Here is a 55,370-nt window from a genome sequence, read left to right on the forward strand (position 1 = left end):
CCCCGCTGTAAAGCGCGCCTTACCGAAACGGATACCCGTATGCCTATCAAGATTCGCAAACTCGATTCCACGGCTCCCGACTTCCAGAAGTCGCTGCACGCGGTGCTCGCGTTCGAGGCGAGCGAGGACGAAGCAATCGAGCGCTCGGTCGCGCAGATTCTGAATGACGTGAAGGTGCGCGGCGATGCCGCGGTGCTCGAGTACACGAACCGCTTCGACCGCGTCGATGCGACGAGCGTCGAGGCGCTCGAGTTGCCGATGTCGGAACTCGAAGCGGCGCTCGAAGGCCTCGAACCGAAGCGTCGCGCGGCGCTCGAAGCGGCGGCTGCGCGCGTGCGTGGTTATCATGAGAAGCAGAAGATCGAGTGCGGCAGCCATAGCTGGCAGTACACGGAAGCCGACGGCACCGTGCTCGGCCAGAAGGTCACGCCGCTGGATCGCGCCGGTATTTACGTGCCGGGCGGCAAGGCGGCGTACCCGTCGTCGGTGCTGATGAACGCGATTCCGGCGCGGGTGGCCGGCGTGCGCGAAATCATCATGGTCGTGCCGACGCCGGATGGGGTGAAGAATCCGCTGGTGCTGGCGGCTGCCTTGCTGGGCGGCGTGGACCGCGTGTTCACGATCGGCGGCGCGCAGGCAGTGGGCGCGTTGGCGTATGGCACGCAAACCGTGCCCCCCGTCGACAAGATCTGCGGCCCGGGCAACGCGTACGTCGCGTCGGCCAAGCGCCGCGTGTTCGGCACGGTCGGCATCGACATGATCGCCGGACCGTCGGAGATTCTCGTGCTGTGCGACGGCACCACCGATCCCCGCTGGGTCGCGATGGACCTGTTCTCGCAAGCCGAGCACGACGAACTCGCGCAATCCATTCTGCTGTGCCCGGACGACGCGTTCATCGGCCGTGTTCAAGACGCGATCGACGAACTGCTGCCGACCATGCCGCGTCGGGACGTGATCAGCGCATCGCTCGAAGGCCGCGGCGCGCTGATCAAGGTGCGCGACATGGCCGAAGCCTGCGCGATCGCCAACGACATCGCACCGGAGCACCTCGAAATCTCCGCGCTGGAGCCGCATCAATGGGGCAAGCTGATCCGCCACGCCGGGGCGATCTTCCTCGGCCGCTACACCAGCGAAAGCCTCGGAGACTACTGCGCGGGGCCGAATCACGTGCTGCCTACGTCTCGTACCGCACGGTTTTCATCACCGTTGGGTGTCTATGATTTCTTCAAGCGCTCGAGCGTGATCGAAGTCAGTGCGGAAGGCGCGCAGACGCTCGGCGAGATCGCCGCCGAACTCGCCTACGGCGAAGGCCTGCAGGCGCATGCCCGCAGCGCCGAATACCGGATGCGGCAGAACGGCTAAAAGAGCGGCTAAATGCGCAGCTGAACGAGGCCGAATGCGGAGAACCCGATGATGGCGCAGGCGGGCATCGAGCCGATGCCCGCGAACTCCACCGACGGATTTCGCGCGGTTTCCCGTTAAATAACGACAATACAGACCAACCTGGAGCGGCCGGCCTGCCGCCGATGCCAGGCCGGCTTCTCCCTTGCGGCCCGGTCCGCTGACTTATGACGACACCTCAAGACATCATCCGCCGCGACGTGCTCGCGATGACGAGCTATCCGGTTCCGGACGCGACGGGCTACATCAAGCTCGACGCGATGGAAAACCCCTTTCCGCTGCCGCCGGTGCTGGCCGCGCATCTGGGCGAGCATCTGGCCGGTGTCGCGCTGAACCGTTATCCGGCGCCGCGTCCGGAAGCGCTGATCGAGAAGATCAAGCGCGTAATGGGCGTGCCGGCCGGCTGCGACGTGCTGCTCGGCAACGGCTCGGATGAAATCATCAGCATGGTGTCGATCGCTTGCGCCAAGTCGGGCGCCAAGGTGCTCGCGCCGATGCCGGGTTTCGTGATGTACCAGATGTCGGCGAAGCTGGCGAATCTGGAGTTCATCGGCGTGCCGCTGAAGGCCGACTTCACACTCGACACCGAGGCCATGCTGGCCGCGATCGCCGAGCATGAGCCGGCCATCGTCTACCTGGCCTATCCGAACAATCCGACTGGCACGCTCTACGACGACGCCGACATGGAGCGCATCATCGCCGCGGCCAACAAAAGCCTCGTGGTGATCGACGAGGCTTATCAGCCGTTCGCGCAGCAAAGCTGGCTGCCGCGCGCCGACGCGTTCGACAACGTCGTCGTGATGCGCACGGTGTCCAAGCTCGGTCTGGCCGGGATCCGCCTCGGTTATCTGGTGGGCAAGCCCGCGTGGCTGACCGAATTCGACAAAGTGCGGCCGCCGTACAACACTAATGTGCTGACGCAAGCCGCCGCCGATTTCCTGCTCGACCACGTCGACGTGCTCGACAGCCAGGCCGCGCAACTGCGCGAAGAACGCACGAAACTGGCGCAAGCCGTGGCCCAGTTGCCGGGCGCCGAAGTGTTCCCGAGCGCCGGCAACTTCCTGCTGGTGCGGGTGCCCGATGCATCCGTTATGTTCGAAACGCTGCTGGCGGCACGGGTTCTGATCAAAAACGTGAGTAAAATGCATCCATTGCTGGCTAATTGTGTGCGTTTGACCGTCGGTTCCCCTGACGAAAACGCCCAACTGGTCGCCGCACTGAAACTCGTGCTGCATTGAATGGCGTTAAATAGCCGTGTCGGCGCTTCTGCATAGCGCGCGCGGCCAGCCGTTTTCCCCTCCCACACTACTATCGCTTTCTAGCTTGATTCGAGGAATTACCATGCGCCTTGCGGAAGTCGTTCGCAATACCAGCGAAACGCAGATCCGTGTGAAGATCAATCTGGACGGCACCGGTCAGCAGAAACTGGCCACCGGCGTGCCGTTCCTCGACCACATGCTCGACCAGATCGCGCGGCATGGGTTGTTCGATCTCGACATCGAAGCGCATGGCGACCTGCACATCGACGACCACCACACAGTCGAAGACACCGGCATCACGCTGGGTCAGGCGGTCGCGAAAGCCATTGGCGACCGCAAGGGCATCCGCCGCTACGGTCATTCTTACGTGCCGCTCGACGAAGCACTGTCGCGTGTCGTGATCGACTTTTCCGGTCGGCCCGGGCTCGAATTCCACGTGCCGTTCACCCGCGCGCGCATCGGTACGTTCGACGTCGATCTCTCCATCGAATTTTTCCGCGGTTTCGTGAATCACGCCGGCGTAACGCTGCATATCGACAACCTGCGCGGCCTGAACGCCCATCACCAGATGGAAACCGTGTTCAAGGCGTTCGGACGTGCGTTGCGCATGGCCGTCGAACTGGACGAACGCGCGGCGGGGCAGATTCCGTCGACCAAGGGCAGCCTTTAAACGACTCACTGACCAGGACCGGCTGCGCTCACGCGCGCCGGTATGCGATGGACATTCTGAAGTCGTTTATTTCGCTGCTGGCGCTGATCAACCCGGTCGGCGCCATCCCGTTCTTCATGAGCCTGACGGCCCATCAGGGCGATGTCGAGCGGCGCAGAACCATCCGTATCGCGGCGATTTCGGTGTTTTGCGTGATTGCGGTGACCACGCTGCTCGGGCAGCAGATCATCAGCTTCTTCGGCATTTCGGTCGGCTCGCTCGAAGTGGGCGGCGGGATCATCATGCTGCTGATGGCGATCAACATGCTGAACGCGCAGATCGGCAACAGCCGTTCGACGCCGGAAGAGCGCGACGAAGCCGAGCAGAAGGACAACATCGCGGTCGTGCCGCTGGCGATTCCGCTGTTGACCGGCCCGGGCGCGATGAGTACGACGATCATCTATGCGGCGGGCTCGGCGCACTGGTACGACCGGCTCAGCCTGATCGCAATCGGTGCGGCGCTGGCGGCGATCTGCTTTTTTCGCTGCGCCTTGCCGAACCGATTGCCCGCTGGGTGGGCCGCACGGGTATCAATATCGGCACGCGGCTCATGGGTTTGATGTTATCGGCGCTGGCGGTGGAATTCATCGTCGATGGATTGAAGGCATTGCTGCCTAATTTGAAATGAAAACTTCGATAGCGATTGTGGATTACGGAATGGGCAACCTGCGTTCGGTTGCTCAGGCGCTGCGCAAAGCCGCGCCCGAGGCGGACGTGGCGATCGTCGATCAGCCGGAGGCAATTCGCTCGGCCGACCGCGTGGTGTTGCCCGGCCAGGGCGCGATGCCGGACTGCATGCGCTGTCTCGGCGAGTCCGGCCTGCAGGAGGCGGTAATCGAGGCGTCGCGCACGAAGCCGCTGATGGGCGTGTGCGTCGGCGAGCAGATGCTGTTCGACTGGAGCGCCGAGGGCGATACGCCCGGCCTCGGTCTGCTGCCCGGCAAGGTGCTGCGTTTCGACCTCGAAGGCCAGCTGCAGGACGACGGCTCGCGCTTCAAGGTCCCGCAAATGGGCTGGAACCGCGTGCGTCAGGCGCAGCCGCATCCGCTGTGGGACGGCGTCGCGGATAACGCGTTCTTCTATTTCGTGCACAGCTATTACGTCGTGCCGGAGAATGCGGCCCACACCGCGGGCGAAACGGTGTACGGTGTGCCCTTTACCTCGGCGGTGGCGCGGGATAACATCTTCGCGACCCAATTTCACCCGGAAAAGAGCGCCGAAGCGGGCCTGCGCGTGTATCGCAACTTCGTGTACTGGAACCCGTGAGCGCCTTTCTTCTTCCTGTTGCCGTGCGCTGTTGCGCCACAAGCGTGGCGGCTGCCGCGTGCTACAACCGCAGCATGACGATTTCTCAGCTCCATCGCGCCCAGCAAGGATGCCGAAAGAGTTGTACTAAACTAGCGGAACGGCGTTGCGACGAGCTGGCTCACCAGCCGCTGCCGCCGACCTTCAACCACCTCCCAGACAACACCCGATTGCTATGCTGCTGATTCCCGCCATCGACCTGAAAGATGGTCAGTGTGTACGCCTCAAACAAGGCGATATGGACCAGGCGACGATATTTTCCGAGGAACCGGCGGCGATGGCCCGGCATTGGGTCGACCGCGGCGCCCGGCGTCTGCACCTCGTCGACCTGAATGGCGCATTCGCCGGCAAGCCGAAGAATGAAGACGCGATCCGCGCGATCATCGAGGAGGTGGGTGGCGAGATTCCCGTCCAGCTGGGCGGCGGCATCCGCGACCTGAACACGATCGAACGTTATCTGGACGACGGGTTGTCGTATGTGATCATCGGTACGGCCGCGGTGAAGAATCCGGGCTTTTTGCAGGATGCGTGCACGGCGTTCGGCGGCCATATCATCGTCGGGCTGGATGCGAAAGACGGTAAAGTCGCGACCGACGGCTGGAGCAAGCTGACCGGCCATGAAGTGGCGGATCTGGCGCGCAAATTCGAGGATTACGGCTGCGAATCGATCATCTACACCGACATCGGCCGCGATGGCATGCTGCAAGGCATCAACATCGAAGCGACGGTGCGCCTTGCACGCGCGGTGAAGATTCCGGTGATCGCGAGCGGCGGTCTGTCGAACCTCGCGGACATCGAATCGTTGTGCGAGGTCGAGGACGAAGGCATCGAAGGCGTGATCTGCGGCCGGGCAATTTACTCGGGCGATCTCGACTTCGCTGCTGCGCAGACCCTCGCGGACCGGCTGCGCGAATCGGACGACGCCTGAACGGCGCAATCCGCTCAAGCGGCCTTAAGCGGGCTTAAGCGGACGTAATGGCGCGTCCTGAAGGCGCCTCATGCCGTACGTGTTCGAGACACTTGCGACGTGACGCGGCTAGCCGCGCCGGCATTGTGCCGCTCCCGAATGAGCGGCCTCATCAGCGGTATTGGCAGAATTGCAAGATCATGGCACTAGCTAAACGCATCATCCCCTGTCTCGACGTCACGGCTGGTCGCGTGGTCAAGGGCGTCAACTTCGTCGAATTGCGCGATGCGGGCGACCCGGTCGAAATTGCTCGCCGCTACGACGATCAGGGCGCCGACGAACTCACCTTCCTCGACATCACCGCCACCTCTGACCAGCGCGATCTGATCCTGCCGATCATCGAAGCGGTCGCCTCGCAGGTGTTCATTCCGCTGACGGTCGGCGGCGGCGTGCGCGCCGTCGAAGACGTGCGGCGTCTGCTGAACGCGGGCGCGGACAAGATCAGCATGAACTCGTCGGCGGTCTCGAATCCGCAGCTGGTGCGCGACGCGACGGACAAATACGGCTCGCAATGCATCGTCGTCGCGATCGACGCGAAGCGCGTGTCCGCAGACGGCGAACCGCCGCGCTGGGAAGTTTTCACGCATGGCGGGCGCAAGGCGACCGGGCTGGACGCCGTCGAATGGGCGCGCAAGATGGCCGAACTCGGCGCCGGCGAAATCCTGCTGACCAGCATGGACCGCGACGGCACCAAAAGCGGCTTCGACCTCGCGCTCACGCGCGCGGTGTCGGACGCGGTGCCGATTCCGGTGATCGCTTCGGGCGGGGTCGGCTCGCTACAGCATCTGGCCGACGGCATCAAGAACGGTCACGCGGACGCGGTGCTGGCCGCCAGCATCTTCCACTACGGCGAACACACCGTGGGCGAGGCCAAGCGCTTCATGGCCGATCAAGGCATTTCGGTGAGGTTGTGACGTGGTGAATCCGTCGGACGTGGACTGGCTCGACAAGGTCAAGTGGGACGCGAACGGCCTTGTGCCGGTGATTGCGCAGGAAGCGTCGACGAACGACGTGCTGATGTTCGCGTGGATGAACCGCGAGGCATTGGCGAAAACCGTCGAAACCGGCCGCGCGGTGTATTTCTCGCGCTCGCGCCAGCGCCTGTGGTTCAAGGGCGAAGAGTCTGGCCACGTGCAGCATGTGCACGAAGTGCGGCTCGATTGCGACGAAGATGTCGTGCTGCTGAAGGTCGAGCAGGTGTCGGGCATCGCCTGCCACACCGGCCGCCACTCGTGCTTTTTCCAGAAATTCGAAGGCACGGCTGACGACGGCGACTGGGTCGCCGTCGAGCCCGTGCTGAAAGACCCCGAACACATCTACAAATGACGCAATCCACGCAATCTACTAACGACACGCTGCTGCGTCTCGCTGCCATCATCGACAGCCGCAAGGGTGGCGATCCGGACGTTTCGTACGTCTCGCGCCTGTTCCACAAGGGCGATGACGCGGTTCTGAAGAAGATCGGCGAGGAAGCCACCGAAGTCGTGCTGGCCGCCAAAGACGCGCGCCATGGCGGCGCGCCGAAAGCGCTGGTCGGCGAAGTGGCCGACCTGTGGTTTCATTGCCTCGTGATGCTGTCGCATTTCGATCTGAACCCGGCGGACGTGCTCGCCGAACTCGAGCGCCGCGAAGGCCTGTCGGGTATCGAGGAAAAGGCGCTGCGCAAGAGCCGCGAACGCGAGCAGAACGGCGACTGATTGCCACATAATGTCTTGAAGTAGCGAACGCCGGCGCCCACATTGCACTGAACACATCCGACCGCATCCTCAGGAGGACGCAAGCATGGAACAGTCGCACAACAGTTACCCGCCGCCGGCGTATCGCAACGCGATCGACTCCGACCGCGAGCGCAGTCTGCGCACGCTCACCCATGTTCTGTACGCGCTGTATGCGGTCCATTGGCTGACGGGCGGGATTTCGATTCTGATCGCGGTCATCGTCAACTATGTGAAGCGCCAGGATGTGGCCGGCACGCCGTACGAAGCACACTTCGAGTGGCAGATCCGCTCGTTCTGGATGGGCCTGGCCGGCTATCTGATCGGCGGCGCGCTGGTTTTTGTCCTGATCGGCTTTCCGGTTCTGTGGGCCGTCAGCATCTGGATGTTGTACCGTATTATCAAGGGCTGGCTGTATCTGTACGATAACAAGCCGCTCGCGGATCCGCGCGGCTGGTTCTGAGTTTCGTCTGCTGGCTACTGAGCTGGAAAAGAAAACCGCGGAACCGCGCCGAACGCTTCGCGCTTTAGCCATACCGCGGCCATACCGCGTCAGGAATACGATGAGTCACGACCCGAACTGCCTTTTCTGCAAGATCGCCGCCGGCGAGATTCCGTCGACCAAAGTCCATGAAGACGAAGAGTTTATTGCCTTCCGCGACATCCGTCCGGCGGCCGAAACTCACGTGCTGGTGATTCCGCGCAAGCACATCGCGACGCTGTCGAACTGCGCCGAAAGCGACGCATCGCTGCTTGGTAGAATGCTTGTTCTGGTTGCGCGTTTGGCCGACCAGCTGGGCGTCGCTTATACCGGTGGTGAAACCGGGTTTCGCACGGTGATCAATACCGGTCCCGGCGGCGGGCAAGAGGTGTATCACCTGCACGCGCATATTCTGGCGGGGCCGCGTCCGTGGCACCGAATGGGCTGACGAATGGACGATTGATTGGCCGTCGCTCGCATGACGAGTTTTGGCCACGGACAATAGCGCAGCGGTGTTTCTGCCGCGTTGTAATTACGCCGACGCGATCGTCTGGTCACAATCATATTCACTGTGCCGCCGGTTGAATCGGAAGAGCCTGCGGTAACGTATAGATGAAGCGTACGCGCTTCGATTCACGCCGCAAGGCATAAGAGTTTTGCCGCATCTGTAGGCGGCGTCGGGGTTAAGGAGAGTAGTCATGGGTTCGTTGAGTATTTGGCATTGGCTGATCGTGTTGTTGATCGTCGCTCTGGTGTTCGGCACGAAGAAGCTGCGCAATATCGGCACTGATCTGGGTGGCGCGGTGAAGGGCTTCAAGGAAGGCATGAAAGAAGCCGAAACGCCGGCTGACGCGCAACAGCAGCGCGAACTGCCGCGCAACGGCGCCGTGGATGTGGACGCGAAGGAAAAGACGCCGCGTTCCGGCGATTACCGCTAAGCCGCGGCCCAACCGCGTTACTGACGGACACTTCACTTCATGCTGGACCTCGGTCTAACCAAGATGGCGCTGATCGGCGTCGTCGCGCTGGTCGTACTCGGGCCTGAGCGCCTGCCACGCGTGGCCCGCACGGCCGGCGCGCTGTTCGGCCGCGCGCAGCGGTATATCAACGACGTCAAGGCCGAAGTCACGCGCGAAATCGAACTCGACGAGTTGCGTCGCATGAAAAGCGAGTTCGAAGCGGCGGCGAGCAACGTCGAAACCACTGTTCACGACAATCTGCGCAAGCACGAAACCGAGCTGAACGACGCCTGGAATTCGGGCACGTCGGTGTCGCCGAGCATTGCCGGCGGCGCGCTCGAAGGTGACGTGGGCACTTCGTCGTGGCAGACCAGCACGCCGCCCGCGGGACCCAGGCGCAAGAACTGGCGCGTCAAACAAACGGCCATGCCCACCTGGTACAAGCGCGCCACGACGCGCCGCACGCGCGTGCAATCGGGCGCCGCGCGCGTGGCCCGTCACACGCCGGCCACCATGCGTCGTCCGACGCGGTTCTTCTGATGATCAGAACGACAATCTCTAACCGAGGGCCGGTGTGAGCGACCCCCAGCAAACCCAAGACGAAGGCACTGAAGAGACCTTCATTTCCCACCTCGTTGAATTGCGCGACCGCATCATCCGCGCAGGCCTTGCCGTCATCGTGGTGTTTGTCGGACTCGTGTATTGGGCGCCGGACATCTTCCGGCTGTTGGCCCGGCCCTTGATGCAGAATCTGCCGAAGGACGGCAAAATGATCGTCACCGACGTCACCGGTTCGTTCTTCGTGCCGATGAAGGTCACCATGCTGGTCGCCTTCGTGATCGCGTTGCCGATCGTGCTGTACCAGATCTGGGCGTTCGTCGCGCCGGGTCTTTATCAGCATGAAAAGAAGCTGGTCGGGCCACTGGTGGGCAGCAGCTACACGCTGTTTCTGTGCGGCATGGCGTTCGCGTACTTCGTGGTGTTTCCGACCATCTTCCGCGTGATGGCGCACTACAACGCGCCGCTCGGCGCGGAGATGACCACCGATATCGACAATTACCTGAGTTTCGTGCTGACAATGTTTATTGCGTTCGGCGTGACCTTCGAGGTGCCGATCGTGGTCGTGCTGCTGGTTCGCATGAACGTGCTGACCATCAGGAAGCTCAAGGAAATTCGTCCGTATGTGATTGTCGGCGCGTTCGTGGTTTCGGCTGTGGTGACGCCGCCGGACGTGTTCTCGCAGCTGATTCTGGCGATTCCGCTGATCGTGCTGTACGAGGCCGGCATCATCGCTGCGCGGCTGATTGTAGGCAAGCAGCCGGCGGTGGTCGAAGACGCAAGTCCGCCGAATTGATCTGGCGCCTCGCGCGCTGACCAAGCTGGCAAAACAAAAAGGGCAGTCCATTCAGGACTGCCCTTTTTGTTTTGCAACCGCGTTGCTGTTTGGCTTGCCATGTCGCCTGCGGCCTGTGCCGCTGTGCATATCAACCGCCGTCGTCGTCCTGCTGATCGCCGCCGTTGCTGTCCACCGGTTGCTTCGGCGGCGGCGGGCGCTTGCCGATCGCCACGTCCAGATCCATTTCACGGCCCTTGCGCACCAGATGAACCTTGGCGGCCGTGCCCGGTTTGATCTGCGCGATCACGTTCAACAGACGCGTGGTATCGGTGATGTCCTGGCCGTTCACGCTCACCAGGATGTCGCCTGGTTTGATGCCGGCGCGGTCGGCCGGACCGTTCTTCAGCACGCCCGCGACGATCGCACCGGACTTCTGCTCCAGCCCGAACGACTCGGCGATCTCCGGGGTCACATCCTGCGGCTCGACGCCGATCCAGCCGCGCGTCACCGAGCCGGTCGTGATGATGCTCTCCAGCACGCTGCGCGCCGTCGACACGGGAATTGCGAAGCCGATGCCGAGCGAGCCGCCTGAGCGCGAATAGATCGCCGTATTGATGCCGAGCAGATTGCCGTTCACATCGACCAAAGCGCCGCCCGAGTTGCCCGGGTTGATCGCCGCATCGGTCTGAATGAAATTTTCGAAGGTGTTGATGCCGAGGTGATTGCGCCCGAGCGCGCTGACGATGCCCATCGTCACCGTCTGGCCGACGCCGAACGGATTGCCGATCGCGAGCACCACGTCGCCCACGCGCGTCTGGTCCATGCGGCCGAGCGTGATGGTGGGTAGATTGGTCATGTTGACCTTCAGCACAGCGAGGTCCGTTTCCGGATCGACGCCGATCACCTTCGCATTGGTGGTGCGACCATCGGCCAGCGCAATTTCAATCTGATCCGCGCCGTCCACGACGTGCTGGTTCGTTAGAATGTAACCTTCCGAACTCACTATCACACCCGAGCCAAGATTGGAGGCGGGTTGTTCCTGCTGCTTGCCTTTGTTCTTGTCGCCGAAGAAGTAGCGGAACAACGGATCTTTCGCCCGGGGATCGGGCGGCAGCGAGCCATCCTTGCTCGAGAACACATTGACGACCGCGGGCATGGCTTTCTGCGCGGCGTCCGCATACGACGCCTGTGCAGGGCCGCTGCCGATGCCTGGCGCCACTTCCCGAAGGGCGACGATCGGTTCGGCGAGTTGCTTGCCGAATTGCCCTTGACGCTGGAGCCACTGCGGTTTGAGGGTCGCAATGATGAACATCAGCGCCAACAGCACAGTCACCGCTTGGGCAAAGAACAGCCAAAAGCGTCTAAGCATCTGAAGACTAGAGGTTTATATGGATCGGATCGAACTTGAATTGTACTTGAACAATCTCCTTGAAACCGCGCGTTTCAAGGACTATTGCCCCAATGGATTACAGGTCGAAGGGCGCCGCCGGGTCAACAAGCTCGCGACCGGCGTGACCGCGTCAGCGGCCTTCCTGGAGGCCGCGCTCGACTGGGGCGCCGACGCCGTGCTGGTTCATCATGGCTACTTCTGGCGCAACGAGGCGCCGCAGATCACCGGGCGCAAATACGCGCGCCTGAAGCTGCTGCTCGCCAACGATCTGAACCTGTTCGCCTACCACCTGCCGCTCGACGACCATCCCGAGTTCGGCAACAACGCGCAGATCGGCGCAAAGATGGGCTGGATCAGCGACGCACGCTTCGGCGAGAACGACCTCGGCTGGCTCGCCACGTTTCCGATGCCGATCACGCTCGCGCACTTCACCGCGCAAGTCGAGCAGACACTTGGCCGTACACCGCTGGTATTCGGCGACTCGGACCGCGAACTGCGCCGCGTCGGCTGGTGCACGGGCGCCGCGCAAGGCATGTTCGACGCCGCGATCGACGCCGGCGCCGATGTCTACCTGACCGGCGAGGTGTCGGAGTCGGTGATGCACACGTCGGCGGAAAGCGGTGTCGCGTTCCTCGCGGCCGGCCATCACGCGACCGAGCGTTTCGGCGTGCAGGCGGTCGGCAAGCATCTATCCGAGTCGTTCGATATCGAACACCTGTTTATCGATATCCCTAATCCCGTTTGAATTGAAAATCTGCATTAGAGAAGAAAAAGGCATGAATAACGGAGGGGGCACTTAAAAGGAGGTATAAAAAAGTTTGCGATCCGTACGGAGAAACCCTGAGATATCAATGGCTTCGCACGGTTTTTGGCAATCGGGCCTTGTAAATGCCGACTCCATTCGCGCAAACTAGCGGCGGTAGAAGCGACGTGAAGGAAAAATCCAACTCAGAAGTGGGGCGTGTGATGCGAGACAAGGAAGATGAACGCGTCGACGGCAGCCGCCGTAGCTGGCTGATAGCGACGACCGTAGCAGGTGGCATAGGAGGCGTAGCCACTGTCGTACCCTTTGTTAGTTCGTTTGCACCATCTGAAAAGGCCAAGGCGGCAGGCGCGCCGGTCGAAGTCGATATCAGTAATCTCAAGCCTGGCGACATGATGACCGTTGCCTGGCGCGGTAAGCCGGTGTGGATCATCAACCGCACCGACAAGATGCTCGCCGATGTCCAGAAAGCCGATACCGAAGTAGCGGATCCCCACACCAAGAATGCTTTTTCGATGCCGTTGCCGGAGTACTGCAACAACGAGTTCCGTTCGCGGACCGATCACAAGAACCTTTTCGTCGCCGTCGCCGTGTGCACCCATCTGGGCTGTACGCCGACGCCGCGCTTCCAGGAGGGCGCGCAGCCCAATCTTCCCGACGACTGGCCAGGCGGCTTCCTGTGTCCTTGCCACGGCTCGACCTACGACATGGCCGGCCGCGTCTTCAAGAACAAACCTGCGCCGCAGAATCTGGACGTCCCGCCTTACATGTTCACGTCGGCGAATACCCTCGTGATCGGCAAGGACGAGAAAGGAGAAGCGTAAATGGCGATCGAACACGAAGTGGAGACGACCGGGCTTGCCGGCTGGATCGACCGGCGCTTTCCGATGACGTCGACGTGGAAGAAGCACGTCTCCGAGTACTACGCACCGAAGAATTTCAACTTCTGGTACTTCTTCGGCTCGCTGGCGCTGCTGGTGCTGGTGAACCAGATTGTCACCGGCATCTTCCTCACGATGAACTACAAGCCCGACGCGACGCTCGCGTTCTCGTCGGTCGAGTACATCATGCGCGACGTGCCGTGGGGCTGGCTGATCCGCTATATGCACTCCACAGGCGCGTCGATGTTTTTTGTCGTCGTGTATCTGCATATGTTCCGCGGGCTGATGTACGGCTCGTATCGCAAGCCACGCGAGCTGGTGTGGGTGTTCGGCTGCGCGATTTTCCTGAGCCTGATGGCAGAAGCGTTTTTCGGCTACCTGCTGCCGTGGGGCCAGATGTCGTTCTGGGGCGCGCAGGTGATCGTGAACCTGTTCTCGGCGATTCCGTTCATTGGGCCGGATCTGTCGTTGTGGATTCGCGGCGACTACGTCGTGTCCGACGTCACGCTGAACCGCTTTTTCGCGTTCCACGTGATCGCGATTCCGCTGGTTCTGATCTTGCTGGTCGTCGTGCATCTGGTGGCGCTGCATGAAGTCGGTTCGAACAATCCGGACGGCATCGAGATCAAGGGGAAGAAGGACACGAACGGCATTCCGCTCGACGGCATTCCGTTCCACCCGTACTACTCGGTGCACGATTTCATGGGCGTGTCGGTGTTCCTGATAGTCTTCGCGGCGATCATCTTTTTCGCGCCGGAGATGGGCGGGTACTTCCTTGAAGCGAACAACTTCATTCCCGCGAATCCGCTGCAAACGCCGCAGGAAATTGCGCCTGTGTGGTACTTCACGGCGTTCTATGCGATGCTGCGCGCCACCACCGATCCGTTCAAGATCGTGCTGATGATCATCATCGCGCTGCTCGGCCTGTTCGCGCTGGTCCGCGCGCGCGGCAAGTGGAAGCTTGGGCTTCCGGTGCTCGCCGTGCTGGTGATTCTGGCGATGGCGTTCACCGAATCGAAGTTCTGGGGCGTGGTGGTGATGGGCGGCGCGGTGATCTCGCTGTTCTTCCTGCCGTGGCTCGACCGCTCGCCGGTGAAGTCGATCCGCTACCGGCCGTTTTTTCACAAGGTGTTCTACGGGATCTTCGTGCTCGCCTTCCTGACGTTGGGCTTCCTCGGCACTAAACCGCCGTCGCCGGCTTCGACGTTGATTGCACAGGTGTGCGCGCTGATCTACTTCGCGTTTTTCCTCGGTATGCCGTTCTGGACGCGGCTTGGCACGTTCAAGCAGCCGCCCGAACGGGTGCGGTTCAAGCCTCACTAATCGCGAGCCAGGAGAACACGAAATGAAAAAGCTGCTTTCGACGTGCGCGCTAATTGGCGCGACACTGCTCGCGGTGCTGGCAGGCCCGGCGCACGCGGACGAGAATTTCCCTCTCGACCGCGTGCCCGATAACGCGGAGAATTTCGCTTCCTTGCAGCACGGCGCGCAATTGTTTGTAAACTATTGCCTGAATTGCCACAGCGCGAACCTGATGCGCTACAACCGGCTGACCGACCTCGGCATTACGCCGAGTGAAATCCAGTCGAACCTGCTGTTCACCACCGACAAGGTCGGCAACACGATGACCGTGGCGATGCGCCCGGACGACGCGAAAGCGTGGTTCGGCGCGAGTCCGCCGGATTTGTCTGTGGAAGCGCGAGCGCGCAGCAAGGATTGGCTGTACACGTATCTGCGCAGTTTTTATCGCGACGATACGCGGCCGACCGGCTGGAACAATCTGGTGTACGAAAACGTGAGCATGCCTCACGTGCTGTGGCAGCTTCAGGGGCAACGTACCGCGAAGTTCGGTGACGAAACCGACGAAAAAACAGGCGAAACAGTGCACAAATTTGTCGGCTTCCAACAGGTCACTCCGGGGACGATGTCGCCGGTAGATTATGATTCTGCTGTGGCCGACCTTGTGTCGTACCTGTCATGGATGTCCGAACCGACGCAGAAAACCCGCAAACAGCTTGGCGTGTGGGTACTGCTCTTCCTCGGCATCCTGAGCTTTTTCGCCTGGCGATTGAACGCCGCGTACTGGAAACATATCAAATAATCACGCCGTCACCGGCGTGGGGCCGGCGCCAGGAAAAACCTGCTGAACGGTTTTTCCGCGCGCTGGCCCTTCAGCTTTTTGAGGAAACGTAAACATGATGGTTCTGTATTCCGGCACAACTTGCCCGTTCTCCCAGCGTTGCCGGCTGGTGTTGTTCGAAAAGGGCATGGACTTCGAGATCCGCGACGTCGACCTGTTTAACAAGCCGGAAGACATCGCTGTGATGAATCCGTATGGTCAGGTGCCGATTCTCGTCGAACGGGACCTGATTCTGTACGAATCGAATATCATCAACGAGTACATCGACGAGCGCTTCCCGCACCCGCAACTGATGCCGGCCGATCCGGTTCAGCGCGCCCGTGCCCGCCTGTTCCTGCTCAACTTCGAAAAGGAGTTGTTCGTCCACGTCGGCACGCTCGAAAACGAAAAGGGCAAGGCCGCTGAGAAGAATCACGAAAAGGCGCGCCTCGCGATCCGCGATCGCCTGACGCAGCTCGCACCGATCTTCCTGAAGAACAAGTACATGCTCGGCGAAGAGTTCTCGATGCTCGACGTGGCGATCGCGCCGCTGCTGTGGCGTCTGGATCACTACGGCATCGAGCTGTCGAAGAACGCTGCACCGCTGATGAAGTACGCCGAGCGCATTTTCAGCCGCCCGGCTTATATCGAAGCGCTGACGCCTTCGGAAAAGGTGATGCGTCGTTGAGTTTGGCTTTGGGGTGAGGGCACCGCGCGCATGGTTTTGCGCGGGCCCGCACCCGGTAAGAGGACTGTTGATGCAAGAGATTTCCACCAAGCCTTATCTGTTGCGCGCGCTGTACGAGTGGTGCACTGATAATGGCTACACGCCGCACATCGCGGTGCGGGTCGACAATCAGACGCGGGTGCCGCGTCAGTTCGTGCGCGATAACGAGATCGTGTTGAACATCAGCTTCGAGGCGACCAGCCAGTTGCAGATGGGCAACGAATGGATCGAGTTCAGCGCGCGTTTCTCCGGCAAGTCGCACAAGATCGAAGTGCCGGTCGCCAATATTCTCGCGATTTACGCGCGCGAAAACGGGCAAGGCATGGCATTCCCGGTCGAATCGGCGGGCGGCGAGGCGCTGGATTCGGGCGCCGATGCAGAGCTGGCGGACGAAACCGAGTCGCCGGCCGCGCCGAGCGGAGGTGCACCGCGCGCGGTTGTTGCGTCGCCGGCTGCGGAAAGCGCGTCCACCAAAGCGGATAGCGCCGCCGAAGGACCGCAACCTGACGACGATGGTTCAAAAGGTGGCGGAAGGGCTCGCCTTAAGATCGTGAAATGAAGTAGAATCACGGCCTCAGCCGGCTTAGCTCATCAGGTAGAGCGCTTGACTTGTAATCATGAGGTGGCGGGTTCGAGTCCTGCAGCCGGCACCAGTAGTACGAAACGGGTTTCTGAGAATTTTCAGAAACCCGTTTTTTATTTTAGGCAACATTTAGACGCGTTCAGCACGCAAGCAATAACCCGGGGCAATGCATGGGAGTATTAGCTTCGATTGGGATGTGAATTCGGCTTTAGAGCGCAAGCCGGCTAATTAATAGCTGATTCGGAAGAATATTAGTTGCGGACGCAATATGCGTCCGCAACTAAGTGTTGGTTTTTTTTGAATCGACGCTGTAGAAGTTGTAATTGCGCCGGCACCACTCTCTCAGGTTCTATTGTGCAACGGTGTGTCCCCGTAGTTGATGCGACTATACCGAAGCTATACGGGTCTGTCTATTGTCTTGCCGGAAAGCGAATATGCATTTTGAATGAACGAATGTGCTTTTGTTCTGATGAGCGGTGTCGATTATCAATGCAGACAGGTATTCCTGTACTGCCTCGCGAATGCTTGGGCTGTACGAAATTCTCGGCCGTGACTCAATCGAGACACGCTCAAGTGAATAGGCATAGCGCGTTATTCGGCCATATGTGCAAGACGTTCGATGCGAGAAGACGAGCTTTTTCGCAGCCAGTGGCCCAGGGCCATGTTCACAGTCGACGCTGTGAGCCGGTTTCAGGCCACTGCGCCCCGTGGAGCACTCCGCCCGTACAACGATTACCACTGAAACCGCTTGTTGCAATTGGCGAATGGAGGCCCTTGTATAATCGTTTACCAGATATTTAACGCACAAGGCCGCCGTGTCCGACAAGCGTCAGCAGATTCTCGATACCGCAACGATCCTGTTCAGCAAGCATGGTTACCATGCCGTCGGCGTGGACTGGATCATTGCCGAATCGGGTGTCGCGAAAATGACCATGTACCGGCACTTCCCGTCCAAAACGGATCTGGTCATTGCGGTGTTGCGGCAACGTCAGGAGCAATGCGCGGTGTCGCTCAAGGCGTTTGTCGCCGAGGCGGAGTCGCCGCTCGCCCGTCTCGAACGTGTCTTCGACTGGCACCAGGACTGGTTCAGAAGCGCGATGTTCACCGGCTGCATGTTCGTGCACGCCGCTTCCGAATTCGCCGACAAAGGCAGCAGCATCCACGGCATTATCGTTGAGCAGAAGGCCGACTTGACGCAATTTATCGAGCAACTGGCCGCCGACATCGTGCCCGCCGAGCAGGCAAAAGTACTGGCGCCGGTGATCGTGATGCTGCTCGACGGCGCCACGCTCTCGGTGCAAATCTCAGGCCGTGAAACTGCCGCAACTGATGCCTGGAGCGCCGCGCGCGACTTGCTGGCCATGCATTCGACGTCCGCGGCGTAGTGCGGGGCAGGGCAGCCGGCCAGGCCTAGCTGAAGCAAAAACAGTCGTTTTTGCTCAGATCTCTTTCACCTTGTCGATATTGGACTTTTTAGTCTACGAAACGCGCTTTGAAGGCGGCAAAAGCCGTGGCATCGGTATCCTCAGCGGCGTTCGCTAACGAATACCGCAACGCGAACCGAGGCGACAGAGTTACTATTCGGGCGTCAGTCGGCATTGCAAGAAAATCACTCCGGCGGGCAAAGCCCCCGACGACGCGCCGTTTCACCGCGTCACTCCCGCAAAACGCATCCCACCTCATCATGACCAGCCCCGCAACCATCACCTGGCCCGAAGCCGACGGCCCCCGCACTGCGCGTTGGCGCTCCGAAGCAGCAGTGCCGCCGCCTAAGCGCGTCGTCGTCGCCGATGACCGCACTACCGCCGACTCTGCCTACCGCCTCGCGTGCGAAGGCACCGCGCTGCTCTGGAACGGCGACTTCCAGAACGCCCGCCAACTATTGCAAGCGGTCACGCGCCGTCTGGAGCGTAAGCCGCGCAAGCAGGGCGACACGCCGCTCGACGCGTTCAACCTGCATCGTCAGGCGCAGTCGCAACGCGCCCGCACGCTCGGCATGATCCTGATCCCGCTCGACGCCGCCTACGCGATACCGCTGCGCCGCGCGCCTGAAGTGCAGCAGGCCTGCCTCGAAACCTATGGACCGTCAGCCGATGAGCCGTCGGTCGTGTCGCTGCGCGAATTGCTCGGACTGATCGGTGCGCACGAGTGGCGCAAGAAGGGCGTCGACATTCCCGTGCTGGGCGAGCGCATTCATCCACACTACGGTGTGTTTTCACCGGTGCGCGGCGAATATGTGGACCTGGTCGCACGCACGCCGTTGCCGTCGCTGAACAAGGCGTTCGATATCGGCACCGGCACGGGCGTGCTGGCTGCGCTGCTCGCCAAGCGTGGCGTGAAGAAAATCATCGCGACAGATCGGGATCCGCGAGCCCTCGCCTGTGCACGCGAAAACCTCACGCGTCTTGGTTACGACCAGCAAGTCGATATCGTGGATGCGGATCTATTCCCCGAAGGCCGCGCGCCGCTCGTGATCTGCAATCCGCCGTGGGTGCCGGCGCGGCCCGCGTCGCCGATCGAATACGCGGTCTACGATCCGGAGAGCCGCATGTTGCTCGGCTTCCTCAACGGCCTGGCGGAGCATCTGTCGCCGGGCGGCGAAGGCTGGCTGATCATGTCGGATTTCGCCGAGCATCTCGGTCTGCGCACGCGCGAATGGTTGCTCGCTGCGATCGAAAAGGCCGGGCTGACGGTGGTCGGCCGCGAGGATATTCGTCCGCGTCATCTGAAGTCGACCGATGAGACCGATGCGCTGCACGCTGCGCGTGTGGCTGAGGTGACGTCGCTGTGGCGGCTGAAAGCGCGATAGGCCATGGACGATGAAGTGCGGCGCGCTGCTGAAAAGAAAGCGGCGTGCTAGACCGATACGTCGCGCGCCGCGAGATAGGCTAGCGCGCCGCGCCCCGCCACCAGGCCGCTAGCGAAGCAGGCCGTCAGCAGATAGCCGCCGGTCGGCGCTTCCCAGTCGAGCATCTCGCCCGCGCAGAACGCGCCGGGCAGACGCTCGATCATCAACTGCGGATCGAGCGCTTCGAAAGGTATCCCGCCGGCGGTGCTGATCGCTTCCTCGATTGGCCGCGCGCGCGTGAGCCGCACCGGTAGCGCTTTGATTGCCTGAGCCAGGTGGTTCGTGTCGGCGAAAGCTTCCTTCGACAGAATCTCGTGCAGCAACGCGAGTTTTACGCCTCCAATACCGATTCTGCCTTGCAGATGACTCGACATTGAACGCGAGCCGCGCGGCCGCGTGACTTCGGTGACGATGCGCTCCAGAGTCAAGCCTGGCGCCAGATCCAGCGTGATCGTGACGTCGCCGTCGGCCAGAATTCGCTCCCGGATTGCTGCCGACAATGCGTAAATCAGGCTCCCTTCGAGACCCGTTTCGGTCAGAAGTATTTCACCTTGTCGATTGTGGACGTTTTTGTCTATATCTGTGATCGCGATGGCCACCGGCTTGACCGGTTGGCCTGCGAAACGCTCGCGCAGATAGGGGCTCCAGTCGGCATCGAAGCCGCAGTTCGCGGGCCGCAAGGGCGTCACCGGCACCTCGCGCGCGCTCATCAGCGGCACCCACGCGGCGTCCGATCCGAGCCGTGGCCAGCTTGCGCCACCGAGCGCGAATACGACGGCATCGCAGGTCACGGTTCGCGCGCCGTCGGGTGTTGCGAAGCGCAGGGCGTGCGGGGCGGCGCTGTTGCCTTGTTCGTCCCAGCCGATCCACTTGTGGCGCATATGAAAGCGTACCCCCGCTTCCCGCAACCGATGCAGCCACGCGCGCAGCATCGGCGCGGCTTTCATATCGGTCGGAAAAACCCGGCCCGAACTGCCGACAAAGGTTTCGACGCCGAGCTCGTGCAACCAGGCACGCAACGCATCGGGCCCGAAGGCATCGAGTAGCGGCGTGATCTGCTGGCGGCGCGGACCGTAACGGCCGAGAAACGGTTCGAGCGGCTCAGAGTGCGTGATGTTCATGCCGCCTTTGCCCGCCATCAGAAATTTGCGACCAACCGACGGCATTGCGTCGTAGACGTCGACCTGCAAGCCATGCTGCTGGGCCAGCGCCTCGGCGGCCATCAGGCCGGCGGGGCCGCCGCCGATCACGGCGACACAGGCGGAATCAATGGAGGGTGACATGCGGTCCTGCAGATGAGCGGAGAGGCGGCGCGCTTGCGCGATGCAACGATCGAGCGGCGCGAAGGGCGCTATTTTCACACTGCCGGCACGCCAGGGCAAACGGGCGGCTCGGCGGGCTGGCCGAAAACGTCTGGGTTCGGGCGCTTTGGCATTCGTTGAGCCGGCGCGCGGTTCTTTGCAATTCAGGTGCGCGAACTATACTTTTTCCAAACACCTTCCACCGGACGCCGTTCGCGTCTTCCCCACGCCAAACATGCTCAACACCTCCATGCCGCTCGACGCTGCCGTTGCGCTGCGGCTCGACGAGATGGTTTGCGCGCGTGCTGTTGCTTAGATGACGGAGACTGTCATGACCCGCAAATATATCGACTGCCGTGAATTTCCGAGTGAAATGAATTGCACGGTTGCGTTGTCCGCCGATACCGAGAGCGAATTGCTCGACGCGGCTGTGCAGCACGCCGTCTCGGTTCACAAACATACGGACTCGCCGGAACTGCGCTCCCAGCTGAAGACGCTGTTTCATGAAGGCACGCCGCCGATGGAGGCGCCGCGCAAGTGATTTCACAGGCGATCTGTTTTTCTGCGAGAACGGATGCCGGCTGACGAAAACGGGCGGCGTGCGTCGCCCGCTTTCGTCGCGGCGTTGCTGGTTCAGCCGGGATAAGCTTCGTCCACTTTGAGGCCGGCGAGCTTGAAGATCACCCGCAGCGTTTGCGGTTTGATGTCGCGGCGCGAAGCGAGCGTGGTCATGACGAAGTCGAGCACCTTCGCGTATTTGAGCATTGTCAGGCATGTTTCCATGTCGACGCTGCCGTCGCGCATGACTTCGGCTAGACGCAGCATTTCAGTGGAGATATCGCGCGCCATCTCCAGTTCGAGCTGCTGTTTCTCCGACCACGCGGGCGCGGCGGTGAGCTTCGCCAGCATTTCCTGAAACTTCTGCTCGACGTTTCCGTTGGGTATCGTATCCATTGCCGCCTCTTCTATTATCCGAGCGCGCTTCCGTTTGCGATCGCGGCGCGCTGCTGGTTACGTAACGTTCGGCCCGTGTTCCGGGTCCGCCATCCCCACATGCATTCGGTTCGCGTGATCGACGCCACGGCCGGCAGCCTGTTGTTATGCGTATGCCGGCTTGGGCTGTCGGGCGAGCCGGCACGCATGGTGTGTTGCGCCGCTTTGGAAACGTTCCACGTACTGTCTGTTGAGCAGGAAGTGTTCCAGGATGCGGTGTTTTTCGTACGGCCTGCGCGGCTACTCAGGTGAGCGGGCCGCGCTTTGGGTAAACTGGCAGCAACTTTTCCTTTTTTCCGTCATCTGTCGCACGTTCGCGTTGCAATTGATGGCGGTTCCCACGATGTCCAGCAAAACCCACGAAATCCGTCCGAACCAGTCCGTCGAACTGCTGAAGGAGCTTCATATCCTGACGCGCGACGGCAAGATGAACCAGGACAGCCGCCGCAAGCTGAAGCAGGTCTACCATCTGTTCCAGTTCATCGAGCCGCTGCTCAAAGAGCTCAAAGACAAGCAGGGCGACGTGACGCTCGTCGACCACGGCGCGGGCAAGTCATATCTAGGTTTTATCCTGTATGACCTTTTCTTCAAGGAGTTTCAAGGTGCCGCTGGTGGTGCTTCGCACATTTACGGCATTGAGACGCGCGAGGATCTGGTGACGAGGTCCGAGGAGCTGGCTGTTCGGCTTGGCTTTACGGGGATGTCGTTTCTGAACCTGTCGGTGGCCGATTCGATCACTTCGGAGCGGTTGCCCGCTGAGATCGATATTGTGACGGCGCTGCATGCATGTAATACCGCTACTGACGACGCGATTCGGTTTGCTTTGGAAAAGCATGCCAAATTTATTGTTGTGGTGCCGTGTTGCCAGGCTGAAGTGGCTGGGGTTTTGCGACAGAATAAGGGTAAATCGCTTGGGAATGTTTTGACGGAGATCTGGCGGCATCCTTTGCATACGCGAGAGTTCGGGAGCCAGATTACTAATGTATTGCGGTGTTTGCAGCTGGAAGCTCATGGGTATCAGGTGAGTGTTACCGAGCTCGTCGGATGGGAGCACTCCATGAAGAATGAGCTCATTATTGCTCAGTATAAGGATTTGCCGAGGCGGCGGTCTGCTGAAAGGCTTAATGAAATTATGGGGACACTTGGGATTGAGGAGTTGAAAGAAAGGTTTTTTGTATAAAGGTGATTTTCCTTGCGGGGGCATTGGTTTTTTTGCCTGCTCGGCGCTTTGGGTGTTTGCCTGCGGCGTTGGCCTTTCCTTGATTTCTTAGTGGTCTATTAGCGTCGCCCCTGTGCGGGGCAGGCACTTACTTTCTTTGCCGCCGCAAAGAAAGTAAGCAAAGAAAGCGGCTCAAACCGCTAATTCTTAAGCGGGTCCCCTGGCTTGGAAGCGGTAGTGGAGCATCTGGAATCTGTGTCCTCGCGCATTCAGCCCTGGTGACAAGGCAGTCATACTTCCGGCGGCGCTGCGCGCGCCGTAGCGGTGCTTCTTAAAATCGCCTGGCGGTTTTTGCGCTTGCGGCTGGTTCGGCGCAGCGGCTCGCAATCGTGTCCAAAATGCATCACCCTCGTGTCCCCCATGCCTCACCGAAGCGCTAGCGTCTCGCTCGAAGTGGCGGGCACACACTCGCACACTTGGGCGCCTCGCCGAGGCGCAGCCGATGGCCCCCACTGAACCAAAGCGAATCCACTGGTTTCCCTTCCAGACCGTTCCGGTGAGCACGCAGTGCGAGGCGGGAAGAATGACTGCTTTGTCACCAGCGCGGAGTGTGCGAGAACACCGATTCCAGATGCTCCACTACCGCCTCCAAGCCAGGGGACCCGCTTAAGAATTAGCGGTGTGAAGCCGCTTTCTTTGCTTACTTTCTTTGCGGCGGCAAAGAAAGTAAGTGCCTGCCCCGCACAGGGGCGAAGCTAATAGACCATTAAGAAATCAAGGAAAGGCCAACGCCGCAGGCAAACAGACATAAATCGCCGAGCAGGCAAAAACAGAAAGAAAAAGCCAGCGCCGTAGGCAAACAACCAATCACTCGCCACTGCGTTCCATCAACTCATTCCAGCCTGCAAGGCCAATCCTCCTGAGGGTCTCCTGATTCCGCTCATAAATATCCTCCGCATCAGGAAAAGCCTGAACAGCTCGTTCAATACTATCCTCGCGGAGCAAATGAAGAATAGGATACGGTGCACGATTGGTATAATTCTCAATATCATCCGGCCCACTACCTTCAAACTGATAATGAGGATGAAAACTGGCAATCTGAATAACACCTTCAAGCCGAATCTGCTTGATCATCCGATCAGAAAAAAACAAACAATCGTTAAATTCGAGAAAATCCCCAAGCGCCTGCGGAAAAATTAACAGAGTGGTATCCACCGCATCAGGATCCGAGGCGACCAGCGCCTGAAGCTCGTTTTCGAGATCGATCAAAACCCCTTCCATATCGATCGCCTCGCTAACGGCATAGCGGATTTGCCCCTTCACATGCACGGCCTTGGCAAAGGGGCACAAATTGAGCCCGATCACCGCTTTCGTCAGCCAATGGCGGGTAGCAGCGACAACAGCATCACGAGACTCGGCAGACAGCGGCATAAGAAAGCGGCAACGAAAGAGAAAACGTCATCTTACCGGGCCAAAGCCACCCGACCATGGCCCAAAGTTCAAGCCGCAGGCGCCGAACCGCACGAAGCGGCAATCAACTGCGCCGCCACCTTGGGTGCGGCAAGAATCGGCCCGCAACCTGGCCCATAAGTCTGGCTGGCCGCATACACGCCCTCGATCATCAAACCCAGCGCATTGGCCAATGCCACCGGATCATCGGCCCCCGCAGCAGTCGTCAACTCCGTGATCCGCGCCATCAACCGTTCCTTGTTGCGAAACACGAACTGGCGGGCCGGATGCGACACGTCCGGAAATTCCACCGAGACATTGACGAACGGACAACCGCGGTAGTCGTCAATCGACGCGCGCACCGCCAGGTCGTCGAAATACTGCTGGAGTTGCTTCGCCGGTTCGCCCGGATGTTTTGCAAAACTCTTCTCGACGTAACCGAAAAACTGCTGATCCTTGCCCTCCAGGTACGCCATCACCAGTTCATCCTTCGACGAAAACTGGCGGTACAAACTCATCTTGTTCACACCGGCACGCTCAACCACCGCGTCGACTCCAACTGCTCGCACGCCCTCGTGATAGAACAGTTCATCCGCCGCGCGCAGCAAGTGCTGCTGCGCCTGCGGCCCGGCGGTTTGCGCGCCGCGCGCGCGCCGTACGCCGGCTGGCTTGGGAGTTTTGCTGTCGGACATGGCGTGTCACCTGAATTGAATTGACGCCTTGACATGTTACCGACCAGTAACTAATATCGCAACACCTATTGTGACTGATCTGTCACAAGTCCTTTACCGAAGTCGTAACAATGCGAAGCGGCGCACCCTGCGGGATACGCGTCGATTGGAGAACTGATGAACTGGGCAGCGAGACTGATTGGCGGGCGTTTCCACTACGGCTGGTTGACCGTGGCGGTGGTGTTTCTGGTGTTGTTGGCGGCGGCCGGCACGCGCGCGACGCCGAGCGTGATGATGGTGCCGCTCGAGCATCAATTTGGCTGGAGCCGCGCGACAATTTCACTCGCGATCTCCGTAAACATTGCTCTTTACGGCCTGATGGGGCCGTTCGCGGCCGCCGCGATGCAACGCTTCGGCGTGCGTCCGACACTGCTCGCCGCGCTCGGCACGATGGCGGCGGGCGTGGCGCTGTCGTCGCTGATGACGCATCCGTGGCAGATGGTCCTGATCTGGGGGGTGATGGTTGGCGGCTCGACGGGTGTGGCGGCGCTGTCGCTGTCGGCCACCGTCGTGACCCGCTGGTTCACCACGCATCGCGGGCTGGTGATGGGGATTCTCACCGCCAGTTCGGCCACCGGCCAACTGGTGTTCCTGCCGATGCTCGCGGCCATCGCCGAGCATTACGGCTGGCGCCAAGTTGTGTGGGTCGTCGCCGGCGCGGCGGCGATCGTGTTGCCACTGGTCGCATTCCTGCTGCCGGAGCGGCCGGCCGACATGAAACTGCGTCCGTTCGGCGAACCGGCGAATGCCCCGATCACTACGACCGTCACGAAGCAGAATCCGCTGGCGATCGCGTTCGGCACGCTCGCCATGGCCAGCAAGACGCGCGATTTCTGGCTGCTGTTCTTCAGCTTCTTCATTTGCGGCGCGAGCACCAACGGCTACGTCGGCACGCATCTGATCGCAATGTGCGGCGACTACGGGATGACCGAAGTGCAGGGTGCATCGTTGCTCGCCGCGATGGGCATTTTCGATCTGTTCGGCACGACGCTGTCGGGCTGGCTGTCGGACCGCTTCAATAGTCGCGTGCTGCTGTTCTGGTACTACGGTCTGCGTGGCTTGTCGCTGATGTATCTGCCGCACGCGTTCGGCATCGACTTTTTCGGCCTGCCGCTTTTCGCAGTGTTCTACGGCCTCGATTGGATCGCCACCGTACCGCCCACTGTGCGTCTCGCCACGGACGTCTACGGCAAGGAATCGGCCCCTGTCGTGTTCGGCTGGGTGGTCGCGGGTCACCAGTTGGGCGCGGCGTTCGCGGCGCTCGGCGCGGGGATGCTGCGTGCGAGCCTCGGCACCTACACGGTGGCGTCGATGATTTCGGGTGGCCTGTGTCTGGTCGCCGCCGTAATCGTGCTGCGCATCAACCGGCCGGCTCGGGTGCCGGAGGCGCAGGCGGTTTAAAGCCACGCGTCAAAGCCAAGTGCTTGAACGCCAACGGCCCGCACTGGGCCGTTTTCCATTGCACTCTACGTAAAAACTAACTGCACACTTGATGGAGCGTGTGCGGTGAAGCCCGGTTATGCTATGTGGCCCCGGGCAGCCGCCCGTCGATCATGAATTTCGACCGAGAGAAGCGTATGGCCAACAAACCCGCCCCTACAGAAGTTGCCATTCACGAACTGATTGCAGGCCGCTGGAGCCCGCGCGCGTATTCGAGCGAGCCGGTGAGCCGCGAGCATCTGCGTGCGGTTCTCGAAGCGGCACGCTGGGCGCCGTCTTCGTATAACGCACAACCGTGGCGTTTCCTCGTTTTTGACCGCAGTGTCGATGAAGTGGCCTTCAAGCAGGCTTTCGCCACGCTGGTGCCGTTCAACCAGGGCTGGAATGCGCCTGCGCCGGTGCTGATCGCCGTGACCACGCACACGCTTACCAACAAGGGCGACGTGAACCGTGCCGCGTCGTACGATGCGGGTGCGGCGGCGATGTCTCTGGTGTTGCAGGCGCACGCACTCGGTCTCGCCGCGCATCAGATGAGCGGCTTCGACCCGAACGCGTTCCGCACGGCATTCAAGCTGCCGAACGACGTCGACGTGATCGCGATCATTTCGCTTGGCCACTATGGCGACGTCGATAAACTCGATCCGGTGTTGCGCGAACGCGAGAAGTCGGTGCGTCAGCGCCTGCCGCTTGCCGATATCGCGTATGGCGGTGGCTGGAAGAAGGCGTTCTGAGCGCCGCGCAGTCATAGCAGGTCCGTAGTATCAGGAAACGCGCGGCGGCCGGCCGCGCGATTTTTATTCGGCGTCGTCCATGACGCTCGAAAGCGGCGCGGCGACATGCTCCAGCGATTTGCGCTCGGCATCCACGCCCCAGATTGCGGCGATCACCGCCGCCGCCAGCATCAGCCCCGAGCCGACCAGATAGCCCGAAAATACTTCGCTGCGTTGATGCGTGTCGATCAGCCGGCCGAAGAACGCCGGCCCGGCGATGCCGCCGAGCGCCGTGCCGAACGCGTAGAACACTGCGATCGCCAGGGCGCGGATTTCGAGCGGGAAGGATTCGCTGACTGTCAAATACGCCGAACTGGCGGCCGCCGACGCGAAAAAGAAGATCACCATCCAGGCGATCGTCTGCGTGACGACAGTCAGCAGCTGTTGCTCGAACAGGTAGCCGCTCAGTGTCAGCAGGATCGCGGAGAGTCCGTAGGTGGTCGCGATCATCTTGCGTCGGCCGATCACGTCGAAGAGCCGGCCCAGCACCAGCGGCCCGAGGAAGTTGCCGAGCGCGAACGGCAACAGATACCAGCCGATGCGCTCGCCCGGCACCTGATAGAAATCGGTGAGCACGAGCGCGTAGGTGAAAAAGATCGCGTTGTAAAAGAACGCCTGCGCGGTCATCAGCGACAGCCCGACCAGCGCCCGGCGCCGATGCACGTTGAACAGCGTGTGGAACACCTCGCGCAGCGGCGTAGGTCCCCGCGACCGCAGGCGCAACCCGGTCAGTTCATCGTCCACGAGTTGGTGGCCTTTATCGCGAAAACGCGTTTCGATGCCCTCGACAATCGACCGAGCGTCGGGTTCGCCGCCGTGCGTGAGCAGCCAGCGCGGGCTTTCCGGCACCCACATGCGCATCGGCAAGATCGCGAGCGCCAGCACCGCGCCGATAAAGAAGCATGCGCGCCAGCCCCAGTCGGCAGGTAGCAGATGTGGATCGAGCAGCACGAGCGAACCCGCCGCCCCCATGCCCGCGCCGACCCAGAACGTGCCGTTGATACCCAGATCGGTCCAGCCACGCACGCGTGCAGGGGTGAATTCCTGGATCGTCGAATTGATCGCCGTGTATTCGCCGCCGATGCCCGCCCCAGTCAGAAAGCGAAACAGCAGAAAGCTGGCGAGATTCCACGCCAGCGAGGTGGCCGCGGTGGCGGCCAGATACAGCGCCAGCGTGATGAAGAACAGCTTGCGCCGGCCGAGCCGGTCGGTCAGCCAGCCGAAGCCGAGCGCGCCGAGCACCGCGCCGGCAATGTACGCACTGCCGGCGAGGCCTACTTCGGCGTTGGTAAAGTGCAACGATGGGCTAGACTTCAACGCACTTGCCACGGCGCCTGCCAGCGTCACTTCAAGACCGTCGAGGAGCCACGTCACGCCCAGCGCCACGACGATCAGCGAATGGAAGCGTCCCCAAGGCAAGCGGTCGAGCCGTGAAGGGAGATCGGTTTCGATGACAGCGGAAGTTTTTTCGTCGACAGCGGCGGTGGGCGGCGCGCGCATTGCTGGAAGTCTCCTGATTCTCGAAAATTGGCGGCGTATCCTGTCCGAATGAGCAATTTTCGTTCCGCTGGACTGGTCCTGGTCATGGTGGCGACCGTCCCCGAAGCGTTAGTTGATGCTGATTGGGCTTTCGTGATACAAAGCCGCTCCCCCTTCTGTCCGCGCCAGCCGTGAGCGGCGATTCCTGCCATGAACTATTGCGCGATTGACTTCGGTACTTCCAATTCGGCCGTCGCCGTGCCCGACGGCGCCGCACTGCGGCTTGCGCCGGTTGAAGGCGCCTATACGACGCTGCCGACCGCCGTCTTTTTCAACACCGACGAAAACACCCGCGAATTCGGGCGCTCGGCGCTGGAGGCGTACATCGACGGTTTCGACGGTCGCCTGATGCGCTCGATGAAAAGTATTCTCGGCTCGCCGCTCGCCGAGAATTCGACCGATCTCGGCGACGGCTCGGCGATCAAATACACAGACGTGATCGCGATTTTCGTCGATCACCTGAAACGCTCGGCTGAAGCCAGCGCCGGCGGTCCGATCAGCCGCGCCGTGCTGGGCCGCCCGGTGTTTTTCGTCGACGACGATCCGCGTGCCGACCAGCTGGCGCAGCAGCAGCTCGAAGCGGCGGCGCGCTCGGTCGGTTTGCGCGAGATTCACTTCCAGTATGAGCCGATCGCCGCGGCGTTCGACTACGAATCGCATCTGACGGAAGAGGGCCTCGTGCTGGTGGCCGACATCGGCGGCGGTACGTCGGACTTTTCGCTAGTGCGGGTCGGGCCGGAGCGGATGAAGCGCGTCGAGCGTAAAGACGACGTGCTGGCCCACCACGGCGTGCACGTCGCGGGTACCGACTTCGACCGCCGCGTCGAACTCGTCACGATTCTGCGCGAACTGGGTTATCAAACGCTCGACCCGGAAGGCCGCGAGATTCCGAACCGGATCTATTTCGATCTGGCGACGTGGCACCTGATCAACACCGTCTACGCGCCGAAGCGCGTCAGCGAACTCGCGCTGATGCGGCATTTGTTCACCGAGATCAAGCATCATGACCGGCTGATGAGGGTCGTGGAGCGCCGCCTGGGGCATGCGCTGGCGGCGCACGCGGAAGAGGCGAAGATCGGCGTGGCGGCGGGCGGCGAGACTGTGATCGATCTCGATCAGGTGGAAGACGATTTGCGCCTCGCGTTCGACGAGGCTCAGCTCATCAAGGCCGGCCACGATGAGACGCTGCGTATCGTACAGGCGGCGCGCGACACGGTGCAGGCAGCCGGCGTAGCCACGCGCGACGTCAGCGCGATTTACTTCACGGGCGGTTCGACCGGTCTGGTGTTTCTGTCCAGCGCATTGGCGGCTGCCTTTCCGGATGCGAAAGCGGTATTCGGCGATCGTCTCGCCAGCGTTGCAACAGGCCTTGGGATTCACGCACGGCGGGTGTTCGGATAACCAATCGCATACCGCGAAGATAATCCGTCTATCCAATTGCGACGGATATAAAAAAACCCCGCCGAGGCGGGGTTTTTTGCGTCCAGAAGGAAGCGTGCCTGCTTACACCGGCTTGATGTTAGCAGCTTGCTTGCCCTTCGGGCCCGTCTTCACTTCAAACGTAACCTTTTGGTTTTCTTGCAGCGTCTTGAAGCCTTCCGTGCGGATTTCCGAGAAATGCGCGAACAGATCTTCGCCGCCGCCGTCCGGCGTGATGAAGCCAAAGCCCTTTGCGTCATTGAACCACTTGACGGTACCGGTTTCCATATTACTTGTTCCTAAAGATGGTGAATAAGGCCGAAGCCCAATGGGTGCATGAAAATCAAGGAAGGGGGTAATGGGACCAACCGGAGTACCGTTGATGGGCGAACTACGAAAGACCAATTCACTCGCCGCTTGAAATCCTGCCCGAACGTTATACGGCGATTTCGAGAGAAGGTCAACTGTCTGCCCGCATCTTTACAAAATTTTGATAGGTCGGCGCAAAAATTGCTTACAAACCTTGCTGCTCACCCGAGAATTTTGCTAGGGAGAACCCTTAGTTCCGCTGCAGCGGGAGGGTGCAACCGTTAAACTACGCGCCGCGCACCGGTTGCACCGGTCGCGCATGCATGCGCGTCACCCCGTCTCCAGCGCCACGAGCGATGTTACGCGGTGCCGACACATGGTTCTGCAGCAAACTTGCATGGGGCCGGAGTAAGCGCTAAAGCACTAACTCCGGCCGATACACGGTGTATGGGACCAGAGTAAGCGCTATGGGACCAGAGTAAGCGCTAAAGCGCTAACTCTGGCCGACACGCTAACTCTGGTCGACACAGGAGAAGACGTGAAAAGTTCTATACAGAGGAACATCGGGCCGTTCGCGCTGCTGCTGACCGGCTTGGGTTCGATCATCGGCTCGGGCTGGCTGTTCGGCGCGTGGAAGGCCGCAAAAATTGCTGGTCCGGCTGCCATATGTGCATGGGTAATCGGTGCGGTCGTGATTCTCGCGATTGCGCTGACCTATGCCGAACTCGGCGCGATGTTCCCGGAGTCCGGCGGCATGGTGCGTTACGCGCGCTATTCGCACGGCGCGCTGGTTGGCTTCATCAGTGCATGGGCCAACTGGATCGCCATCGTCTCGGTGATTCCAATCGAGGCCGAAGCATCCATTCAATATATGAGTACGTGGCCGTATCCATGGGCGCACGCGTTATTCGTGAATGGAGAATTAACAACCAATGGGCTGTTGCTATCCGCCGCATTGGTGATCATTTACTTCCTGCTGAACTATTGGGGCGTGAAGCTGTTCGCGCGTGCCAATTCGGCGATCACGATCTTCAAGTTCCTGATTCCGGGTGCGACGATCGCCGGTCTGATGCTGACGGGCTTCCACAAGGAAAACTTCGGCGAAGCGAGCACCTTCGCGCCGTACGGTTGGTCGGCTGTGCTGACGGCGGTATCGACGAGCGGTATCGTGTTCGCGTTCAACGGTTTCCAGAGCCCGATCAACCTGGCCGGTGAAGCGCGCAATCCGGGGAAGAGCGTACCGTTCGCGGTGATCGGCTCGATCCTGCTGGCGCTGGTGATCTATGTGCTGCTGCAGGTCGCGTATATCGGTGCGGTGAACCCGAGCGATGTAATGAAGGGCTGGGGCCACTTCAACTTCGCGTCGCCGTTCGCTGAACTGGCGATCGCGCTGAACCTGAACTGGCTCGCCATCCTGCTGTACGTCGACGCGTTCGTGAGCCCGAGCGGTACCGGCACGACCTACATGGCGACCACCACCCGCATGATCTACGCGATGGAGCGCAACAACACGATGCCGAAGATGTTCGGCAACGTGCACCCGTTCTACGGCGTGCCGCGTCAGGCGATGTGGTTCAACCTGCTGGTCTCGTTTATTTTCCTGTTCTTCTTCCGCGGCTGGAGTTCGCTGGCTGCAGTGATTTCGGTCGCGACGGTGATCTCGTACCTCACCGGCCCGATCAGCCTGATGGCGCTGCGCCGCGCGGCGACGGATCTGGAGCGTCCGCTGCGCATTCCGGGCATGAAGATCATCGCGCCGTTTGCATTCGTGTGCGCGTCGCTGATCCTGTACTGGGCGAAGTGGCCGCTGACCGGCGAAATCATTCTGCTGATGGTCGTCGCGCTGCCGGTGTATTTCTACTTCCAGGCGAAGTCGGGCTTCGGCGGCTGGGGCCGCGATCTGAAGGCAGCCTGGTGGCTGGTGGCCTATCTGCCGATCATGGCGATCCTGTCGCTGATCGGCAGCAAGGAGTTCGGCGGCCTCGGCGTTCTGCCGTACGGCTGGGACATGCTGGCGGTGGCCGTGTTCTCGCTGGTGTTCTACTACTGGGGTGTGAATAGCGGCTACCGCTCGGAGTATCTGGAAGAGCGTGAAACGCACGACGAAGTGCTCGAAGGCATGGCCGTACATTAAGTTGCTGCGCTGACCCTGTCTGCCGGATCGCGGTCCGGCGGAGCATGCTGAAAAAAAGCCCGCCTGAATTGCTCAGGCGGGCTTTTTTGTTGGTGCGCCGTTGGTGCGTTCCTGTTTCAGTCAAGCGGTGCCGAACACGTAGTTCGTCATTGCTAACGAGCGCTGGTAGGTCCCGAGCGACTGAATCGCCAGCGAATAATCGTCGTCGGCCGCACCGAGGGCAGCGAATACCGGCAGCAGATGCTCGTCGGTCGGATGCATCAACACCGCGTGCGGCGCCTGGCGGCGGTAGTCGAGCAACGCGTCGATGTCGTGCGCGGCAAGCCTTGCCTCGAACCAATCCGTAAATTCGGCGACGCGCGGATCGGCGTCTTCCGGCCGCGCCGAAAAGTCGGCGGCGCGCAGATTGTGCGTGATCTGGCCCGAGCCGATCAGCATCACGCCATCGTCCTTCAGCGCACGCAGCGCCCGCCCGACGCGGAAGTGATGCGCGGCGTCCATGTGCGGCTGAATCGACAACTGCGCGACCGGCACGTCGGCTTCCGGAAACATCAGCAGCATCGGCACCCATGCGCCGTGGTCGAGGCCGTGCGGCTGTGCATCGGTGAGGATGCCGTGCTCGCCGAGCAGCACGGCGGCGCGGCGCGCCACGTCGGGCGCGCCCGGAGCCGGATACTGAATTTCGTACAACTGACGCGGAAAACCGTAGAAATCGTGGATGGTCTCCGGCGCGGTGGACGTGCTCGCCACCGGCTGTGCCGTGCCCCAGTGGGCCGACAGCATCAGGATGGCTTCCGGACGCGGCAATTGCGCCGACAGCGTGGCGAATTCCGCCGACGGCAGCGATGGGTCGATCGGCAGCGTGGGCGCGCCGTGGGAGAGGAAAAGCGACGGTAAGCGATTCATGGCGGCAACGCCGCCGCGTGGGGGCGGCGCAGAGGTTGGGTTGCTTTCAATATAGGTCCGCACCGACGTTTGATAAACAGGTGAAAGCAGAATTGATTGTGTCGCAGGTGTTGTTAATTGATTCGACACAGCAGCACGGCGCGACACAGCGCGGCACAAACGCAAAGCAGGCGTGAACTATTCCTGAGTACTGCGCAATCCCGGCCACGCCGGCGACAACGCCGGGCCGAGCGCGAACAGATCCAGCACGCGTGCTACCGTATGATCGACCATCTCATCGATCGAGGCAGGCTGGTTGTAGAAGGCGGGTAAAGGCGGAAAGATCACGCCGCCCATTTCGGTGACAGCCGTCATGTTGCGCAGGTGCGCGAGATTGAACGGCGTTTCGCGCACTAAAAGTACTAGGCGGCGGCGTTCTTTCAGCGTGACGTCGGCTGCGCGGGTAATCAGGTTGTCGGAAAGGCCGTGCGCAACGCTGGCGAGCGTTTTCATCGAGCAAGGGGCAACTACCATGCCGTCGGTCGCGAACGAGCCGGACGCGATGCTCGCGCCGACGTCGCGGACCGAATGGACGACATCCGCGAGCGGATGTACGTCTTCTTTGCTCAACTGCAGTTCGTGCTGGATATTGAGCCAGCCGGCGCTCGAAATCAGCAGATGACTCTCGACGCCGCCCAGCTTGCGCAACGTCTCGAGCAACCGGATGCCGTAGATGGCGCCGGTGGCGCCGGTGATCGCAACGATCAGCCGGCGTGGCGCCGCAGCGCGTGTTTCCATGGCTTGCGGCGCCTTATTGGAGCAGGTGTTCGAACAGCGGCCGTTCAGACCGCAGCAAATAGTTGCTGCAGTTCGCCTGACTCGTACATCTCCATCATGATGTCCGAGCCGCCGACGAATTCGCCCTTCACGTAGAGCTGCGGGATGGTCGGCCAGTTCGAGAACTGCTTGATGCCCTGGCGGACTTCGTCGTCTTCGAGCACGTTGACGGTCTTGAACTCGCCGACGTTGCACGCCTTCAGGATCTGGATGGCGCGGCCCGAGAAGCCGCACATCGGGAACTGGGCGCTGCCCTTCATGAAGAGCACGACGTTGTTTTCGTCGACGATTTGCTTGATGCGTTGTTGCGTATCCATGACTGACCTTGCGGTTCCGTTATGTGTAGGGAATAGGCTGAAATGATAGCGGATTTCGGTAAGACCGGCCGAGGCCTGCTCTGGCCTCCTGGCTATTAAAGCCAGTAAGCTCAGCCGGGCAGCCGTCCTCCGCTGATTCGCTCGATGCTGGCGAGATCCTGCTCCGAGCGGACTTCTACGAAACCTTGTGCAGAAAGAAGTGCGCGAACGGCTTCTGCCTGATCGTAGCCGTGTTCAATCCACAATACGCCATTGGCGTTCAAACGTGTTGGCGCGCCGGCTACGATCGTGCGGATCGCGCTGAGGCCGTCGGCTTCGTCGGTGAGTGCACCGCGCGGCTCGAAGCGCAGATCGCCTTCGGACAGATGCGGGTCGCCGCTCGCGATATAGGGTGGATTGCTGACGATTACGTCGAAGCGCAGCGTTGCGTCAAGCGTGTCGTACCAGTTGCTTTGCCAGAGCACCAAAGCGCCGCCGGGACGCTTGGCGTCAAGCAGGCGCGTGGCATTGCGTGTCGCGACCGCCAGCGCTTCAGCAGAACGATCCAGCGCCCAGACGTGCGCATCCGGCCGCATCGACGCAATCGCCACCGCGATCGCGCCGGTGCCGGTGCCGAGATCGAGCACGCGCGGCCGCGAGATGCCTTCCATCGCCGTCAGCGCTGTTTCGACCAGCAGTTCGGTTTCGGGGCGCGGTATCAGCACATCCGGCGTGACGTCGAAGTCGAGGCCGAAAAACTCCCGTGCGCCGACCAACTGGGCTACCGGCTCGCCGGCTACGCGCCGCGCTTCAAGTGCCTGGTAGCGGGCAACCGCAGCCGCCTCCAGCACATCGTCGCTGCGGGTAATCAACTCAGTGCGCCGCCAGCCAAGCACGTGCGTCAACAGAATGCGCGCTTCGAGCGGCGGCAGCGGCGAGGCGCGCAACAGCGCGGCGGGCGTGTCCGGGCTCATTCGCGCTTAGTCCGCGTCGCCCAGCGAAGCCAGCAACTCCGCCTGATGCTCGCTGACCAGTGCCGCGATCAATTCGTCGAGATCGCCGTCCATGATCGCGTCGAGCCGATACAGCGTCAAATTGATCCGGTGATCGGTCAGACGCCCTTGCGGGAAGTTGTACGTGCGAATCCGCTCCGAGCGATCACCCGAGCCGATCAGACTCTTGCGCGTTGCCGCTTCCTTCGCTTGCTGCTCGTGCGACTGCTTGTCCTTGATGCGCGCGGCCAGCACCTTCAGCGCGCGATCCTTGTTCTTATGCTGCGACCGGTCGTCCTGACATTCGACGACGATGCCGGTCGGCAAGTGCGTCACCCGCACGGCCGAGTCGGTCTTGTTGATGTGCTGCCCGCCCGCGCCGGACGCACGGAACGTGTCGATCCGCAGATCGGCCGGATTGATCTCGACTTCGCCGATTTCATCCGCTTCGGGCATCACCGCAACCGTACATGCCGACGTATGAATGCGGCCCTGCGTTTCGGTCGCCGGTACACGTTGCACGCGATGTCCGCCGGACTCGAACTTGAGCTTCGAATAGGCTGCTTCGCCGGCGATCCGCACGATCACTTCCTTATAGCCGCCGAGATCCGACTCGCTCGCCGACATCATTTCGACTTGCCAGCGATTGCGTTCGGCGAAGCGCAGATACATCCGCAGCAGGTCGCCCGCGAACAGCGCGGATTCGTCGCCGCCGGTACCGGCGCGGATTTCGAGGAAGATGTTGCGGTCGTCGTTCGGATCTTTCGGCAGCAGCATTTTCTGCAATTCGGCGCCGAGCTTGTCCATCCGCTCGCGCGCCGCGCGAATTTCCTCTTCCGCGAAGTCGCGCATCGAGGTGTCCGCCAGCAGTTCCTGCGCGGTCGTGGAGTCCGTCATGGCCTGGCGCCACAGCGCGTAGTGCTCGACGACCGGCCCGAGCTCGGCGTGTTCGCGCGTGAGCTTGCGGTATTGGTCGAGATTCGCGGTGATGTCCTCGCGGCTCAACAGGTCGTTCAGTTCGGCCAGCCGGGTAGTGAGCTGGTCGAGCTTGCGTTGCATGCTCGTTTTCATCGGACGGGGTTCGGAGCGGGCTCCGGAAAGGACGACGACTAGGGAAGTGGGCAGATGCCCTGATCAGAAGCACGTCGCGGGCCACTTTCGGGTGGCGCGGACGGCGCGGCAGTGGCTGCGCCGCTAACGCTCCGAAGAACCGGAGTGTTTGTAGAAACCGCTCATCATTTCGATGAGCGTGTCACGGTTTTCGCTGCTCGCGCGATTGAGCGCGTGCGTTGGTCCGTGGATCAGTTTGTTGGTCAGCGATTGCGACAGCGCCTCGAGCACCGCGGCCGGATCGTCGCCGCGCGCGAGCATTTTCTGCGCGCGCTCGACTTCGGCGCGGCGCAGCACGTCGGCTTGCGTATGCATGTGGCGAATCACCGGCACGATGCTGCGCGCGTCGAGCCATTGCATGAAATTCTGCACGCGCGTTTCGATAATCGCTTCGGCCTGCGCAACGGCGGCTTGCCGCGATGCATTGCCTTCGCGGACGATCGCGCCGAGGTCGTCGACGGTGTACAGGAAGACGTCTTCGAGCTGGCCGACTTCAGGTTCGATGTCGCGCGGCACCGCCAGGTCGACCATGAAAATCGGCCGGTGACGGCGCGCTTTGACCGCCCGCTCCATTGCACCCAGACCGATGATCGGCAAGGTCGAAGCGGTACACGACACGATGATGTCGAACTCATGCATCCGCGTGGGCAATTCCGACAGTGGAATGGCGCGTCCGTTGAAGCGTTCGGCGAGCCGCGTACCGCGCTCGGCGGTGCGGTTCGCGACCACCAGCTCGCGCGGCTGCTGGGCGGCGAAGTGGGTTGCGCACAACTCGATCATTTCGCCCGCGCCGATGAACAGCACGCGCTGGTTCGAAACCTTGTCGAAGATGCGTTGAGCGAGCCGCACGGCGGCAGCCGCCATGGAAACCGACTGCGTGCCGATTTCGGTCGTGCTGCGCACTTCCTTCGCGACGGCGAAGGTGCGCTGGAACAACTGGTTCAGATACGTGCCGAGCGCGCCGGCTTCGGACGCGGTGCGCACCGCATCCTTCATTTGTCCGACGATTTGCGTCTCGCCGAGCACCATCGAATCCAGCCCCGACGCGACGCGGAACGCGTGGCGTACGGCTTCCGACTGCGGCAGCGCATACACATGCGGCGCGAGTTCGTCGACGGGCAGGTTGTGGTACTTCGAGAACCACTGGATGGCGGCTTCACGCGCGGCCTGGTCGTCGGTCGCGCAGTAGAGTTCGGTGCGATTGCAGGTGGACAGAATGGCTGCTTCCGGCGCCGTGCGCGCGGTGCGGCCGAGCCAGACGCTCTTGAAGGTGTCCAATGCAGGCTTGATCTGTTCGAGCGGAAACGCCACGCGTTCGCGCAAGGCGACAGGCGCAGTGTGGTGATTGATTCCGATCGTTAGAAGCTGCATAAGGGGAGCTATGGTTTAGCCCAATATTATAGCGTTTTCACGATTCTTTCATTCTGCGCGCGTCATCCGGCCTCCACAACGGCTTCCGGCGGCACTGCATCGAGCTGGTAGCCGTAACCGTAGAGCGGCGTCAGGCAATAGCCGAGCTCGGGGCGCAATTGCAATTTGGTCCGCACGCGCGACGCATGGGTGTCGACGGTACGCGACCTTACGCCGCGGTGGCGCGTCCAGATGGTTTCGAGAATATGCGCGCGCGACACCGGCCGAGACAGATTGGTAAACAGCAGCAGCGCAAAGCGGAATTCCTTCGGGGTCAGTATGGCGGTCTGGCCGCGGAAAGTGACGGAGAAGTGTGCGGCGTCAAACGCATAGCCGCCAATAGTGTCGCGCCGCCGGTTCTGCGGGCGCCGCAGGCCCGCACGGCGCAGTAGCGCGTTGACGCGCGCCAGCATTTCCGGCCCGCGAACCGGTTTGCTCAGGCAGTCGTCGGCGCCGGCGTGCAGCGCCGCGACGATCTCGCTTTCGCGCGGCTCGGACAACAGAACGACCACCGGCAAGCTCGGCAGAATCAAGCGGGCGCGCGGGATCACGTCTTCGGCGGGGCGGTCGCCGGCCCAGCTTTCAGTGAGAAGAAGATCGAAGAATTCGTCTGCGGCGCGGCTCAGGAACGGCGCGCTGGTGACGAAGTGCTGGCAGGCATGGCCGCCTGCAAAGATCAGCCGGTCAACCAGTTCAGCGTGACGCAAGTCCGGCTCGATAAGGGCGATTCGCATGACGCCTGTGTAGCAGGCAACGCACCGGCGCTAGGTTTCTTCGTAAGGCTTACAACTTGCCTAACGTCACCCCGACCCCTAAACTCAACCGCTATGCGGAAAGCGCCGTGCAGACCTATATAGTGAAAGAGACAAAAATGCTAACTGGAGGGGTGGCGTGCGGCCATGAGACAAATCTGAAACTGCGCGAGGCCGGTCGCTGATGGGGTGGTCCGGAATCGTGATGCTGGGCGCGGTGATCGGCCTCGCGGGCTGGTGGCTGCATCCGTTGCGCCGCTCGAGCCGTGCGCAATGGTGGGTGGCGCTGCTGGCGGGCGTACTGGGTGCGGGTGTCGCGCGAATGGCCGGCAACGTGGTTGGTCTCTTTCATGACGGTGATACGCTCGAATGGCCGGTGTGCACCGCCATTGCGTTGATCGCCGTTGCCGTGACGGTCGGCTTGCTTTCCCGTCGATGAATATTTGCAGGTGACTCCGATGAATGCCCGACTTCCCGAAACTTCCTCCATCCCAGAACGGCTCGCCACATTGCGCCGCGCAATGGCGCGTGAAGGCGTGGCCGCCTACCTGGTGCCGTCCGCCGATCCGCACCTGTCCGAATATTTGCCTGGGCGCTGGCAGGGCCGACAGTGGTTGTCGGGCTTCACCGGCTCGGCCGGCACGTTGATCGTGACCGCCGATTTCGCCGGTGTGTGGACCGACAGCCGCTATTGGGAACAGGCCAACGCGCAACTCGCCGGTACCGGCGTGCAGTTGATGAAGATGACCGGCGGCCAGCAAACTGCGCCGCATTTCGACTGGCTCGCGCAGAACGTTGCGGCCGGCGGCACCGTCGGCGTCGACGGCGCGGTGCTTGACGTGGCGGCGGCGCGAGCGTTGACCCAGGCGCTCACCGCGCGCGGCGTGAAGCTGCGCGCCGACGTCGATCTGTTCGACGCGGTCTGGCCGCAGCGTCCGTCATTGCCCGTCGCCGCCGTGTTCGAGCACGCGGCGCCGCACGCGAGCGTGGCCCGCGCGGAAAAGCTCGTGCAGATTCGCCGCGCGATGGTGGAGAAGGGCACGCAATGGCACTTCATCTCCACGCTCGACGATCTCGCGTGGCTGCTCAATCTGCGCGGCGCCGACGTGAGCTACAACCCGGTGTTCGTCGCGCATGCGTTGATCGGTCTGGAGCACGCGTCGCTATTCGTCTCGGACGGCAAGGTGCCGCAGGCGCTGGCCGACGCGCTCGCGCGCGACGGCATCAGCGTCGTGCCGTACGCGAAAGCGGCAGATGCGCTCGCCGCGCTGCCCAGCGGCAGCACGCTGCTGATCGACCCGCGCCGGATTACTTTTGGTTCGCTGCAATCGGTGCCGTCGACGGTCAAGATTGTCGAGGCAGTCAATCCGTCCACGTTCTTCAAATCGCGCAAAACCGAAGCTGAAGCGGACCACGTGCGCGAGACGATGGAGCAGGATGGGGCGGCGCTCGCGGAATTTTTCGCCTGGTTCGAAGGCGCGCTCGGCCGTGAAACGGTCACTGAACTGACCATCGACGAACGCCTGACGGCAGCACGTGCGCGCCGTCCGGGCTTTGTGTCGTTGAGCTTCGCGACCATCGCCGGCTTCAACGCGAACGGCGCCATGCCGCACTACCGCGCGACCGAAGAATCGCATTCGGTGATCGAAGGCAACGGCCTGTTGCTGATCGATTCGGGCGCGCAATACCTGAGCGGCACCACTGACATCACCCGCGTCGTGCCGGTCGGCACCATCAGCGATGAGCAACGGCGCGATTTCACGATCGTGCTGAAAGGCACGATGGCGCTGTCGCGCGCGCAGTTCCCGCGCGGCATCCGTTCGCCGATGCTCGACGCGATCGCTCGCGCGCCGATCTGGGAAGCCGGCGCCGACTACGGCCACGGCACGGGCCACGGCGTGGGCTACTTCCTGAACGTGCACGAAGGCCCGCAGGTGATCTCGCACTACGCGCCGGCCGAACCGTGGACGGCGATGGAAGAGGGCATGATCACGTCGGTCGAGCCGGGCATATACCGGCCGGGCAAGTGGGGCATACGGATCGAGAACCTTGTGCTGAACGTTCCGGCGGAGAAAACCGAGTTCGGCGATTTCCTCAAGTTCGAGACGCTGACGCTGTGCCCGATCGACACGCGTTGCCTCGACCTGTCGCTGTTGCGCGACGACGAACGCGCATGGCTGAACGCCTATCACGAGACGGTGCGCACGCGCCTGTCGCCGCATGTGTCGGGTGACGCGAAGGCGTGGCTGGAGTTGCGTACGCAACCTGTCTGATCGCAGCAACGACGTTGCTCAAGGAGAGTGCATGGCCATCAAGGCAGTCGTGTTCGATTTCGGCGGCGTGCTGATCGACTGGAGCCCCGAGTATCTGTATCGCCATTTGATTCCGGACGAAGCCGAGCGCCGCTGGTTTTTGACCCACGTCTGTTCGATGGACTGGGTGATCCGTCAGGACGGTGGCCAGCCGATCGTCGAGGCGACTGACGAGCTGATCGCAAAATTTCCCGATCATGAGCCGCTGATCCGCGCGTTTTACGAGCGTTGGCACGAGATGCTGGGCGGCGTGCTGGAAGCGGGCGTGGCGACGATGGCAAAGCTCGAGGCGGCCGGCGTGCCTTTGTTCGGGCTGACGAACTGGTCGGCGGAGACGTTTCCGTATGCGTGGGAGCACTACCCGGTGTTGCGGCGGTTTCGCGACATCGTCGTGTCGGGGCGCGTGAAGCTGGTGAAGCCCGATCCGGCGATCTTCGCGGAAATGCGCCGGCGCATTGAAGCGCAATTGCCCGGCATCCAGCCCGCCGAACTCGCCTTCATCGACGACAATCTGAAAAACGCCGAGGCCGCGACGGCACTCGGCTGGCGCAGCGTGCATCACACCAGCGCCGCGCGAACCGAAGCGAAGTTGCGCGAGTTGGGTTTGCCGGTTTAAGCGGTGAGGCATCGGCGTTTAGCGCCGATGCCTACTGACCGAGCAGATTTTTCACCGCGTTACTCGTGTGCCGCGCCGCCCATTCAGCAAGCGCCGCCGCCGCCAAGATTTACCGCGTGATCGGCTTGTAACGAAGGCGCTTCGGACGCGCGCCTTCTTCGCCGAGACGCGCGCGCTTGTCCGCTTCGTATTCCTGGTAGTTGCCGTCGAAGAACGTGATTTGCGAATCGCCTTCGAACGCGAGGATGTGCGTCGCGATCCGGTCGAGGAACCAGCGATCGTGCGAAATCACCAGCACGGAGCCGGCAAATTCCAGCAACGCGTCTTCGAGCGCGCGCAGCGTTTCGACGTCGAGGTCGTTCGACGGTTCGTCCAGCAGCAGCACGTTGCCGCCCGCGATCAGCGTCTTCGCCAGATGCAGCCGGCCGCGCTCACCGCCCGACAGATTGCCGACGACCTTCTGCTGATCGCCGCCCTTGAAGTTGAAGCGGCCGATATAGGCGCGCGAAGGCGTTTCGTACTTGCCGACCGTCAGCACGTCCGCACCGCCGGAGATTTCTTCGAACACGGTCTTCGAACCGTCGAGCGCGTCGCGGCTTTGGTCCACGTACGCGAGCTTGACCGTCGGCCCTTGCATGATCTCGCCCGAATCCGGCTGTTCGCGGCCCGTCAGCATGCGGAACAGCGTCGACTTACCCGCGCCGTTCGGCCCGATGATGCCGACAATCGCGCCCGCCGGAATCTTGAAGCTGACGTCGTCGAGCAGCAAACGGTCGCCATACGACTTGCTGACGTTCTTGAACTCGATCACTTCATTGCCTAGGCGGTCGCCGACCGGAATGAAGATTTCCGAGGTTTCATTGCGCTTCTGGTAGTCCTGGCTGTTCAGTTCCTCGAAGCGGGCGATACGCGCCTTCGACTTCGCCTGACGGCCCTTCGGGTTCTGGCGCACCCACTCCAGTTCCTTCTTGATCGCCTTCTGGCGCGCCGATTCCGACGATTCTTCCTGCTTCAGGCGTTCTTCTTTCTGGTCGAGCCAGCTGCTGTAGTTGCCCTTCCACGGAATGCCGTAGCCGCGGTCGAGTTCGAGAATCCACTCGGCGGCGTTATCGAGGAAGTAGCGATCGTGGGTCACGGCGACGACGGTGCCCGGGAAGCGCGTCAGGAACTGTTCCAGCCAATCGACCGATTCCGCGTCCAGGTGGTTGGTCGGCTCGTCGAGCAACAGCATGTCCGGCTTTTCGAGCAGTAGCTTGCACAGCGCGACGCGGCGCTTTTCGCCGCCGGACAAATGCTCGATCTTCGCGTCCCATGCCGGCAGACGCAGGGCGTCGGCGGCGATTTCGATCTGCTGCTCGGCATTGCCGCCGTCCGAGGTGGCGAGGATCGCTTCGTACTTCGCCTGTTCGGCCGCGAGCGCGTCGAAGTCGGCGTCGGGCTCCGCGTAGGCCGCGTAGATTTCGTCGAGCTTCTTTTGCGCGTTGAAGACGTCGCCGAGACCTTCTTCGACCGCTTCACGCACCGTCTTTTGCGGATCGAGTTGCGGTTCCTGCGGCAGATAGCCGATGTTCAGGTTCGGCATCGGCGTGGCTTCGCCTTCAATGTCCTTGTCCACACCGGCCATGATGCGGATCAGCGTCGACTTGCCCGAGCCGTTCAGGCCGAGCAAACCGATTTTCGCGCCGGGGAAAAACGACAGCGAGATGTCTTTCAGGATTTGACGCTTGGGCGGCACGATTTTGCCGACCCGGTTCATGGTGAAGACGTATTGGGCCATTTGCTTGCAATAGACGTTGACGCCGCCAGCCGCGTGAGGGCGGCGGTCGTGGGTGGATGGGTAACGGGTGTTATGACCGGGTGGTGCGCCGGTTCCGGCCAGCGCGGCGTCGAGCTAAAGTTGCCGCGCGCGCGGGGCGGTGAGGTGCCATTGTACTTCGGGGGGAGGGTGGGACGGCAGCGGCGTCAGTTCGCGCGTCGTCCCGTCGACGGATCGAAGAAATGCAGATGCTGCGCGGGCAGCGCCACTTGCAGCGCTTCGCCTGCCGCCGGCCGGTGCGCATGCGGCAAGCGCACCGTCACGTCATGCTTGCCCCAGCGGCCGTGCGCGAGGTTGTCCGCGCCGAGCAGTTCACAGGAGTCGACGGTGAGCGTGGCGCGCGTTGCGTCCGCGTGGTCCGGCGTCATGTGTTCCGGGCGAACGCCGAGCGTCCATTCGCGTCCTGCCTTCACTTCCTCGCCAATCGAAGCAACACCTTGCAATGGCAGCTTCGGACCGTTGCCCGCCACCTCGAACGTCGAACCGTCGTCGGATAGGCGGCCTTCCAGCAAGTTCATGCCCGGCGAGCCGATAAAGCTCGCGACGAACACCGTTGCCGGCCGTTCATAGACTTCGGTCGGCGCGCCAATCTGCTCGGCGTAGCCTTTGTTCATCACGATCACGCGTTGCGCCAAGGTCATGGCTTCGACTTGATCGTGCGTGACGTAGAGGCTGGTGGTGGCAAGCCGCGCATGCAGGCGCTGGATTTCGAGGCGCATTTGCACGCGTAGCCGCGCATCGAGATTCGACAGCGGCTCGTCGAACAGAAACACCGCCGGTTCACGCACGATCGCGCGGCCCATCGCGACGCGTTGCCGTTGTCCACCCGACAGCTCGCGCGGCTTGCGTTGGAGCAGCGCTTCGAGTTCCAGAATCTGCGCGGCGGCCTGCACGCGCTTTGCAATCTGCGCGCGATCGATGCCCGCGATCTTCAGCGCGTACCCCATGTTCTCGGCGACGCTCATATGCGGATATAGCGCGTAGTTCTGAAACACCATCGCGATGTTGCGATCCTTCGGTTCCAACTGGTTGACCACTTTGCCGGCGATCGAGATCGTCCCTTCGGAGATGCGCTCGAGCCCGGCCACCATCCGCAGCAACGTCGATTTGCCGCAACCGGACGGGCCGACCATCACGACGAACTCGCCGTCGGCGACGTCAACGTCGATGCCGTGCAACACGAACTGTTTGTCGTCGTAGGTTTTTTTAACGCTTTGCAGAGTCAGTGCAGCCATACCGTTTTAGCCTTTCGTTGCATTCGCGGATCGCGCGATGTTTTTCATTCAATGACGGAGCTGACGGAGCTCTCAGTGCGGCGGTTCTTACTTTTCCGAGTCGACCAGTCCGCGCACGAACCAGCGCTGCATCGTCAGCACGACAGCGAGCGGCGGCAACATGGCTAGCAGCGTCGCGGTCATCACCAGATGCCACTCGGTCGCGGTGTCGCCGGACGCGATCATGCTCTTGATCCCGACCACGGCCGTCGTCAGCGACTGCTGGCTCGTAATCAGGATCGGCCACAGATACTGATTCCAGCCGTAGATGAACGTAATGACGAACAGCGCTGCCATGTTCGTTTTGGACAGCGGCAGCACCACGTCCCAGAAAAACCGCATTGCGCCGGCGCCGTCGATGCGCGCCGCTTCCATCAGTTCGTCCGGCAGCGTCATAAAGAACTGTCTGAACAGGAAGGTGGCGGTCGCCGACGCGATCAGCGGCAAGGTCAAACCGCTGTACGTATTGCTCAGATGCATCGACGACACGACCTGCACGGTCGGAAAGATGCGCACTTCGACCGGCAGCATCAGCGTGACGAAGATCAGCCAGAACGCCAGATTGCGAAACGGAAAGCGGAAGAACACGATCGCGTACGCGGAAATCATCGACACGGCGATCTTGCCGATCGAGATCACCAGCGCCATCACGAGGCTGTTGAACAGCATGCGGCCGAACGGCGCAGCCGCATTGCCGCTGCCTTGCGTCCAAACGGTGGCGATGTTCTCGAACAGATGCGTGCTCGGCACCAGCGACAGCGGCACGCTGAACACTTCGTGCTCGCTCATGGTCGCCGCGCAGAACGCGACGTACACGGGAAACACCACCAGCACGACGCCGAGAATAAGCACCGCATGGCAGAACAGGTCGAAACCGCGGCGGTTCTCGATCATGAGTATTGAACCCTGCGTTCGATGAAGCGGAATTGCACGACCGTCAACGCCACGACGATCATCATGAGCACGACCGATTGCGCGCCCGAGCTACCGATGTCGAGTCCCTGAAAACCTTCAGCGAAGATCTTGTAGATCAGCGTGCGGGTCGATTGTGCGGGGCCGCCGCCGGTGGCCGCGTCGATCACCGGGAACGTGTCGAAGAATGCGTAGGTGATGTTCATCACCAACAGGAAGAAGCTGGTCGGCGACAGGAGCGGCAGCGCGATGCCGAAAAAGCGCCGCACCGGACCGGCGCCGTCGATTGCGGCAGCTTCGATCAGCGAGCGCGGGATCGCCTGCAAACCCGCATAGAAGAACAGGAAGTTATAGCTCACCTGTTTCCACACCGAAGCCAGCACGACGAGAAACATCGCCTGGCTCGCATTCAACGCGTGATTCCACACAATGCCGTACTTCGCGAGCCCATACGTGACAAGCCCGATGCTCGGGTTGAACAGAAACGACCACAGCACGGCGGCGATCGCGGGCGCGACTGCATACGGCCAGATCAGCAGCGTCTGATAGGCCTTTGCGCCGCGCGTCACGCGATCGGCGCAGACCGCCAGCAACAGCGAGATCACCAGTCCCGACACGGTGACGAGCGCGCAGAAGATCAGCGTCGTATTGAACGACGACAAATAGAGCGGATCGGCGAACAGCTGCTTGAAATTGGCCAGACCGACAAACTCGCTCGATGTGCCGAACGCGTCCTGACTCTGCGTGGATTGCCAAAGCGCCTCACCGGCCGGCCACAGAAAGAACAGCAGCGTAATCGCGAGTTGCGGCGCGACCAGCAGGTAGGGTAGTACGCTGGTGCCGAAGCTAGAGCGCTTTTCCATCGAGAATTCCCAAGGTTCTGCAAAGCGGGTATCGGTGCGAACACACCGATACCCGTTGCTCCAGATGCTTAGCTACCGGCTTTCTCGAAGCGGCGCAGCAACTCGTCGCCACGCGTCACGGACGAATCGAGCGCTTCTTGCGGTGTCTTCTTCTGCGCCCAGACCTGTTCGAGTTCTTCGTCGATGATGGTGCGGATCTGCGGCATGTTGCCCAGACGCAGGCCCTTCGTGTACGGCAGCGGCGGCTTGTTGAGCATCTGTTTGATCGCGGTGTCGCTGCCTGGGTTCTTCTCGTAGAAGCCTTGCTGCTGCGTCAGTTGATATGCAGCGTTCGTGACCGGCAGATAACCGGTGTCCTGATGCCACTTCGCCGCCACCGGCGCCGACGACAGATACGCGAGGAATTTCGCCACGCCCTTGTACACAGCCGGATCCTTACCCGAGAGCACCCACAAGCTTGCCCCGCCGATGATCGCGTTCTGCGGCGCGCCCTTCACGCCGGCGTCGTACGGCATCATGCCGGTGCCGAAGCTGAACTTCGCGTACTTCTTGATCGTGGCCAGCGAGCCGGACGAGTTCGTGATGATCCCGCAATCGCCGCTATAGAACTTCGACACCGGTTCGTCCTTGCGGCCGACATAGGTGAACGTGCCTTCCTTCTGCATGTTTTGCAGGAACTGGATGTGCGCGACTTGCGTCGGCTTGTTGAATTCGAGCTGGGCATTCGCGCCGTCAAAACCGTTGTTCTCCGACGCAAACGGCGCACCGTGCCACGCGCTGTAGTTTTCAAGCTGAATCCAGCTCTGCCAGCCGGACGAATATCCGCACGCCATGCCCGACGCTTTCAGCTTCTGCGCGTCCTGCTGCACTTCGGCCCAGGTTTTCGGCGGCTGATTCGGGTCGAGCCCGGCTTTCTTGAACGCGTCCTTGTTGTAGTACAGCACCGGCGTCGAGCTGTTGAACGGCATCGAGATCAGCTGGCCGGTTTTAGAGTCGCTGTAATAACTTGCAATGGTCGGCACGAAGGCCTTTTCGTCGAGCGGCACGCCGGCCTGCTTGAACACGTCCGAGACCGGGATCACGGCTTTCTTCGCCTGCATCATTGTCGCAGTGCCGACTTCGTAGACCTGCAAGATAGCGGGCGCGTTGCCGCTGCGGTAAGCGGCGATGCCGGCGGCGAGCGTCTGGTCGTAGGCGCCTTTGAACACCGGCACGATCTTGTAGTCGCTCTGCGAGGCGTTGAACGCGTTGGCGATATCGTTCAGACGTTCGCCCAGGGCGGCCTCCATGGCGTGCCAGAACTGGATTTCAGTGGCGGCGTGAGCCGTCTGGCTGATGCCGAAGCTCAACACGGCGGCAACGGAAAGCGAACGGAACAGCGGCTTGCAACTCATCGATTTGTCTCCTGTGTCGACCGGAGTTAGCGTGTCGACCAGAGTTAGCGCTTTAGCGCTTACTCTGGTCCCATAGCGCTTATTCCGGTCCCATGCAACATGGTTGGGGGTCGGAACGGAACGGGAATGCGAATCGCGCGATTCTATTTGTATTCCATGACAATTCGGCGTCGCTAGCCGGGCGGCGGCCTACTCATGGTGCTTATTAATCAGGATTACGGATGCCAGGTTCAGTACGATTTGTGGTTTGTGGTTCGATAGTGGGTCTCATGTTGGCGGGTTGTGCGTTGACGCCCGTGGCTGCGGACGATAGGGCAGCGCAGGTGACATCGCTGCCGAAGATCATCGCGCATCGCGGCGGGACAGGCGATGCGCCCGAAAACACGCTCGAGGCGGTTCGCCGGTCGATCGCGCATCATGCCGACGCAATGTGGCTCACCGTTCAATTGAGCAAGGACGGTGTACCTGTTCTGTATCGACCAGCCGATCTGTCGGCATTGACCGATGCGAAGGGGCCCGTGTCCGCACTTACCGCGGTAGAACTGGCTCGAGTGAATGCCGGTTGGAGCTTCCGTCGCGGCGATGCGTATCCCTATCGCGATCAGCCAGCCGGCATTCCGACGCTGCGCGAAGCTTTGCGCACGGTCCCGGCTGCCATGCCGGTCATCCTGGATATGAAAGCGCTACCCGCCGCGCCGCAGGCGCTGGCCGTGGCCCGTGTGCTAGACGAAGAAAGCGCGTGGTCGCGCGTGACGATCTATTCGACCGAAGCTGAATACCAGCAGAGCTTCGCGGCCTATCCGCAGGCGAAGCTGTTCGAGTCGCGCGACGCAACGCGCGGGCGGCTCGTGCGGGTGCTCCTCGATCAAGGCTGCGTGGACGCACCTGCCGAACATACGTCGACGGCGTTCGAGCTGCACCGTGCGATGACGGTGGTGGAGAAATTCACGCTGGGTGAAGGCCGCTCCGACGTGCTGGCAACGCTATGGACGCCCGCGACGGTCGCCTGCTTCCGGCAGAAGCCCGATGTGCGGATCGTCGCGATCGCGGTGAACAGTGCGGACGATTATCTGTCGGCGGCCTGTCTCGGGATTGACGCGGTGCTGGCGGATTCGCCGTCGAAGATGGCGGCGATCAGGGAAGGTGTCGCAATGCCGCTGCGGTGTGCGGCGCGCGGCGCAGCGGACCAGCAGTAAAACAAAAAGCCCGCATCGAGCGGGCTTTTTGTTTTTGGGGCGTTTCTACGGCGCTCAGCGTTTCGCCAAATGCCGCCTGGCGGTGAGGCCGAACGTCAGACGTTAAACAGGAAGTTCATCACGTCGCCATCGTGCACGACGTATTCCTTGCCTTCGGCGCGCATCTTGCCGGCTTCCTTTGCGCCTTGCTCACCCTTGTAGGTGATGAAGTCGTTGAAGCCGATCGTCTGCGCGCGAATGAAGCCGCGCTCGAAGTCGGTGTGAATCGCGCCCGCCGCCTGCGGCGCGGTATCGCCGACATGGATGGTCCACGCGCGCACTTCCTTCACGCCGGCCGTGAAGTACGTTTGCAGGCCCAGCAGCTTGAAACCCGCGCGAATCACGCGGTTCAGGCCCGGCTCTTCCATGCCCATGTCCTCGAGGAACACTTCCATGTCGGCTTCGTCGAGGTCGGCGATTTCCGCTTCGATCGCCGCGCACACGGCGACGACCGGCGCGTTTTCCGCTGCCGCGAACTTCGCCACCGCGTCCAGATGCGGGTTGTTTTCGAAACCGTTTTCCTTCACGTTGGCGACGTACATCGTCGGCTTCGCGGTGATCAGGCAGAACGGCTTGAGCAGCGCTTTTTCTTCGTCCGACAGATCGAGCGCGCGAACCGGCTTGGCCTGATCGAGCTGCGCGCGGACTTTTTCCAGCACGGCGGCGTTCTTCGCTGCTTCCTTGTCATTACCCGACTTGGCGGCCTTCGAATAGCGCGTGAGCGCCTTCTCGACGGTCGCGAGGTCGGCCAGCGCCAGTTCGGTGTTGATCACTTCGATATCCGACAGCGGATCGATTTTGTTCGCGACGTGAATCACGTTCTCGTCTTCGAAGCAGCGCACCACGTGCGTGATCGCGTCGGTTTCGCGGATGTTCGCGAGAAACTGGTTGCCCAGACCTTCGCCCTTGCTCGCGCCGGCCACGAGGCCCGCGATGTCGACGAATTCCACAACCGCCGGCAGGATGCGCTCCGGCTTGACGATTTCGGCGAGCGCCTTCAACCGCGCGTCCGGCACTTCGACGATGCCGACGTTCGGCTCGATCGTGCAGAACGGATAGTTTTCCGCGGCGATGCCCGCCTTGGTCAGCGCATTGAACAGGGTGGACTTGCCGACATTAGGCAGGCCGACGATGCCGCATTTGAGGCTCATGGAAATCCTTCAGTGAATCAATAAGTTGCGTGATGCGCTCGACGCTGTGTGCTGGATGCGAAAGCATTCGTGATGGCGTGGCGATGGACCGCAGCGGAGCGAGACAAGACGCCAAATCGGGGCGTTGGCTCAACGATTTAGTGCGAGTTTTGTCACGGAAGTCGCGATTGTAACTCTTTCGGGTGGGCTTCCTGGGTGAGGGAGCGGGAAAGCTGGAACAGACCCTGGCATGGACGCCGGCTTTCGAGCCGAAATGCCGCACGTGCCGATCCGTCCCCCGCAACCCCCGCAGCTATAATGCGCGGATGAACGTACACCACCAGACCTTTGATGTCGCCGTGATCGGCGGCGGGCTCGTCGGCAAGACCGCGGCGCTTGCGCTGACGCAAAGCGGACTGCGCGCGGCGCTGCTCGCGCAACCCTGTGCGCCGCTCCCCGCCGGAGCCACGTTCGACTCGCGGGTCTACGCGCTGTCGTCGAGTTCACAGGCTTTGCTGGAGCGGTTGCGGGTCTGGCAGGCGCTCGATCTGTCGCGGCTGGGCCCCGTCTATGACATGCGGGTCTACGGCGACGCGCACGCTGAACTGCATTTCTCCGCATTTCAGGCGTCCGTGCCGCAGCTGGCGTGGATCGTCGAATCGTCGCTGATCGAGCGCGCCCTGGATGCCGCGCTGCGTTTCCAGCCGAATCTCACCTGGATCGACTCGCGCGCTCAGGCGCTCGATTTCAATGCCGATGGCGCGAGCGTCGGTCTGGCCAACGGCAATGTACTCGAGGCCGATCTGGTGGTCGGCGCGGACGGCGCGCATTCGTGGGTGCGCGCGCAGATCGGTTCGAAGATGAACCGGCGCGATTACAGGCAAACCGGTGTGGTCGCGAACTTCAAGGCTGAGAAGCCGCACAGCGAAACGGCGTATCAATGGTTCAAGGACGGCGAGATCGTCGCGCTGCTGCCGATGCCGGACGGCCACGTGTCGCTGGTCTGGTCGGCGCGCACCGAACACGCCGAGCAACTGGTCGCGCTCGATCCGGCGCAACTCGCCGCCGAAGTCGAACGCGTGACGGGCGGCCAGTTCGGCGCGCTCGAATGCGTGACGCCCGCGCAAGGCTTCCCGCTCGCGTTGCAAACGGTCGACCGCCTGGTGGCGCCGCGCGTCGCGCTGGTTGGCGATGCCGCGCATCTGATTCACCCGCTGGCCGGCCAGGGCATGAACCTGGGTTTGCGCGACGTCGCCGCACTCGCCGAGACGGTCGCCGGCAAGGAAGCGTTCCGCGATCTCGGCGACATGGTGCTGCTGCGCCGCTACGAGCGCGCCCGCCGCGAAGACATTCGCGCGCTGATGATCGCCACCGACGGTCTGCAAAAGCTCTTCTCCGTGCCCGGCCCGCTCGCCAAGGCCTTGCGCAATACCGGCATGGCCTTCGTCGGTGCGCAGCCGTTCATCAAGCGCTGGCTGGTGTCGGCGGCTTTGGGTTAGAGCGTGCGCCGGCCCGCATGTCTGGATCGGCGAGACAGGTATGATGAACGGATGGACGCCATTCTGGTCAGACCAGTCACGTCGCAAAAACGCGCACCTTACGCGCTAGAACCCAGGAATTCAGCATGAAAAAATCCTTCCGCATCGCAGCTGTCGCGCTCGCGATCGCCGCTGTGGCAATCGGTTGCTCCGCGCAGGCCGATCAAGCCACCGACAAGCTCAAAGCCACGCTGCAAACGCGTCTCGCCGACGTGACGATCAAGAGTGTCACGAAGTCGCCGATTGCCGGCCTCTACGAAGTGAACCTCGGCACGCAGATCGTCTATAGCGACGCGAACGGTGATTACCTCATGCTCGGCGACATCGTCGATGCGAAGACGCGCAAGAATCTGACGGAAGCGCGTCTGTCGGAAACCAACCGTATCGATTTCGCGAGCTTGCCGTTCGCAAATGCCGTGAAGGTCGTGAAGGGCAACGGTGCGCGCAAGATCGCCGTGTTCTCCGATCCGAACTGCCCGTACTGCAAGCAGCTCGAAACCACGCTCAAGTCGATCGACAACGTGACGGTTTACACCTTCCTGTACCCGGTGCTGTCGCCGGATTCGACAGCGAAGTCGAAGTCGATCTGGTGCTCGAGCGACCGCGCGAAGGCGTGGGAATCGTGGATGCAGGACCATCAGGCGCCGACCGCAGCCGGCACGTGCGATACCGCCGCGCTCGACAAGAACCTGGCGCTCGGCCACGCAATGAATGTCGAGGGCACGCCCACCGTGTTCCTCGCCGACGGCCGCCGCTTGCCCGGCGCGGTGCCGGCAGACCGGCTGGATAAGGAAATGTCCGCCGTGCGCTGAGCACGCAACACGAATTGAACAGAGGAGGCGCGGCGTGCGCCTCCTTTCACATCAAGCCCCGCACATCCTCGCCTGAAATCTCCTAACCGCCGCCGATGAAGCCGATCCGCTACACCATCGTTGCCAAGCAACCCGCCGCCCATCTGTTCGAAGTCACCGTGACCGTCGCCGATCCCGATCCGGCCGGCCAGCGTTTCACGCTGCCGGTGTGGATTCCGGGCAGCTACATGGTGCGTGAATTCGCGCGCAACATCGTCACGCTGCGTGCCTTCAACGACGCGGGCCGCAAAGTGCGCATCGAGAAGACGGACAAGCAGACGTGGCAGGCTGCGCCGGCCAAAGGCGCGCTGACGCTGCGCTATGAGGTGTATGCATGGGATCTGTCGGTGCGCGCGGCACATCTGGACGACACGACCGGCTTTTTCAACGGCACCAGCGTGTTTCTGTCGCCGCTCGGTCACGAGGAAGCGCAGTGCGTGGTCGATATTCAGAAGCCGGAGGGCGCGGCGTATCGCAACTGGCGGGTCGCGACCGCGTTGCCGGAAGTGCGCGGCACCAAGCGCTACGGTTTCGGCGAGTACCGCGCGCAGAACTACGACGAGCTGATCGATCATCCTGTTACGTTGGGTGAATTCGCGCTGGCGACGTTCAAGGCGCACGGCGTGCCGCACGACATCGTGATCGCCGGGCGGGTGGTCGGGCTCGACATGGCGCGGCTGTCCGCCGACCTGAAGCGCATCTGCGAAGCGCAGATCGCGTTGTTCGAGCCGAAGTCGAAGAAAGCGCCGGTCGAGCGCTATGTGTTCATGACGCAGGCTGTTGCCGACGGTTACGGCGGCCTGGAGCATCGCGCCTCGACGGCGCTGATCTGCAGCCGCGGCGATCTTCCGGTGGAAGGCCGCGAAGCGCTCACCGAAGGCTACCGAACCTACCTCGGCCTGTGCAGCCACGAATATTTTCACACGTGGAATGTGAAGCGCATCAAGCCGGCCGTGTTTGCGCCGTACGACCTGACCCGCGAGAACTACACGTCGCTGCTGTGGCTGTTCGAAGGCTTCACGTCGTATTACGACGACCTGATTCTGGTGCGCAGCGGCGTCATTTCGCAGGAAGACTATCTCGGCATGGTCGGCAAGGTGATCGGCGGCGTCCTGCGCGGCAGCGGCCGCCAGAAGCAGACGGTCGCCGAGAGCGCGTTCGACGCGTGGGTCAAATATTACCGGCAGGACGAAAACGCACCGAACGCGATCGTCAGCTATTACACCAAGGGCTCGCTTGTCGCGCTGGCGTTCGATCTGACGATTCGCGCGCAAACCAATAACCGCAAATCGCTCGATGACGTGATGCGTCTGCTGTGGCAACGCTTCGGGCGGGACTTCTATCGCGGCAAGCCAGTCGGTGTCGAAGAAAGTGAGATCGAGGCGATTTTCGCGGAAGCGACCGGCGCGCACCTGGGTGAACTGTTCGCCGACGCCGTGCACGGCACGCGCGACCTGCCGCTCGACACGCTGCTGGCGCCGTTCGGCGTCACGCTCGCACCCGACCTGGACAAGAACGGCAAGCCTTCGCTCGGCGCGCGCGTGCGCGGCGGCGCGGATTGCACGTTGACGGCGGTCCACGACGGCAGCGCGGCGCAAAAAGCCGGGCTGTCGGCGGGCGACGTGCTGATCGCGATCGACGGCCTGCGCGTGACCGGCTCGAATCTTGACACGCTGCTGTCGCGCTATCTGCCGGGCGCGAAAGTTGAGGTCCACGCGTTCCGCCGCGACGAGCTGCGCACCGCGCAAGTCAAACTGGACGGGCCTGAGGTGGCGCGTTACAAGCTCACCGTGAGCGACAAGCGGCCCGCCGCGCGCAAGTCGCGTGACCGCTGGCTGGCAAGCTGATCGTAATCCTGGCCGTCGCAAATTGACGGTTCAGGGCGGCGGATTGTTCTATCCATGCAACAATCCGTCGCTGCCGGATGGCTTTTTCCCGGGCCGGTAAAAAAACACAATGGCTCCACTCGCGCAACACTGCGCGCCCCTACTGGAGTCAACCATGACCACGATCCTGCAAATCAACTCGGCAGCCCGCTCGCAAGGCGCGAACTCGACGTTGCTCGTCAACGAGCTGACCGCCAAGCTGCAACAATCGAATCCGGGCGCGCAAGTCGTCGTCCGTAACCTGCAAGCTGAACCGCTGCCGCATCTGGACGACGCCGTCCTCGGCGCGTTCTTCACGCCGGCCGACCAACGCACGCCGGAACAAGCCGCGATTTCTGCACGCAGCGAAGCGCTGATCGCCGAACTGCAAGCCGCCGACATCGTCGTGATTGGCGCACCGATGTACAACTTCGGCATTTCGTCGCAGCTGAAGACGTACTTCGACTTCATCGCACGCGCTGGCATCACGTTCCAGTACACGGCGAACGGTCCGGAAGGTCTCGTGAAGGGCAAGAAGGTTTACGTGGTGTCGGCACGCGGCGGCAAGTATGTGGGCACCCCGAACGACAGCCAA

The 55,370-nt window shown here is 61.8% G+C and carries 55 protein-coding genes, 1 tRNA gene and 1 pseudogene (1 of these 57 cut by a window edge); 37 read left to right on the forward strand and 20 right to left on the reverse strand.

Annotated features, from left to right (window positions below):
* The first annotated feature begins 39 nt into the window (after positions 1-39).
* The 14 genes and pseudogenes from hisD to tatC all read left to right on the forward strand — a co-directional run bounded on the left by hisD (position 40) and on the right by tatC (position 10,150).
* Entirely contained in the window at positions 40-1,362 is a 1,323-nt protein-coding gene (gene hisD / locus WN982_RS01980) for a histidinol dehydrogenase (protein ID WP_341314144.1), read from the forward strand.
* Between the two features lie 206 nt (positions 1,363-1,568).
* Positions 1,569-2,639 carry a histidinol-phosphate transaminase gene (gene hisC / locus WN982_RS01985; protein ID WP_341314145.1) on the forward strand — a complete coding sequence of 357 codons (1,071 nt, stop codon included), beginning with the start codon at positions 1,569-1,571 and terminating at the stop codon, positions 2,637-2,639.
* Positions 2,640-2,742: 103 nt separating this feature from the next.
* Positions 2,743-3,330: an imidazoleglycerol-phosphate dehydratase HisB gene (gene hisB / locus WN982_RS01990; protein ID WP_006052285.1), complete on the forward strand. Its 588-nt coding sequence runs from the start codon at positions 2,743-2,745 to the stop codon at positions 3,328-3,330.
* A gap of 47 nt (positions 3,331-3,377) precedes the next feature.
* Positions 3,378-3,997 (forward strand): annotated as a pseudogene (locus tag WN982_RS01995) (MarC family protein).
* Positions 3,994-4,635 carry an imidazole glycerol phosphate synthase subunit HisH gene (gene hisH / locus WN982_RS02000; protein ID WP_341314146.1) on the forward strand — a complete coding sequence of 214 codons (642 nt, stop codon included), beginning with the start codon at positions 3,994-3,996 and terminating at the stop codon, positions 4,633-4,635. The pseudogene WN982_RS01995 and the gene hisH overlap by 4 nt, the downstream one beginning before the upstream one ends.
* 214 nt (positions 4,636-4,849) lie before the next feature.
* Entirely contained in the window at positions 4,850-5,602 is a 753-nt protein-coding gene (gene hisA / locus WN982_RS02005) for a 1-(5-phosphoribosyl)-5-[(5-phosphoribosylamino)methylideneamino]imidazole-4-carboxamide isomerase (protein WP_042329166.1), read from the forward strand.
* A 179-nt stretch (positions 5,603-5,781) separates the two neighbouring features.
* Complete coding sequence (hisF, locus tag WN982_RS02010; protein ID WP_341314147.1) at positions 5,782-6,555, forward strand: imidazole glycerol phosphate synthase subunit HisF; 774 nt, start codon at positions 5,782-5,784, stop codon at positions 6,553-6,555.
* Position 6,556: 1 nt separating this feature from the next.
* Entirely contained in the window at positions 6,557-6,967 is a 411-nt protein-coding gene (gene hisI / locus WN982_RS02015) for a phosphoribosyl-AMP cyclohydrolase (protein WP_341314148.1), read from the forward strand.
* A complete protein-coding gene (locus tag WN982_RS02020; RefSeq protein ID WP_341314149.1) occupies positions 6,964-7,338 on the forward strand; it encodes a phosphoribosyl-ATP diphosphatase in 375 nt (124 codons plus the stop codon). Before hisI ends, WN982_RS02020 begins: the two co-directional genes overlap by 4 nt.
* Positions 7,339-7,423: 85 nt before the next feature.
* Positions 7,424-7,819 carry a hypothetical protein gene (locus tag WN982_RS02025; protein ID WP_341314150.1) on the forward strand — a complete coding sequence of 132 codons (396 nt, stop codon included), beginning with the start codon at positions 7,424-7,426 and terminating at the stop codon, positions 7,817-7,819.
* A gap of 100 nt (positions 7,820-7,919) precedes the next feature.
* A complete protein-coding gene (locus WN982_RS02030) occupies positions 7,920-8,285 on the forward strand; it encodes a histidine triad nucleotide-binding protein (protein ID WP_341314151.1) in 366 nt (121 codons plus the stop codon).
* 250 nt (positions 8,286-8,535) lie between these two features.
* Positions 8,536-8,775, forward strand: coding sequence for a Sec-independent protein translocase subunit TatA (gene tatA, locus WN982_RS02035; RefSeq protein WP_341314152.1), 240 nt, complete (start codon positions 8,536-8,538; stop codon positions 8,773-8,775).
* Positions 8,776-8,814: 39 nt separating this feature from the next.
* A complete protein-coding gene (gene tatB, locus WN982_RS02040; RefSeq protein ID WP_341314153.1) occupies positions 8,815-9,336 on the forward strand; it encodes a Sec-independent protein translocase protein TatB in 522 nt (173 codons plus the stop codon).
* A gap of 34 nt (positions 9,337-9,370) precedes the next feature.
* Entirely contained in the window at positions 9,371-10,150 is a 780-nt protein-coding gene (tatC, locus tag WN982_RS02045; RefSeq protein WP_341314154.1) for a twin-arginine translocase subunit TatC, read from the forward strand.
* Positions 10,151-10,280: 130 nt separating this feature from the next.
* Here tatC and WN982_RS02050 read toward each other — a convergent pair whose 3' ends face one another.
* Positions 10,281-11,501 (reverse strand): Do family serine endopeptidase, encoded by a 1,221-nt coding sequence (locus WN982_RS02050; RefSeq protein WP_341314155.1) that lies wholly within the window; start codon positions 11,499-11,501, stop codon positions 10,281-10,283.
* 19 nt (positions 11,502-11,520) lie between these two features.
* On the opposite strand from WN982_RS02050, the gene WN982_RS02055 reads away from it, so the two are divergent.
* The 9 genes from WN982_RS02055 to WN982_RS02095 all read left to right on the forward strand — a co-directional run bounded on the left by WN982_RS02055 (position 11,521) and on the right by WN982_RS02095 (position 19,404).
* Positions 11,521-12,267 carry a Nif3-like dinuclear metal center hexameric protein gene (locus WN982_RS02055; protein WP_341314156.1) on the forward strand — a complete coding sequence of 249 codons (747 nt, stop codon included), beginning with the start codon at positions 11,521-11,523 and terminating at the stop codon, positions 12,265-12,267.
* 221 nt (positions 12,268-12,488) lie between these two features.
* Positions 12,489-13,109: a ubiquinol-cytochrome c reductase iron-sulfur subunit gene (gene petA / locus WN982_RS02060; RefSeq protein ID WP_341315696.1), complete on the forward strand. Its 621-nt coding sequence runs from the start codon at positions 12,489-12,491 to the stop codon at positions 13,107-13,109.
* Positions 13,110-14,489 carry a cytochrome bc complex cytochrome b subunit gene (locus WN982_RS02065; RefSeq protein WP_341314157.1) on the forward strand — a complete coding sequence of 460 codons (1,380 nt, stop codon included), beginning with the start codon at positions 13,110-13,112 and terminating at the stop codon, positions 14,487-14,489.
* Between the two features lie 22 nt (positions 14,490-14,511).
* Entirely contained in the window at positions 14,512-15,267 is a 756-nt protein-coding gene (locus tag WN982_RS02070; protein ID WP_341314158.1) for a cytochrome c1, read from the forward strand.
* Between the two features lie 94 nt (positions 15,268-15,361).
* The gene (locus tag WN982_RS02075; protein WP_006052302.1) at positions 15,362-15,973 is read left to right on the forward strand and encodes a glutathione S-transferase N-terminal domain-containing protein; all 612 of its coding nucleotides are present in this window, start codon (positions 15,362-15,364) and stop codon (positions 15,971-15,973) included.
* A 70-nt stretch (positions 15,974-16,043) separates the two neighbouring features.
* Complete coding sequence (locus WN982_RS02080) at positions 16,044-16,571, forward strand: ClpXP protease specificity-enhancing factor (protein ID WP_341314159.1); 528 nt, start codon at positions 16,044-16,046, stop codon at positions 16,569-16,571.
* Between the two features lie 18 nt (positions 16,572-16,589).
* Positions 16,590-16,665, forward strand: a tRNA-Thr gene (locus tag WN982_RS02085).
* Between the two features lie 745 nt (positions 16,666-17,410).
* Positions 17,411-17,980, forward strand: a complete 570-nt coding sequence (locus tag WN982_RS02090) for a TetR/AcrR family transcriptional regulator (RefSeq protein ID WP_341314160.1) — start codon at positions 17,411-17,413, stop codon at positions 17,978-17,980.
* A 299-nt stretch (positions 17,981-18,279) separates the two neighbouring features.
* On the forward strand, positions 18,280-19,404 hold the full coding sequence (locus tag WN982_RS02095; RefSeq protein WP_341314161.1) for a class I SAM-dependent methyltransferase: 1,125 nt from the start codon (positions 18,280-18,282) through the stop codon (positions 19,402-19,404).
* Between the two features lie 47 nt (positions 19,405-19,451).
* On the opposite strand, the gene WN982_RS02100 is transcribed toward WN982_RS02095, so the two are convergent.
* Complete coding sequence (locus WN982_RS02100; protein WP_341314162.1) at positions 19,452-20,726, reverse strand: TIGR03862 family flavoprotein; 1,275 nt, start codon at positions 20,724-20,726, stop codon at positions 19,452-19,454.
* A 349-nt stretch (positions 20,727-21,075) separates the two neighbouring features.
* Between WN982_RS02100 and WN982_RS02105 the strand changes: the two genes are divergently transcribed.
* Complete coding sequence (locus tag WN982_RS02105) at positions 21,076-21,285, forward strand: DUF1059 domain-containing protein (RefSeq protein WP_341314163.1); 210 nt, start codon at positions 21,076-21,078, stop codon at positions 21,283-21,285.
* Positions 21,286-21,377: 92 nt separating this feature from the next.
* On the opposite strand, the gene WN982_RS02110 is transcribed toward WN982_RS02105, so the two are convergent.
* Positions 21,378-21,698, reverse strand: coding sequence for a DNA-binding protein (locus WN982_RS02110; RefSeq protein ID WP_341314164.1), 321 nt, complete (start codon positions 21,696-21,698; stop codon positions 21,378-21,380).
* Positions 21,699-22,080: 382 nt separating this feature from the next.
* Here WN982_RS02110 and WN982_RS02115 point away from each other — a divergent pair, with 382 nt between their 5' ends.
* Entirely contained in the window at positions 22,081-22,917 is an 837-nt protein-coding gene (locus WN982_RS02115; RefSeq protein ID WP_341315697.1) for an SAM-dependent methyltransferase, read from the forward strand.
* Between the two features lie 846 nt (positions 22,918-23,763).
* Here the strand turns inward: WN982_RS02115 and WN982_RS02120 are convergent.
* Together WN982_RS02120 and WN982_RS02125 are read right to left on the reverse strand one after the other, a co-directional pair.
* A complete protein-coding gene (locus WN982_RS02120) occupies positions 23,764-24,327 on the reverse strand; it encodes a DUF1415 domain-containing protein (protein ID WP_341314165.1) in 564 nt (187 codons plus the stop codon).
* A 68-nt stretch (positions 24,328-24,395) separates the two neighbouring features.
* Positions 24,396-25,037, reverse strand: a complete 642-nt coding sequence (locus WN982_RS02125; protein WP_341314166.1) for a TetR/AcrR family transcriptional regulator — start codon at positions 25,035-25,037, stop codon at positions 24,396-24,398.
* Between the two features lie 156 nt (positions 25,038-25,193).
* On the opposite strand from WN982_RS02125, the gene WN982_RS02130 reads away from it, so the two are divergent.
* Positions 25,194-26,477, forward strand: coding sequence for an MFS transporter (locus WN982_RS02130; protein WP_341314167.1), 1,284 nt, complete (start codon positions 25,194-25,196; stop codon positions 26,475-26,477).
* Between the two features lie 176 nt (positions 26,478-26,653).
* Positions 26,654-27,247: a nitroreductase family protein gene (locus tag WN982_RS02135; RefSeq protein WP_341314168.1), complete on the forward strand. Its 594-nt coding sequence runs from the start codon at positions 26,654-26,656 to the stop codon at positions 27,245-27,247.
* 63 nt (positions 27,248-27,310) lie between these two features.
* Here WN982_RS02135 and WN982_RS02140 read toward each other — a convergent pair whose 3' ends face one another.
* Positions 27,311-28,786, reverse strand: coding sequence for an MFS transporter (locus WN982_RS02140; RefSeq protein ID WP_341314169.1), 1,476 nt, complete (start codon positions 28,784-28,786; stop codon positions 27,311-27,313).
* 189 nt (positions 28,787-28,975) lie between these two features.
* On the opposite strand from WN982_RS02140, the gene WN982_RS02145 reads away from it, so the two are divergent.
* Positions 28,976-30,226, forward strand: coding sequence for an Hsp70 family protein (locus WN982_RS02145; protein WP_341314170.1), 1,251 nt, complete (start codon positions 28,976-28,978; stop codon positions 30,224-30,226).
* 102 nt (positions 30,227-30,328) lie between these two features.
* Here the strand turns inward: WN982_RS02145 and WN982_RS02150 are convergent, their stop codons facing one another.
* Complete coding sequence (locus WN982_RS02150) at positions 30,329-30,532, reverse strand: cold-shock protein (protein WP_007180251.1); 204 nt, start codon at positions 30,530-30,532, stop codon at positions 30,329-30,331.
* Between the two features lie 559 nt (positions 30,533-31,091).
* On the opposite strand from WN982_RS02150, the gene WN982_RS02155 reads away from it, so the two are divergent.
* Positions 31,092-32,687 (forward strand): APC family permease, encoded by a 1,596-nt coding sequence (locus tag WN982_RS02155; RefSeq protein ID WP_341314171.1) that lies wholly within the window; start codon positions 31,092-31,094, stop codon positions 32,685-32,687.
* A 120-nt stretch (positions 32,688-32,807) separates the two neighbouring features.
* On the opposite strand, the gene WN982_RS02160 is transcribed toward WN982_RS02155, so the two are convergent.
* The 7 genes from WN982_RS02160 to WN982_RS02190 all read right to left on the reverse strand — a co-directional run bounded on the left by WN982_RS02160 (position 32,808) and on the right by WN982_RS02190 (position 38,951).
* On the reverse strand, positions 32,808-33,593 hold the full coding sequence (locus WN982_RS02160; protein WP_341314172.1) for a class III extradiol ring-cleavage dioxygenase: 786 nt from the start codon (positions 33,591-33,593) through the stop codon (positions 32,808-32,810).
* 177 nt (positions 33,594-33,770) lie between these two features.
* Positions 33,771-34,370 (reverse strand): UbiX family flavin prenyltransferase, encoded by a 600-nt coding sequence (locus WN982_RS02165; protein WP_341314173.1) that lies wholly within the window; start codon positions 34,368-34,370, stop codon positions 33,771-33,773.
* 44 nt (positions 34,371-34,414) lie between these two features.
* Positions 34,415-34,726, reverse strand: a complete 312-nt coding sequence (grxD, locus tag WN982_RS02170) for a Grx4 family monothiol glutaredoxin (RefSeq protein ID WP_341314174.1) — start codon at positions 34,724-34,726, stop codon at positions 34,415-34,417.
* Positions 34,727-34,836: 110 nt separating this feature from the next.
* Positions 34,837-35,679, reverse strand: coding sequence for a peptide chain release factor N(5)-glutamine methyltransferase (gene prmC, locus WN982_RS02175; protein ID WP_341314175.1), 843 nt, complete (start codon positions 35,677-35,679; stop codon positions 34,837-34,839).
* A gap of 6 nt (positions 35,680-35,685) precedes the next feature.
* Positions 35,686-36,768 carry a peptide chain release factor 1 gene (prfA, locus tag WN982_RS02180; protein WP_341314176.1) on the reverse strand — a complete coding sequence of 361 codons (1,083 nt, stop codon included), beginning with the start codon at positions 36,766-36,768 and terminating at the stop codon, positions 35,686-35,688.
* 123 nt (positions 36,769-36,891) lie between these two features.
* On the reverse strand, positions 36,892-38,178 hold the full coding sequence (gene hemA, locus WN982_RS02185; RefSeq protein WP_341314177.1) for a glutamyl-tRNA reductase: 1,287 nt from the start codon (positions 38,176-38,178) through the stop codon (positions 36,892-36,894).
* 62 nt (positions 38,179-38,240) lie between these two features.
* Entirely contained in the window at positions 38,241-38,951 is a 711-nt protein-coding gene (locus WN982_RS02190) for a response regulator transcription factor (protein ID WP_341314178.1), read from the reverse strand.
* 202 nt (positions 38,952-39,153) lie between these two features.
* Between WN982_RS02190 and WN982_RS02195 the strand changes: the two genes are divergently transcribed.
* Genes WN982_RS02195 through WN982_RS02205 form a run of 3 tightly spaced genes read left to right on the forward strand, consistent with a single transcriptional unit; the run spans position 39,154 to position 41,897 of the window.
* A complete protein-coding gene (locus WN982_RS02195; protein ID WP_341314179.1) occupies positions 39,154-39,408 on the forward strand; it encodes a hypothetical protein in 255 nt (84 codons plus the stop codon).
* 19 nt (positions 39,409-39,427) lie between these two features.
* Complete coding sequence (locus tag WN982_RS02200) at positions 39,428-41,242, forward strand: aminopeptidase P family protein (protein WP_341314180.1); 1,815 nt, start codon at positions 39,428-39,430, stop codon at positions 41,240-41,242.
* A gap of 31 nt (positions 41,243-41,273) precedes the next feature.
* A complete protein-coding gene (locus WN982_RS02205) occupies positions 41,274-41,897 on the forward strand; it encodes an HAD family phosphatase (protein ID WP_341314181.1) in 624 nt (207 codons plus the stop codon).
* A gap of 109 nt (positions 41,898-42,006) precedes the next feature.
* On the opposite strand, the gene ettA is transcribed toward WN982_RS02205, so the two are convergent.
* The 5 genes from ettA to ugpB form a co-directional block, all read right to left on the reverse strand.
* The gene (gene ettA, locus WN982_RS02210; RefSeq protein ID WP_341314182.1) at positions 42,007-43,674 is read right to left on the reverse strand and encodes an energy-dependent translational throttle protein EttA; all 1,668 of its coding nucleotides are present in this window, start codon (positions 43,672-43,674) and stop codon (positions 42,007-42,009) included.
* Between the two features lie 185 nt (positions 43,675-43,859).
* Entirely contained in the window at positions 43,860-44,948 is a 1,089-nt protein-coding gene (locus WN982_RS02215) for a sn-glycerol-3-phosphate import ATP-binding protein UgpC (RefSeq protein WP_341314183.1), read from the reverse strand.
* An 87-nt stretch (positions 44,949-45,035) separates the two neighbouring features.
* Positions 45,036-45,881 (reverse strand): sn-glycerol-3-phosphate ABC transporter permease UgpE, encoded by an 846-nt coding sequence (gene ugpE, locus WN982_RS02220; protein WP_341314184.1) that lies wholly within the window; start codon positions 45,879-45,881, stop codon positions 45,036-45,038.
* Positions 45,878-46,762, reverse strand: a complete 885-nt coding sequence (gene ugpA, locus WN982_RS02225) for a sn-glycerol-3-phosphate ABC transporter permease UgpA (RefSeq protein WP_341314185.1) — start codon at positions 46,760-46,762, stop codon at positions 45,878-45,880. Before ugpA ends, ugpE begins: the two co-directional genes overlap by 4 nt.
* 68 nt (positions 46,763-46,830) lie before the next feature.
* Positions 46,831-48,156: a sn-glycerol-3-phosphate ABC transporter substrate-binding protein UgpB gene (gene ugpB / locus WN982_RS02230; RefSeq protein WP_341314186.1), complete on the reverse strand. Its 1,326-nt coding sequence runs from the start codon at positions 48,154-48,156 to the stop codon at positions 46,831-46,833.
* A 221-nt stretch (positions 48,157-48,377) separates the two neighbouring features.
* Between ugpB and WN982_RS02235 the strand changes: the two genes are divergently transcribed.
* The gene (locus WN982_RS02235) at positions 48,378-49,352 is read left to right on the forward strand and encodes a glycerophosphodiester phosphodiesterase family protein (protein ID WP_341314187.1); all 975 of its coding nucleotides are present in this window, start codon (positions 48,378-48,380) and stop codon (positions 49,350-49,352) included.
* 95 nt (positions 49,353-49,447) lie between these two features.
* Here the strand turns inward: WN982_RS02235 and ychF are convergent, their stop codons facing one another.
* Complete coding sequence (gene ychF, locus WN982_RS02240) at positions 49,448-50,542, reverse strand: redox-regulated ATPase YchF (protein WP_341314188.1); 1,095 nt, start codon at positions 50,540-50,542, stop codon at positions 49,448-49,450.
* Between the two features lie 305 nt (positions 50,543-50,847).
* On the opposite strand from ychF, the gene WN982_RS02245 reads away from it, so the two are divergent.
* The 4 genes from WN982_RS02245 to WN982_RS02260 all read left to right on the forward strand — a co-directional run.
* Complete coding sequence (locus WN982_RS02245; protein ID WP_341314189.1) at positions 50,848-52,020, forward strand: UbiH/UbiF family hydroxylase; 1,173 nt, start codon at positions 50,848-50,850, stop codon at positions 52,018-52,020.
* Between the two features lie 125 nt (positions 52,021-52,145).
* Entirely contained in the window at positions 52,146-52,871 is a 726-nt protein-coding gene (locus WN982_RS02250) for a DsbC family protein (RefSeq protein ID WP_341314190.1), read from the forward strand.
* Between the two features lie 95 nt (positions 52,872-52,966).
* Positions 52,967-54,757 (forward strand): PDZ domain-containing protein, encoded by a 1,791-nt coding sequence (locus WN982_RS02255; RefSeq protein WP_341314191.1) that lies wholly within the window; start codon positions 52,967-52,969, stop codon positions 54,755-54,757.
* Positions 54,758-54,911: 154 nt separating this feature from the next.
* Positions 54,912-55,370, forward strand: the 5' portion of a protein-coding gene (locus WN982_RS02260; RefSeq protein ID WP_341314192.1) for an NAD(P)H-dependent oxidoreductase. 138 nt of this gene lie beyond the right edge of the window; the window shows 459 of its 597 coding nt (coding positions 1-459); it begins with the start codon at positions 54,912-54,914; its stop codon lies beyond the right edge, outside the window.

The sequence above is a fragment of the Paraburkholderia sp. IMGN_8 genome (genome assembly GCF_038050405.1).
GTDB lineage: Bacteria > Pseudomonadota > Gammaproteobacteria > Burkholderiales > Burkholderiaceae > Paraburkholderia.

Excerpts from the sequence above, each read along its gene's own strand:
- WN982_RS02165 (WP_341314173.1), bottom strand. The coding sequence starts at position 34,370 with ATGGAAACACGCGCTGCGGCGCCACGCCGGCTGATCGTTGCGATCACC.
- WN982_RS02050 (WP_341314155.1), bottom strand. The coding sequence starts at position 11,501 with ATGCTTAGACGCTTTTGGCTGTTCTTTGCCCAAGCGGTGACTGTGCTG.
- WN982_RS02075 (WP_006052302.1), top strand. The coding sequence starts at position 15,362 with ATGATGGTTCTGTATTCCGGCACAACTTGCCCGTTCTCCCAGCGTTGC.
- hisC (WP_341314145.1), top strand. The coding sequence starts at position 1,569 with ATGACGACACCTCAAGACATCATCCGCCGCGACGTGCTCGCGATGACG.
- ugpA (WP_341314185.1), bottom strand. The coding sequence starts at position 46,762 with ATGGAAAAGCGCTCTAGCTTCGGCACCAGCGTACTACCCTACCTGCTG.
- WN982_RS02130 (WP_341314167.1), top strand. The coding sequence starts at position 25,194 with ATGAACTGGGCAGCGAGACTGATTGGCGGGCGTTTCCACTACGGCTGG.
- WN982_RS02255 (WP_341314191.1), top strand. The coding sequence starts at position 52,967 with ATGAAGCCGATCCGCTACACCATCGTTGCCAAGCAACCCGCCGCCCAT.
- hisF (WP_341314147.1), top strand. The coding sequence starts at position 5,782 with ATGGCACTAGCTAAACGCATCATCCCCTGTCTCGACGTCACGGCTGGT.
- WN982_RS02125 (WP_341314166.1), bottom strand. The coding sequence starts at position 25,037 with ATGTCCGACAGCAAAACTCCCAAGCCAGCCGGCGTACGGCGCGCGCGC.
- hisH (WP_341314146.1), top strand. The coding sequence starts at position 3,994 with ATGAAAACTTCGATAGCGATTGTGGATTACGGAATGGGCAACCTGCGT.
- WN982_RS02025 (WP_341314150.1), top strand. The coding sequence starts at position 7,424 with ATGGAACAGTCGCACAACAGTTACCCGCCGCCGGCGTATCGCAACGCG.
- ychF (WP_341314188.1), bottom strand. The coding sequence starts at position 50,542 with ATGAGCCTCAAATGCGGCATCGTCGGCCTGCCTAATGTCGGCAAGTCC.
- WN982_RS02065 (WP_341314157.1), top strand. The coding sequence starts at position 13,110 with ATGGCGATCGAACACGAAGTGGAGACGACCGGGCTTGCCGGCTGGATC.
- ettA (WP_341314182.1), bottom strand. The coding sequence starts at position 43,674 with ATGGCCCAATACGTCTTCACCATGAACCGGGTCGGCAAAATCGTGCCG.
- WN982_RS02070 (WP_341314158.1), top strand. The coding sequence starts at position 14,512 with ATGAAAAAGCTGCTTTCGACGTGCGCGCTAATTGGCGCGACACTGCTC.
- hisB (WP_006052285.1), top strand. The coding sequence starts at position 2,743 with ATGCGCCTTGCGGAAGTCGTTCGCAATACCAGCGAAACGCAGATCCGT.
- tatB (WP_341314153.1), top strand. The coding sequence starts at position 8,815 with ATGCTGGACCTCGGTCTAACCAAGATGGCGCTGATCGGCGTCGTCGCG.
- WN982_RS02120 (WP_341314165.1), bottom strand. The coding sequence starts at position 24,327 with ATGCCGCTGTCTGCCGAGTCTCGTGATGCTGTTGTCGCTGCTACCCGC.
- WN982_RS02160 (WP_341314172.1), bottom strand. The coding sequence starts at position 33,593 with ATGAATCGCTTACCGTCGCTTTTCCTCTCCCACGGCGCGCCCACGCTG.
- WN982_RS02245 (WP_341314189.1), top strand. The coding sequence starts at position 50,848 with ATGAACGTACACCACCAGACCTTTGATGTCGCCGTGATCGGCGGCGGG.
- WN982_RS02080 (WP_341314159.1), top strand. The coding sequence starts at position 16,044 with ATGCAAGAGATTTCCACCAAGCCTTATCTGTTGCGCGCGCTGTACGAG.
- grxD (WP_341314174.1), bottom strand. The coding sequence starts at position 34,726 with ATGGATACGCAACAACGCATCAAGCAAATCGTCGACGAAAACAACGTC.
- WN982_RS02150 (WP_007180251.1), bottom strand. The coding sequence starts at position 30,532 with ATGGAAACCGGTACCGTCAAGTGGTTCAATGACGCAAAGGGCTTTGGC.
- WN982_RS02115 (WP_341315697.1), top strand. The coding sequence starts at position 22,081 with ATGTCCAGCAAAACCCACGAAATCCGTCCGAACCAGTCCGTCGAACTG.
- WN982_RS02020 (WP_341314149.1), top strand. The coding sequence starts at position 6,964 with ATGACGCAATCCACGCAATCTACTAACGACACGCTGCTGCGTCTCGCT.
- WN982_RS02235 (WP_341314187.1), top strand. The coding sequence starts at position 48,378 with ATGCCAGGTTCAGTACGATTTGTGGTTTGTGGTTCGATAGTGGGTCTC.
- WN982_RS02200 (WP_341314180.1), top strand. The coding sequence starts at position 39,428 with ATGAATGCCCGACTTCCCGAAACTTCCTCCATCCCAGAACGGCTCGCC.
- WN982_RS02215 (WP_341314183.1), bottom strand. The coding sequence starts at position 44,948 with ATGGCTGCACTGACTCTGCAAAGCGTTAAAAAAACCTACGACGACAAA.
- WN982_RS02095 (WP_341314161.1), top strand. The coding sequence starts at position 18,280 with ATGACCAGCCCCGCAACCATCACCTGGCCCGAAGCCGACGGCCCCCGC.
- WN982_RS02250 (WP_341314190.1), top strand. The coding sequence starts at position 52,146 with ATGAAAAAATCCTTCCGCATCGCAGCTGTCGCGCTCGCGATCGCCGCT.
- WN982_RS02105 (WP_341314163.1), top strand. The coding sequence starts at position 21,076 with ATGACCCGCAAATATATCGACTGCCGTGAATTTCCGAGTGAAATGAAT.
- ugpB (WP_341314186.1), bottom strand. The coding sequence starts at position 48,156 with ATGAGTTGCAAGCCGCTGTTCCGTTCGCTTTCCGTTGCCGCCGTGTTG.
- WN982_RS02190 (WP_341314178.1), bottom strand. The coding sequence starts at position 38,951 with ATGCGAATCGCCCTTATCGAGCCGGACTTGCGTCACGCTGAACTGGTT.
- hisD (WP_341314144.1), top strand. The coding sequence starts at position 40 with ATGCCTATCAAGATTCGCAAACTCGATTCCACGGCTCCCGACTTCCAG.
- ugpE (WP_341314184.1), bottom strand. The coding sequence starts at position 45,881 with ATGATCGAGAACCGCCGCGGTTTCGACCTGTTCTGCCATGCGGTGCTT.
- WN982_RS02195 (WP_341314179.1), top strand. The coding sequence starts at position 39,154 with ATGGGGTGGTCCGGAATCGTGATGCTGGGCGCGGTGATCGGCCTCGCG.
- prfA (WP_341314176.1), bottom strand. The coding sequence starts at position 36,768 with ATGAAAACGAGCATGCAACGCAAGCTCGACCAGCTCACTACCCGGCTG.
- WN982_RS02055 (WP_341314156.1), top strand. The coding sequence starts at position 11,521 with ATGGATCGGATCGAACTTGAATTGTACTTGAACAATCTCCTTGAAACC.
- WN982_RS02145 (WP_341314170.1), top strand. The coding sequence starts at position 28,976 with ATGAACTATTGCGCGATTGACTTCGGTACTTCCAATTCGGCCGTCGCC.
- WN982_RS02100 (WP_341314162.1), bottom strand. The coding sequence starts at position 20,726 with ATGTCACCCTCCATTGATTCCGCCTGTGTCGCCGTGATCGGCGGCGGC.
- hisA (WP_042329166.1), top strand. The coding sequence starts at position 4,850 with ATGCTGCTGATTCCCGCCATCGACCTGAAAGATGGTCAGTGTGTACGC.
- WN982_RS02135 (WP_341314168.1), top strand. The coding sequence starts at position 26,654 with ATGGCCAACAAACCCGCCCCTACAGAAGTTGCCATTCACGAACTGATT.
- WN982_RS02140 (WP_341314169.1), bottom strand. The coding sequence starts at position 28,786 with ATGCGCGCGCCGCCCACCGCCGCTGTCGACGAAAAAACTTCCGCTGTC.
- hemA (WP_341314177.1), bottom strand. The coding sequence starts at position 38,178 with ATGCAGCTTCTAACGATCGGAATCAATCACCACACTGCGCCTGTCGCC.
- WN982_RS02205 (WP_341314181.1), top strand. The coding sequence starts at position 41,274 with ATGGCCATCAAGGCAGTCGTGTTCGATTTCGGCGGCGTGCTGATCGAC.
- tatA (WP_341314152.1), top strand. The coding sequence starts at position 8,536 with ATGGGTTCGTTGAGTATTTGGCATTGGCTGATCGTGTTGTTGATCGTC.
- prmC (WP_341314175.1), bottom strand. The coding sequence starts at position 35,679 with ATGAGCCCGGACACGCCCGCCGCGCTGTTGCGCGCCTCGCCGCTGCCG.
- petA (WP_341315696.1), top strand. The coding sequence starts at position 12,489 with ATGCGAGACAAGGAAGATGAACGCGTCGACGGCAGCCGCCGTAGCTGG.
- WN982_RS02030 (WP_341314151.1), top strand. The coding sequence starts at position 7,920 with ATGAGTCACGACCCGAACTGCCTTTTCTGCAAGATCGCCGCCGGCGAG.
- WN982_RS02110 (WP_341314164.1), bottom strand. The coding sequence starts at position 21,698 with ATGGATACGATACCCAACGGAAACGTCGAGCAGAAGTTTCAGGAAATG.